Raw genomic sequence first — 47315 nt, forward strand, 5'->3', positions numbered from 1 at the left:
GTTGACTTTTGGCACGCTGTTGAGTTCTCAAGGAACGGTCGCTTCCTTTGTACTCACCCTCTCGGGCTTTCCTCCGGGCTTCCCTTCGGTGTTTCAAACTCTATCAGGCTTTTCCCTTCTCCCTGACCGCCGTTCTGCGAGCATGCAGAAGGAGATCCGGAGTCAGGACCTGCGAGTTTGGTTTCTGTCGGGCGAGGGCGCTTTCGCGTCGCTCCGTCCCGGGCAGGAGTACGACACTACACGGGGCCCTGAAGGGCATGCAAATCCACCAGGTTGGTGGTCTAGACCACTAGCTGCTAGCTTTCATCCGGAACCGCCACTTCACATGACATACCCTGCTGCTCAGGCCCGCGAGCAGCTCCACTTCTGGGAGGCTCCCATGACCACCGTGACGTCCCCTCTCGCAGGACGTGCCCTCGGACTGGCCGCCGTGCCGGACCCCGTCTTCTCCGGGGCGATGGTCGGCCCCGGCACCGCGATCGACCCGGTGCGTGAGGCCTCCGAGGCCGTGTCGCCCGTGGACGGTGTGATCGTTTCCCTGCACCCGCACGCCTTCGTCGTGGTCGACGACAGCGGGCACGGCGTGCTCACCCACCTCGGTATCGACACCGTGCAGCTCAACGGCGAGGGCTTCGAACTGCTCGTCAACAAGGGTGACACCGTGAAGCGTGGTCAGCCGGTCGTGCGCTGGAATCCCGCGGCCGTCGAGGAGGCCGGCAAGTCGCCGGTGTGCCCCGTCGTCGCGCTGGAGGCGACGGCCGACGCCCTCTCCGACGTCCGCGAGAGCGGTGACGTGACGGCCGGCGCCGACCTCTTCTCCTGGAACTGACGGCAGTGCCGTCATGAGGACGGCGTACAGGACGACCCACCGCGGCGGGGGCCCGCCGCACTATCCGGAGACGGGTGAGATGGAGACAACGCTGCGAGGCGTCGGTGTGAGCCATGGCGTGGCGATCGGCGAGGTCCGGCACATGGGCACGGCGGTCCTGGAACCGCCGGCCAAGCAGATCCCCGCGCAGGAGGCGGAGCGCGAGCAGGGCCGCGCCCGCCAGGCGGTCGACGCCGTGGCCGCCGATCTGATGGCGCGCGGCAACCTGGCCGGGGGCGAGGCCCAGGCGGTGCTCGAAGCGCAGGCCATGATGGCCCAGGACCCCGAGCTGATGGCGGACGTGGACCGGCGGATCGCCGTCGGCAGCACGGCCGAGCGCGCGGTGTACGACGCGTTCGCCGCGTACCGGGAGCTGCTGGCCGGAGCCGGTGAGTACCTGGCCGGCCGGGTGGCCGACCTCGACGACGTGCGGAACCGCATCGTCGCCCGGCTGCTGGGCGTGCCCATGCCGGGCGTGCCGGACAGCGATCACCCCTACGTACTGGTGGCGCGTGACCTGGCGCCGGCCGACACCGCGCTGCTCGACCCCTCTCTGGTGCTCGGGTTCGTGACCGAGGAAGGCGGTCCCACCAGTCACAGCGCGATCCTGGCGCGGGCGCTGGGTGTGCCGGCCGTGGTGGCGCTCCCGGGCGCGGTCGAGCTGGCCGAGGGCACGGTGGTCGCGGTGGACGGCAGCACCGGTGAGGTGTTCGTGCACCCGAGCGAGGAGAAGAAGGAACGGCTGACGGCACAGGCCGCCGAGCGCCGGGCCGCGCTGGCCGCCTCGATCGGTCCTGGTGCGACGGCGGACGGGCACAGGGTGCCGCTGCTGGCCAATGTGGGCGGTCCCGCGGACGTGCCGGCCGCGGTGGCGGCCGGTGCCGAGGGCGTCGGTCTCTTCCGTACGGAGTTCCTGTTCCTGGACGACGGCGAGGACGCTCCTTCCGAGGAGAAGCAGATCGCGGCCTACCGGCAGGTGCTGGAGGCGTTCCCCGAGGGCCGCGTGGTCGTACGGGTGCTGGACGCGGGCGCGGACAAGCCGCTGGCCTTCCTGACCCCGGCGGACGAGCCGAACCCGGCGCTGGGCGTGCGGGGGCTGCGGACGCTGCTGGAGCATCCCGATGTCCTGCTCACCCAGCTGACCGCGCTGGCGAAGGCCGCCGAAGGTCTGCCCGTCTACCTTGAGGTGATGGCGCCCATGGTGGCGGACCGCACGGACGCGAGGGCGTTCGCCGACGCGTGCCGTGCGGCGGGCCTGCCGGCGAAGTTCGGGGCCATGGTGGAGATCCCGTCGGCCGCGCTGCGGGCGCGGTCGATCCTGCAGGAGGTCGAGTTCCTCTCGCTCGGGACCAACGACCTCGCGCAGTACACGTTCGCGGCGGACCGGCAGGTGGGGGCGGTGTCGCGGTTGCAGGATCCCTGGCAGCCCGCGCTCCTCGACCTGGTCGCGCTGTCCGCGGAGGCGGCCCGTGCCGAGGGCAAGAGCTGCGGTGTGTGCGGTGAGGCGGCGTCCGATCCGCTGCTGGCCTGTGTGCTGGCCGGTCTGGGTGTCACCTCCTTGTCGATGGGTGCGGCGTCGCTTCCCTATGTGCGGGCGACGCTGGCGAAGTTCACGCTGGCGCAGTGCGAGCGGGCCGCGGCGGCGGCGCGCGCGGCGGACAGCGCCGAGGAGGCGCGGGCCGCGGCTCAGGGCGTGCTGTCCGGCGAGTAGCCGCGGGGCCGGTCGTGCGGGGGCGTCCCGCCTTCGGGTGGGGCGCCCCCGTCACGTACCGGTGTGTCCGGTCTCAGTGGCGGTGCTCGTCCGCCCCGCTCCCCTCCCCCAGATCCGGTGGTGCGCAGTAGTCGACGCCCGGTTCCGGGGCGATGAGGTCGCCGGACTCGGCATCGGTGCAGTAGGCGTCGAAGACCTCGGCCGCGGTGAGCGGTTCGAGGGCGCCGGCGCGCAGCCGCCAGCCGTGGACGCGGTCCGCGGCACCGGGGGCGCTGGTGCGCAGGACGAGTCCGCCGGGGCTGCGGGTGGCGAGGCCCAGGGCGAGGACGCTGGTGAATTCCAGGGCCTCGGCCTCGTCCAGGCGGGTGGCGCCGTGGGCGTCCTCGTCGCCGTGGAGGACGGAGACCAGGGTTTCCGGTGGCCCGGAGACGGTGCACACGAGGTGCCGGTCGCCGGGTGGCGCGGTGTCGAGGATGCGGACCAGGAGGTCGGAGGCGCGGGTGAAGGCGGCCCGGCCGATGTCCTCGCCGCAGGTGGGGCAGGGGCCGAGGCGGGTCAGGAGCGTGGTGGCGTACTCCCAGGTGGCCCGGCGTACGGCCTCGTCCACCAGGGTGGGCACGAGCGTGGCGAGCGGGCGGCCGTCGTAGGGGACGGTGGGTCCGGTCGCGGCGAGTTCCGCGGTGAACCTGGTCCGGGTCGCGGGGAGGTCGGGGTCCAGGCCGGTCTCGGCGCAGTACACGGCGTAGTCATCGGGGTCGAACAGGGCGAGGGTGGTGTGGCCGCCGTACGCGGCGCGTTTCTTGAGGACGGCCTCGACCTGCCGGAGGTAGGCCGCGTGGTCGTCGAAGGCGAAGCTGCGGTAGCGCCGCATGGCGCAAAAGTCGTGTTCGTCGGCGAGCAGGCCGATGGTGCCGGCGATCTCGCGGCGCAGGACGCTGCGCATGGTCCGGTCGGTGTGCGCCATGTTTCCCCCATGTGTGCGCGGTCGATCAGTGCTCACTCACCGTAATCGGGGGCACTGACAATGGTCGGCGTGACGGCTCTGACCTGCGACTTTCATGACGCATGAGGCGGCCCCGGACTCCGCCGTGCTCGGTGGGTCCGGGGCCGGTCGTACGGTCGGGGGCGTCAGCCGCGCTTGCGGGCCAGCTCCTCGTAGAAGGCGAGCAGGGTGAGGTCGTCGATGGAGCCGGGGTTGACCGCCTTCTCCAGCGGGGTGCCCTGGAGGAGGCGCTTGACCGGGACCTCGATGCGCTTGCCGGTGAGCGTGTGCGGGACGCCGGGCACCTCGATGATCTCGTCGGGGATGTGCCGCGGCGAGAGCTGCTCGCGGATGGACCGCTTGACCTTGTCGAGCAGCGCGTCGTCCAGGGTGGCGCCCGGGGCGAGGTGCACGAACAGCGGCATCCAGTAGCCGCCGTCGGGCTGTTCGATGCCGATGACCAGGGATTCCTTGATCTCGGGCAGGCGCTCGACCACCTCGTAGATGTCGGCGGAGCCCATGCGGACGCCCTGCCGGTTGAGGGTGGAGTCGGAGCGGCCGTGGATGATCACGGTGCCGCGACCGGTGAGGGTGATCCAGTCGCCGTGGCGCCAGACGCCGGGGTAGGTGTCGAAGTAGCTGTCGTGGTAGCGGCTGCCGTCGGGGTCGTTCCAGAAGCGGATCGGCATGGAGGGCATGGGCTGGGTGACGACGAGTTCGCCCACCTCGTCCACGAGGGGCCTGCCACCGGGGTCCCATGCCTGGAGGTCGGTGCCGAGGGCGGCGGCCTGGAGTTCGCCGGTGTACACGGGCAGGGTGGGCACGCCGCCCGCGAAGCAGGAGCAGACGTCGGTGCCGCCGCTGACGGAGGCGATCCACAGGTCCTCGCGGACCTCGTCGTGCAGCCAGCGGAAGCCGTCGGGCGGCAGCGGGGAACCGGTGGTGGCGACGCACTTGACGCGCGAGACGTCGTAGTCGCGGGCCGGGTGGACGCCGGCCTTGCGGCAGGCCATGACGTAGGCGGCGGAGGTGCCGTAGAGGGTGGCGCCGGTGCGTTCGGCGACGTTCCACTGGGCGCCGGTGTCGGGGTACCCGGGGCTGCCGTCGTACAGGACGATCGTCGTACCCGTGAGCAGGCCGGAGACGAGGAAGTTCCACATCATCCAGCCGGTCGAGGTGTACCAGAAGAAGCGGTCCTCGGGGCCGAGGTCGCAGTGCAGGCCCAGTTGCTTGAGGTGCTCGACCAGGATGCCGCCCTGGGACTGGACGATGGCCTTGGGCAGGCCGGTCGTGCCGGAGGAGTAGAGCACCCACAGCGGGTGGTCGAACGGGACCTGTTCGAAGACGGGCTCGGTGTCGCCGGCGGTCAGGGCGGACCAGGCGAGGGTGCCTTCGGGTGCCTCGGTGCCGAGCAGCGGGATGTGCACGACGGCCCGCAGGCTGGGCAGCTCGCGGCGCAGTTCGGCGACGGTCTCGCGGCGGTCGTGCTCCTTGCCGCCGTAGCGGTAGCCGTCGACGGTGAACAGGACGACGGGTTCGACCTGCTGGAAGCGGTCGAGGACACTGCGGGCGCCGAAGTCGGGGGCGCAGGAGGTCCACACCGCGCCGACGGCGGCGGTGGCGAGGAGGGCGACGACGGCCTGGGGGATGTTGGGCAGGTAGCCGCTGACGCGGTCGCCGGGGCGGACGCCGAGGGCGCGCAGTTCGGCGGCGAGCGAGCCGACCTGGCGGCGCAGGTCGGCCCAGGTCACGGGCTGCGGTTCGTGGGTCTCGTCCACGTGCAGCAGCGCGGGCTGGTCGGGGCGGTCCGCGGCGGCGCGCAGGGCGTGCTCGGCGTAGTTGAGGGTGGCGCCGGGGAACCACTGGGCGCCGGGCATGGCGCGGTCGCCGAGCACCTGCGTGTACGGCGTGGAGAAGCGGACGTCGAACCACTCGACGACGGCCTTCCAGAAGGTGTCCAGGTGGTCGACGGACCAGCGGTGCAGCGCGGCGTAGCCGCCCTCGGCCGGGGCCCCGTGGTGGGCGGCGGCCCATGCCTGGAACGCGGTGATGCGTGCCTGGGCGATCCGCTCGGGATCGGGCTGCCAGAGCGGCTGGGGGTTCGCGGTCGACATGGGGCGGCTCCCGGACTCTACGCGTCGTGTGCGTCGGTCCGCGCACGGCTGGGGTGTGCGCGTGACGCGGCTGACAGGGACGATGCCACGTGATCGACTTCCGCACCAGGGTGAGCTTCGTATCATCCGCCTGGTGAAGCGGCGGGTTCGGTGGAACGGCGGGTCCGGCGGAGGTGAACGGAAATTGAACGGCACGCGCGCGCGGGGCGCTCGGTGGCAGGGTGAGCAGCATGGACGGTCGTGACCTGGTGCGTTCGGTGCGTGTGATCGGTTCGGGGCGGGCGGCTCGGGGGGTGCGGGCGGCGTGGCGCAGACGGCGGATCGATGCCGCCGGGCTGCCGCGGCGGGGTGCGGAGCGGGCGCGGGTTCCGGGTCAGGTGGAGAGTGTGGCGCCGGGTCCCGGGGGCGGGGTGATCCGGTTCGGCCGGTCTGAGCTGCGGGTCATGGTCGCGGTGAACGGCGCGGTGTTCTGGGGCTGGGACGGGGCGGCGCCGGAGCCGTCGTACGCGCTGGCGCGGGGCTGTCCCGAGCCGGACCCGCGGGCGGTGCTGGAGCCGGACAAGGACGGCGGCTGGCGGGTGGTGGCCGAGCGGGTGACGGTCGTCGTCTCGCGGCACGGCGCGGTGGAGGTGTGCACACCGGGCGGCGTGGTGCTGCGCCGGGAGCTGCCGCCGCGCTGGTGGGAGCCGGTCGGCGGGGGTCCGGCGCGGTGGATGCAGCGCTCGGAGGTGCCGGCGGACGCCCGGTTCTTCGGGCTCGGCGGGCGCGCGTCGGGGCCCCGGCTGCGGGACGGGTCGTACCGGCTGTGGAACACCGATCCCGGCGGTTCGTTCGAGCCCGGTGACGATCCGCTGTATCTGACGATGCCGGTGCAGTTGGTGGTGGCGGACGCGGGGACGCATCTGGTGTTCCACGACACCACGTGGGACGGCACGGTGCTGCTACGCGAGGGCGAGGAGGGCGCGGGGTCCGGGCACGACCGGGCGGGGCGCTGCGAGCTGCGGATGGACGGTGGTCCGCTGCGCTGCTGGGTGATGGTGGGCGCGCCGTCGCGGGTGCTGCACACCTGGGCCTCGCTGACCGGCGCGCCGGCGCTGCCGCCGGCCTGGGCGCTCGGTCACCATCACGCGCGCTGGGGATTCGGCAGCGAGCAGGAGGTGCGCCGGATCGTCTCGGGCTACCAGGAGCGCGGGCTGCCCCTGGACGCCGTCCATCTGGACATCGACCACTACGACGACCACCAGGTGTTCACCGTCGACCGGGAGCGGTTCCCGAAGCTGCCGGTGCTCGCGGAGGAGCTGCGCCGGGACGGCATCCGGCTGGTGTCGATCATCGATCCGGCCGTGAAGGTGGCGCCGGGCAACGCGGTGTACGAGGGCGGCACGGCCGTGGACGCGTTCGTGCGGGACGCCTCGGGGCGGCCGGTGCTCGGGGTGGTGTGGGCCGGTGAGTCCGTCTATCCGGACTTCACGCATCCGCGGGTGCGTGACTGGTGGGGCGGGCTGTACGAGGAGCGCCTCGCGCAGGGCTTCGCAGGGTTCTGGCACGACATGAACGAGCCGGTGTCCTTCAACGCCTTCGGCGAGCCCACGCTGCCGCGCTCGGCCCGGCACGCCCTGGAGGGGCGCGGCGGGGACCATCGCGAGGCGCACAACGTGTACGGGCTGTGCATGGCGCGCGCGGGCTATGAGGGCCTGCGCGAACTGGTGCCCCAGGAGCGGCCGTTCCTGTTCACGCGGTCGGGCTGGGCGGGGATGCAGCGTTACGGCGGCACGTGGTCGGGCGACGTGGCGACGGGCTGGCCGGGGCTGCGGGCGTCTCTGTCGCTGGTGCTGGGGCTCGGTCTGTGCGGGGTGCCGTACTCGGGCCCCGATGTGGGCGGCTTCGGCGGCAGCCCGTCGCCGGAGCTGTATCTGCGCTGGTTCCAGCTCGGCGCGTACCTGCCGCTGTTCCGCACCCACGCGAGCCTGCGGGCGGGGCGCCGTGAGCCGTGGGAGTTCGGGCCCGAGGTGCTGGAGCACGCGCGCGCGGCGCTGCTCGAACGCCGGCGGCTGCTGCCGTACTTCGTGACGCTCTCCCATCTGGCCCGGCGCACCGGCGCGCCCTATGTGCGCCCGGTGTGGTGGAGCGCGCCGGAGGACCGGGCCCTGCGCGACTGCGAGGACGCGTTCCTGCTGGGCGACAGTCTGCTGGTGGCGCCCGTGCTGGACCCGGGCGCGGACCGGCGTGTGGTGCGGTTGCCGCGGGGGCGGTGGTACGACACGGCGACGGAGCGGGTGTACGAGGGTCCCGGGCCGGTTGTCGTGGACGCGCCGCTGTCCCGGATACCGGTCTTCGCACGGGCGGGCGCGGTGCTGCCGGTGCGCGGCGACGACGGGCTCGAACTGGAGGTGTGGGCACCGGCGCCCGGCCGGACCGGAGGCGGTCTGGTCGTGCCGGACGCGGGTGACGGCTGGGACGAACCGGAGATCGAACGGTATGTGACCCGCCGACAGGGCCGGAACGTGGTGGTCACACGGGAGGGAGAGGACGGCACGAGCGAGCCTGGTCGGCCGGTCCGGGTGCGGGGGCTCGGGTGAGCCGGCGCGGGGGTGACGGGTGCCGGGGCTCGGGCGGGGCGGGTGCGGTGGAGGTGCCGGGAGGCTTGAATGGGGCGGGTGCGGCGGAGGTGCGGGGAGGCTCGGATGGGGAGGCGTGGGCGGGGAAGGTGCGGGGGCATGCGGTTCGGCCGGGGTAGGTGCGGGGCCCGAGTGAGCCGGATGGTCCGAAGGCTCGGGTGAGTCGGAGGCATCCAAGGGGGCCGGGGGACCTGGTCACGCGGGGGCGGATGAGCCGAGGGCGGACAGTGCCCGGGGCCGGGCACGCACGGGACGGCCCGATCGGCCGAACGCCCAGGGACACGGGCCCGCCGGACCCCAGCGGGGTGAGCCGGGCAGGCGCCGGGCGGATGAGCCGAGGGCGGTAGGTGGACGGGTCGCCCGTGTACGCGGCCCGGTCGGCCGGGTGCCCGGTGACGCCCGGGTGCGGACGGGCACCCGGGGCGGTCGGGTGGGCCCGGCGCGTACGGGCGCCCGGCTCGGTCCGGTGGATCAGTAGCGGCCCTCGAACCACGCCCGTACGGCGACGCTGTGCAGCGGGAAGGCGAGGTCCTCTGGGCGGCGCAGCAGGTGCCAGCCCTCGGTCTCGGACGTGGGGCCGGACGGGGGAAGGACGTCGGCCGGACGTTCGGGCAGCAGGCCGAAGAGGAGCAGATGGCCGTCGGGCGAGCTCATGGCGTCGACGAGGCGCACGTCGCGGGCGGCCGCGTCGATGCCGGTCTCCTCCTTGAGTTCGCGGACGACGGCCTGCTTCCAGTCCTCGCGGTCGTCCACGTACCCGCCGGGCAGGGCGGTGCCGCCGCGGGCGGGCTCGACGGTTCGGGTGATGACGACCAGGGCGGTGCCCTCGGTGTCGTACACGGGCTGGAGCGCGATCGCCACGGGCAGCGGATTGCGGTAGGCGACGGTGCCGCAGGACGGGCAGGTGCGCGGCCAGCCGGTGACGCCCTCTCCATAGGGCACTCCGCAGGCGGAACAGTGCGATCCCGGCGCGGAGTTGGCAGTTGATTGCTGATTCTCGGACACGCGCGGACTGTATCCGATCACAGGAAGGACGTCTTCCGTAAGTGATGTTGTCCGTGGCCGGCACGGTCTGCCCATTTCCGGTCGACCGTGGCACACTTCTGACGCTTCGTCAGTTCCACCAGGCCGGACGGGGCTTTGCCGCACACTCGGACACCCGCGATCAACGGCTGGTTCGCCGGCGAGGGGGACGGATTCTCGCCCTGGAGGAGGTCCCCCTGTCGCGCACGGGGCGCGTCTGGTCGTACACCGACACCAGGTACCGCCCCCCGTCGCCCTTCCCGAGCCCCGGGGGCCGCCTGTCCCAGCACCCGGAGACGGTGCGGGGCGGCTATCCGGGGTATGCGGCGGGGGCCTCGTACGCAAGCGGGGCCACGGGAGCCGCCACGTTGCGTGACCGGTCGGGAATCCTGTGTGAACGTCTCATGAACTGACCCTGGGCGCACGCGCGCGGCGCCATCATGCTCCCGTGCACTCCTGGACGGACACTCTCCGCTTCGCCTTCCAGCCGCTGGTCAACCTGAGGACGGGCGCGGTCGCCGCACTGGAGGCACTCGCCCGCCCGGAGACCGGCGACATCCTGGCCGAGGCCCGCCGTGACCCCGAACTCGACGGCGCGCTGACCGTGTGGGCGCTCCGAGCGGCCATGCGCAGGGAGCGGCTGATGCCGCTGCACGTGAACGTGTTCGCGGCCACGCTCGCCGACCTCGGCGGCCTCACCCCGCTGCACGACGCGGTGCGGGCGGCGGGCCGCGGACCCTGGGAGGTGACGCTGGACGTCGTACCGCCCTATACGCATGTGCCGCAGCGGGCGCTGCTGGAGGCGGTGGCCGCGCTGCGGGAGCAGGGGTTCCGGATCAGCGCGGACGGGGTCGGGGACGGCGATGTGCCGCTGCGGCTGCTCACCGACCTCCGTCCCGACCTGGTCAAGCTGGACGCCTCGCTGCTGGCCCGGCCGGCCGCGGTACGGGCGATGCGCACGCTGTGCGAGGAGCTGGCCGCCCTTGTCGCCGTGGAGGGGGTGGAGACCGAGAGGCAGTACGCGGCGGCGGTGTCCGCGGGGGCCCAGCTGGCGCAGGGCGACCTGTTCGCGCCGCCGGCCCGGATCCCCGCGGCGGACGTCTATGTGCCGCCCCTCTCCCCCGCCGCCCCGGCGGTCCCGAGGACCGGGCCGTCGGTGCGGGAGTTCGTGCGCCCGGCCGCCGTGCTGCCGTCGACGGCGTCGGCCGGGCAGGTGCGGGCCCTGCTGACCGGTTCGCCGGACGTCTCCGGGGTGCTCCTGGTGGACCAGGCGGGCCGGCCCGTGCGGTCGGTGCACCGCTCGCGGTTCCTGCTGTCGATGTCCGGGCGCTACGGGCACGCCCTGTACGCCGACCGGCCCGCCGCGAGACTCGGGGACGCGCCGCGCACGGTCGGGGTGGACGCCACCGCCTGGGAGGTGCTGGACGTGGTGGCGATCGGCGGCCGGGACCGGACCAGCGACGACGTGGCGGTGGTCGACGCGCATGGGCGGTGCGTGGGCGTCGTACGGCTCGCGGACCTGGTGCGGGCGCTGGCCGAGAGCCGGGTGGAGGAGGCCGCCGGGCTCAATCCGCTGACCAGGCTGCCCGGTTCGGACGCGATCACCGGTGAGGTGGACCGGCGGATCGCGGACGGGCGGCCGTTCGCGCTGAGCTGGCTCGACATCGACCACTTCAAGAAGGTGAACGACGGTGCCGGGTTCGCCGCGGGCGACGAGCTGATCCGCTCGGTGGGGCGGGCCCTGACGCGGGCGGTCGCCGGGCAGGCGCGGGTGGGGCACATCGGCGGGGACGACTTCCTGGTGCTGGCCGACGAGGAGGTGCTCGGAACGCTCGCCGCCGCGGTGCTCGACACGCCCTGGTCGGCGGGCGGGCTGCCGGTCACACTGTCGCTGGCGACCGTGGTGTGCGGGCCGGGCAGCGTGCACGACCACCGCCAGGCCGCCGCCCGGCTGGCGCCGCTGAAGCAGGCCGCCAAGGCCCTCGGCGGGGCGAGCTGGGTGCTCGGACGCGCGGGGCTGGACGGCCACGAGGTACGGCGCGGCGGCGGGGCGTGGGCTCCGGCGCAGGTGGGGCGGGCGGCCATCGAGCAGGCGCGGTGAGGGCTCCGCTCGGACGCGCTCGAACCGTCCCGCCGCTCAGCTGGGAACCGGCCGGCGGCGTTCGGCCGAGTAGCGCATGGCGTGCTGGACGAGGTCGACGAGTACGCCCTTGGCCGACTCCCGGTCGCGGGCGTCGCAGAGCACCACGGGCACCCCGGCATCCAGGTCGAGCGCCTGGCGCACCGACTCGGAGGGGTAACGGGCGGACCCCTCGAAGCAGTTGACGGCGACCAGGAAGGGGATGGAGCGCCGTTCGAAGTAGTCGACGGCGGCGAAGCAGTCCTCCAGGCGGCGGGTGTCGGCGAGCACGACGGCGCCGAGCGCGCCCTCGGACAGCTCGTCCCACATGAACCAGAACCGCTCCTGGCCGGGCGTGCCGAAGAGGTACAGCACCAGGTCGTCGCGCAGGGTGATCCGGCCGAAGTCCATGGCCACGGTGGTGGTCTTCTTGGCCTCCACCCCGCTGGTGTCGTCGACGGGGCGTCCGGCCTCGGTGAGCTGCTCCTCGGTGCGCAGCGGCCGGATCTCGCTGATCGCGCCGACCAGGGTGGTCTTGCCCACGCCGAAGCCGCCCGCCACCAGGATCTTGAGCGTGACGGGCTCGACCGGGGAATTGCCGTGCTCAGAACGCCCGAGGACCATCGTTCACTTCTCCTGCTTGCTGGGGTTCGGGCGACGGGCGGCCGTAGCCGCCGCCACCGGGGGTTTCGATGACGAGTACGTCGCCGGGGCCGACGTCGGTGGAACCGCTGCCGCCGAGATCGGTGACGCCGCCGTCGGTCCGCTCGACCCGGTTGGCACCGAGCGCGCCGGGCTCGCCGCCCGCCATGCCGTACGGGGGCACGCGGCGGTGCTGGGAGAGGGTGGAGACGGTCATGGGCTCCAGGAACCGGATGCGGCGCACGGCGCCGTCGCCGCCGCGCCAGGTGCCGGCGCCGCCGCTGCCGCGCCGGACGGCGAACTCCTCCAGGCGGACGGGCAGCCGCCACTCCAGGATCTCGGGGTCGGTGAGCCGGGAGTTGGTCATATGGGTCTGCACGACGTCGGCGCCGGGGAAGCCGTCGCCCGCTCCGGAGCCGGAGGCGACGGTTTCGTAGTACTGGTGGCGTTCGTTGCCGAAGGTGACGTTGTTCATCGTGCCGGAGCCCTCGGCCTGCACGCCGAGCGCGGCGTACAACGCGCCGGTGATGGCCTGGGAGGTCTCCACGTTGCCGGCGACGACGGCGGCCGGCGGCTCGGGGGCGAGCAGGGAGCCGGGCGGTACGACGATGTCCAGGGGGCGCAGGCAGCCGTCGTTGAGCGGGATGTCGTCGGCGACCAGGGTGCGGAAGACGTACAGGACGGCCGCGTTGACGACGGCGAAGGGGGCGTTGAAGTTGGTGGGCAGCTGGGCGGAGGTGCCGGTGAAGTCGATGGTGGCGCGGCGTTCTGCCCGGTCGACGTGGACCCGGACGCGGATGACGGCGCCGGAGTCGGTCTCGTAGGCGTACGCGCCGTCGTCCAGGGCGTCGATGACGCGGCGGACGGCTTCCTCCGCGTTGTCCTGGACGTGCCGCATGTAGGCCTGTACGACATCGAGGCCGAACTCGCCGATCATGCGGCGGACTTCGTCGACGCCCTTCTGGTTGGCGGCGATCTGGGCGCGCAGGTCGGCGAGGTTGGTGCGGGGGTTGCGGGAGGGGTGGGGGGCCTCGGTGAGCAGACGCCGGGTCTCCTCCTCGCGGAAGCGGCCGCCCTCGGCGAGCAGCCAGTTGTCGAAGAGGACGCCCTCCTCCTCGATGGTGCGGCTGTGGGCGGGCATGGAGCCGGGGGCGATGCCGCCGATCTCGGCGTGGTGGCCGCGCGAGGCGACGTAGAAGAGGATCCGCGGGCCGCTTCCCGTGTCCGCCGGGGCGTCGGCGTCGAACACCGGGGTGATCACGGTGACGTCGGGCAGATGGGTGCCGCCGTGGTACGGGTCGTTGACGGCGTAGGTGTCGCCCGGCCGCATCGAGGTCCCGCGGCGGCGGATGACCTCCTTGACGCTGGTGCCCATGGAGCCGAGGTGGACGGGGATGTGGGGGGCGTTGGCCACCAGGTTGCCGTCCGGGTCGAACAGGGCGCAGGAGAAGTCCAGGCGTTCCTTGATGTTGACGGACTGGGCGGTGGACTCCAGTCGCGCGCCCATCTGTTCGGCGATCGACATGAAGAGGTTGTTGAAGACCTCCAGAAGAACCGGATCGGATTCCGTGCTCGCCCGGGAACTCTCCGTGACCGCCGTGCGTTCCATGAGCAGATGCCCGTCGTCGGTGGCCGCGGCCCGCCAGCCCCGGTCCACGACGGTCGTCGCACTGGCCTCGGTGATGATCGCGGGGCCGGTGACGGTCTCGCCGGGAGGAAGGGCCTCGCGGCGGTGCAGGGGTACGTCGCGCCAGGAGCCGCCGGTGTGCAGGCGGACGGTCTCGGGTGCGGCGGGCCGTCCCTCGTACGGGGCGAGGGCGGTCAGATCGGGGGGTGCGGTGACGCCGGTGGCCTCGACGGAGAGGGCTTCCACGACGACCGGACGGTCGAGGGTGAAGGAGTAGGTGGCGCGATGGCGCTCCTCGAACGCGCCCCGCATGGCCTCGGGTTCGGCCAGTTCGACGGTGAGGGCGGTGTCGGTGCCGTCGTAGCGGAGCTGGGCGCGGTGGGTGACCCGGATGCGGTCCTCGGGGACGTCCTCGGCGACGAGTTCGGCGCGGGCCGCGGCCTCCAGGTCGGCGGCCGCCCCGCGGATGCCGGGCATGGCGGCCTGCTCCAGGGGGGCCTCGACGGACTGTTCGCGCATGGCGGTGGTGTCGGCGAGGCCGATGCCGAGCGCGGAGAGGACCCCGGCCATGGGGGGTACGAGGACGGTGCGGATGCCGAGCGACTCGGCGACCCGGCACGCGTGCTGGCCGCCCGCGCCGCCGAAGGTGGTCAGGACGTAGCGGGTGACGTCGTGGCCCTTCTGGACGGAGATCCGCTTGATCGCGTTGGCGATGTTGGCGACGGCGATGCGCAGATAGCCCTCGGCCACCTGCTCGGGGGTGCGCTGGTCGCCGGTGGCCCGGTGGATCTCGCGGGCAAGGCCGGCGAACCGGTCGCGGACGAGGGACGCGTCCAGGGGCTGGTCGCCGCCGGGCCCGAACACGGCCGGGAAATGGGCGGGCTGGATCCGCCCGAGCATCACGTTGGCGTCGGTGACGGTGAGCGGGCCGCCGGCCCGGTAGCAGGCGGGGCCGGGGTCGGCGCCGGCCGAGTCGGGGCCGACCCGGTAGCGGGAGCCGTCGAAGTGGAGCACGGAGCCGCCACCCGCGGCCACGGTGTGGATGTCGAGCATCGGCGCGCGCAGCCGTACGCCCGCGACCTGGGTGTCGAAGACCCGCTCGTACTCGCCGGCGAAGTGCGAGACATCGGTGGAGGTGCCGCCCATGTCGAAGCCGATGACCCGGTCGAAGCCCGCGCGCTGGGACATGCGGGCCATGCCGACGATGCCGCCGGCCGGTCCGGACAGGATGGCGTCCTTGCCGCGGAACTGTCCGGCCTCGGTGAGCCCGCCGTTGGACTGCATGAACATCAGCCGTACGCCACGGAGTTCGTCGGCCACGTGGCGGACGTAGCGGTGCAGCACCGGCGAGAGGTAGGCGTCGGCCACGGCGGTGTCGCCGCGCGGGACCAGCTTCATCAGCGGGCTGACCTCGCTGGACAGCGAGATCTGCGGGAAGCCGGTGCGGGCGGCGAGTTCGCCGATGGCGCGTTCGTGGGCGGGGTGGAGGTGGCTGTGCAGGCAGACGACGGCGACGGCGCGGATTCCGTCGTCGTACGCCTCCCGGAGCCGCGGCGCGAGCGCGTCCAGGTCCGGGGCGCGCAGCACCGTGCCGTCGGCGGCGATGCGTTCGTCGGCCTCGACCACCCGCTCGTAGAGCAGTTCGGGCAGGTCGATGCGGCGGGCGAAGATGTCGGGCCGGTTCTGGTAGGCGATGCGCAGGGCGTCGCGGAAGCCGCGGGTGATGACCAGGAGGGTGGGTTCGCCGGTGCGTTCCAGGAGCGCGTTGGTGGCGACGGTGGTGCCCATGCGGACGGCCTCGACGGGCTCCGGGGAGTCACCGAGGAGAGCGCGGATGCCGGCGACGGCGGCGTCGGTGGAGTCCGCGGCGGGGGCGTCCGCGCTGGTGGCGGGGCGGCCGTCGCCCGTGCCGGACCCGCCGTCCGGGCCGGCCCCGGGCTGCGTCCGGGCCGGGTTGTCGGAGAGCACCTTGTGCGTGAGCAGGCGGCCGTCCGGGCGACGCGCGACGATGTCGGTGAAGGTGCCGCCTCGGTCGACCCAGAACTGCCAGCCTGTCACGTCAGTACTCCGCTTCCGCGCCGGTCACAGGGCCCGCAGGCCGTTGATCACGTCGCGCAGAATACTCTCGTCCGGCAGCTCGGCCGGGGGCACCGGCCGGGTGACGTGGACGAGTTCCGCGTGCACGAGGTCGCCGACGAGGACCCGGACGACGCCGATGGGCAGGTCGAGTTCCGCGGCCAGCTCCGCGACCGACTGCGGGGCGCCGCGGCACAGGCCCACGATGTCCACGTGCTCGGGCGAGAGCGTCGGATCCGTCTCCGGGTCCCCGGCGGCGGGCTCCGCGACGACCACCGCGATCAGATCGAGGCGGTGCTGGGCCGTACTGGTGGTACGGCCGCGCGTCATGGCGTACGGACGGACGACCGGTCCGGCGTCGTCGTCGAACCAGTGGTTGCTCACCTGACCGTCTTCGCTCATGTCATCCCACTACCCGCCCGTGGGCAGGCCCGTGCGTGGGGCGGTGCCCAGGTGCACACCGACCCGCTTGACCAGGAGCGTCATCTCGTAGGCGACCTGGCCGACGTCGGAGTCGGCGTCGGAGAGGACGGCGAGGCAGCTGCCGTCGCCCGCCGCGGTGACGAACAGGAAGGCCTCGTCCAGTTCGACCACCGTCTGGCGGACGCCGCCCGCGTCGAAGTGGCGGCCCACGCCCTTGGCGAGGCTGTGGAAGCCGGACGCCACGGCGGCCAGGTGCTCGCCGTCCTCCCTGGTGAGGTCCTTGGACACCCCGGTGGGCAGACCGTCCCCGGAGAGGATGACGGCCTTGCGGATGCTGGCGACACGGTCGACCAGGTCGTCCAGGAGCCAGTTCAGCTCCCCGTTGCCCGTCGCCGTGTGGTCGGTCGCCTTCGGTGCGGTCATCGACCGTCCCCCTTAGTGGTTCCTTGTGCTGTGCCCGTGCGGGCGGTCTCGCCCGTGGCGTTCTCCTCGCGGCCGCGCTGCCAGCCGCGCTGGAGCGAGGCCATCCGGCTGCGGACCTCGTCGGCGTCGCGGTCGGCGGGCGCGTCGCCGCGCCCGGTACGCCGTTCGGGGTCCTGCCTGAGCTGGGGGGCGAGACTGGCCTGCCGCACGCGTCGGGGCAGGGCGCCGTCGCCGGGTTCCGACGTGTCGCCGTCGGCCGTGCGGGCGGGTCGAGGGCCGGTGGCCGGGGGTGCCTCGCGAGGTCCGAGGCGGTCGACGGGGCCGAGCCGGTGGGCGGCGGGTTCCAGCCGGTCGGCGGAATCGAGCCGGTGGGCGGATCCGATCCCGTCGGCAGGCGCGGGAAGGTCGCCGGACTCGACGCGGCCGGCCGGTTCGGCCGGGCGCGGAACCACCTTGGCGCGGCGGGGCAGGGGGGCCGGGCCGCCGAGGTCGGCGCGGTCCGGCTCCCGGCCCGGACGGTGGGGCTCGCGGTCGGCGCCGTACGCGTCCCGGTCGCCGGGGTCCGCGTCCGTGTCGTCGCGGCGGCCGCGCTGGTCGCTGACCGGCCTGCCGTGCGAGCTGACCAGCTTGGGCGGCCGGCGGCCCGGCAGCGGCACGAGCCCGTGCTCGCCGCTGTCCTCCCCCGCCGGGCGGTCGCTCCCCCGCTCCCCGTCGGGGCCGTCGGCCCGGGTCAGGGCGCGGCGGTGGCGGAACAGCCCGCCGCGCTCGCTGTCCTCGTCCGGCAGGGCGCCGGGGAAGTCGTCCAGGGCGTCGAGATCGACGGGCGACTCCAGTTCCACCGGGCCGTCCAGGACGGTGGTGGGCAGGCCGGACAGCGGCAGCGGCGCTCGCGAACCGCCCACGGCGCGCCCGGAGTTCTTCCCCGTGCGCTCCCGGTCGAGGCGGAAACCGATGCCGTTGGTGTCCGGGACCTCGTCGCTGAGCAGCACGTCCGGGATGAAGACGATCGCGGTGGTGCCGCCGTAGGGCGAGGGCTGGAGGGAGACCCGGACGTTCTGCCGCTGGGCGAGACGGCTGACCACGAACAGGCCGAGCCGGTCGGTGTCGGAGAGTTCGAACTCGGGGGTCTCGGCCAGGCGCAGGTTGTTGTCCAGCAGCGCCTCGGGCGTCATGCCGAGTCCCCGGTCGTGGATCTCCAGGGTGAAGCCGTTGGCGACCCGCTCGCCGATGACCTGGACGGCGGTGTGCGGGGGCGAGAACACCGTTGCGTTCTCCAGGAGTTCGGCCACGAGGTGGGTGAGGTCGGCGACGGCCGGGCCGGTCACGGCGACCCTCGGCAGGCGCCGTACCTCGACGCGCTCGTAGTCCTCGACCTCGGCGACGGCTGCGCGGACCACGTCCATCAGCTGTACGGGGCGACGCCACTGCCGGGACGGAGCGGCGCCGGAGAGGATCACCAGGCCCTCGGCGTGCCGGCGCATACGGGTGGTGAGGTGGTCCAGGCGGAAGAGGTCGGCGAGTTCGTCGGTGTCCTCGGTGCGGCGTTCCATGGTGTCGAGGAGGGTGAGCTGCTTGTGCAGAAGTACCTGGCTGCGGCGGGCGAGGTTGACGAAGACCTCGGAGACGCCGGCGCGCAGTTCGGACTGCTTGACGGCGGCCTCGACGGCGGCGCGCTGCAGGGTGTTGAGGGCGTGGCCGACCTCGCCGATCTCGTTCTTGTCGTACTCCAGACGCGGCACCTCGGTCTCCACGTCGATCTGTTCGCCGGCCGAGAGGCGGCGCATCACGCCGGGCAGCCGGACGCCGGCCGCCTCGTGCGCCTCCCGCCGCAGTCGGCGCAGGTCGCGGATGAGGCCGCGGCCGATCCGGACGGACAGGACGAGGGAGGACAGGAGGGCGAGCAGCCCGAGCAGGCCCGCGACGGCGCCCTGGGCGATGACTCGCATGGCGACGGGGTGCATTCGGTCCTGGAAGCGGTCGCTCGCCTGGTCGTCCAGGGTGCCGAGGCCGGCCAGGGCGCTTCCCGCGGCGGAGTCCCAGCTCTTGGCGGTGACCTCGCCAGGGGTGCCGGAGCCGTTCTCGATGACGGACTGCTCGGCCGAACGCAGCGGGGCGGTACCGGCGTTGGTCCAGAACCGTTCGTAGCGCTCGCGCTCGGCCGCGGGCAGCAGCGGCAGGCTGATGTCGTACAGCAGGGTGCGCTGCGCCACGAGGTCGGAGATCTCGCGGGTCTCCTCGCGGGTGAGCCGGCCGACCACGAGGGCGGAGCCGAGCAGGGCGTCCTCCCGGGACAGCAGCTCACGGGCGCGGGTGAGGTTGACCAGCGCGTGCGACTGCTTGTCCATCTCGACGTCGTCGATGCCGTCGAGTCCGCCGAGCAGCGAATAGCACGGGTCGATCACGCGGTTGTAGAGGTCGAGGGCCTGGGCGCGGCTGATGGTGCCGCCCTCGGCGCTGTGGCGCAGCGAGTCCAGGCCGTTGAAGGCGTCCAGGACGGCGGTGAGGTGCTCGCTGCCCTGGGTGCCGAGGCCGTGGCGCAGATGGCGCTCCCGCGCGTTCTCGCGGATCTTCGCGATCGCGCGGTCCGTGGCGGTGCGGGTGCGCTGGAGCGCGGGCAGGGAGTCGGCGGCGCGCGGGTCCGCGAGGTAGACGAGGGTCTGGCGGCGCTCCTGTTCGAGGACGCGGACGGTGTCCTCGGTGGGATAGCCGATGTTCTGCATGACGTCGGAGACCCGGAAGAGCTGGGCCACGTCACGGCCCGTGACCACCGTGGCGAAACCCCAGATGGCGGTCAGGGACAGCAGCGGCACGAGAAGCAGCGCCACGATCTTCCGGCGGATCGACTTCCCGCGAAAGCGCATGGCCTCCCCCAGCTCGACCCCCGCGGGCCGGGGGTGCGCATGTGCGTCAACAAACGGCGCGAGCCTACTACCGCCATGCAGGTAACTCGAAGGCATGTCCGGAAGGTGTACTTCCGTCGCGGCGGCGGTACGGGGCGAGTTGTCCGGGCATTGCGGGAGATTGCCACCGTGATCCGGCGGGTACCCAGGACCCGGACACCTTGGCAGGGAAGGGCGGTTGGCCGGAATTTTTCCCAAGGCGGGAATCTTCGCGGGGCCTTGCTCGTCCTTATTGACGGGAGTGGGGGCGGATCGGGCCGCGGTGGCCCCGTCCCGCACACCGGCGGCGTACACCAGCGCAGGCCGGGCAGTTACTGGGGAGTCGGGACTTCGGGCGTGGGGCGAGGGTCCCCCGGCGGTGGGGAGTGAGTGACACGGTGAAGGGCACTGCGGAGCAGTACGGAGCACGGCGGGACCACCGGCCGTTGTGGGTCGAGGAGCCCGCGCGGCGGCATCCGCTGCCCGATCCCGTGCGGACGGCGGCGGTTCGGTCACTGATCATCATCTCGGTCACGCTGATACAGGCGATGGTGGCGTTCCTGTGCACCATGGCCGGTTCCTGGGCGGCCTTCCCCATGGTGATCAGCAGCGTGGCGAGCACCGTGGTGGCCACCTGGGCCGTGGTCGACGTCTGGGTCACCCGCCAGGTGTGGAACCAGCGGTACGGCGTGGTCTCCGAGCCGAGCAGCACGGCGCGCGCACTGCGCCGCGAGCGGCGGGCGCACCGGCGCGAGGAGCGGCGGGCGCTGCGCCGGCAGGAGCGGATACGGCGGCGGGGCGGCGCGGGGCAGCTGTCGCATCCCTGAACGGGGCCGCGAACGGGGACGACCGAGGCGGGACGGCCCGCGAGTCGAGCCGGCCCACCGAGCCGCTCTCCCGTCCCGCCCCTCCCGCCCCGGCCTCGTCGGCGCCCTTCCGGAACCGGGGCCTTCGGTACGATGAAATTTCGTATGGCGCACACGGACGCGCTGTGCGCAACGATTCCGGACCTGCCGACAGGTGGTGAGCGAGCCATGGCCCAGGCGCGCAAGCAGGGAGCGGCCGGTGCGGTGCAGTCGGTGGACCGCGCGGTGAGCGTGCTGGAGATCCTCGCCCGGGACGGCGAGGCGGGCGTCACCGAGATCGCCACGGAGCTGGACGTGCACAAGTCCACGGCGTTCCGGCTGCTCGGCGTCCTGGAGAACCGGGGCCTGGTGGCGCAGGCGAAGGACCGCGGCAAGTACCGCCTCGGGGCGGGCGTCCTGCGGCTGGCGGGGGCCGCGGCGGTGCGGCTGGACATCTCCCAGGAGGGCGTCCCGGTCTGCCGCGAGGTCGCCGACGAGCTGGGCGAGACCGTGAACATCGCGGTGCTGGACGAGGACGCGGCCGTCAACATCATGCAGGCCCGCGGCACGGCCTCGGTGGCCGCGCAGAACTGGCTGGGCCGTCGCACCCCGCTGCACGCCACCTCCAGCGGCAAGGTGCTGCTCGCACACCTGCCGCCCGCCCTGCGCGAGGGCCTGCTCGCCCGGCCGCTGCACCGGTTCACGGAGCGCACCGCCACCGGCGCCGCGATGCTGCGGACCGAGCTGGCGACCGTGGTCGAGCAGGGCTACGGCGTGACGGTCGAGGAGCTGGAACCCGGTCTCGCCGCGGTGGCCGCGCCGGTGCGGGCGCACGACGGCGAGGTGATCGCGGCGATCAGCGTCTCCGGCCCGGTCTACCGCCTGAACCCGGACCGTCTGCCGGAGGTCGCCCGGCGGACGGTCGCGGCGGGCAGGGAACTGTCCCGCCGCATGGGATACGGCTTCTGACCCTCCGCCGGACAACCGCGCGCCCCGTGGTCGAGCGCGCGGATCGCCGCGCCCCCTACGCGTTCACCGCCGGCTTCTTGAACATCCTCGTCGCCGTGATCTCACTGTGCACCGTCTCCCCCGCCTGCGGCTGCTGGGGCAGGCCGGGCCTGAGGTGTTCTTCCACGCTGATGTACTTCAGGCCGGCCCTGAGGTCCGCGTCGTTGCGCAGGCGGATGACCAGGGGGAACTCGGCCAGGGCGGTGGTGTCGAACAGACCCGTGGTGTACAGGAGCTGGACGCCGAGGGCGTCGGAGACGGCGCGCTGGAGTTCCAGCAGGTAGGTCGCGTTGGCGCGGCCGATCGGGTTGTCCAGGAACAGCGTGCCCGCGTGCCGGTGCTTGTCGCGGCCCCGGTCGTTCGAGCGCAGCGCGGCCATCGTGCAGTACAGGGCGATGGCGGCGGTGAGCAGCTGGCCGCCGGAGAAGACGTCGCCCATCTGCCCGACGGGGACCCGCTCGGCGCGCAGCACGGCGTCCGGTTTGAGGATCTCGACGGCCACGCCCTTGGGCTGGAGGGCCGCCCCGACGCCGCGCAGCAGCAGGGACATGCCGTCGCGGCGCAGGTCGGAGTTCTTCCTGACGGCGGCACGCGTGGCCTCGTCGATGACCTCGCCCAGTCGTTCGGTGAGCGTCGCCTGGTCGGGCTCCTCGAAGCGGATGCGCAGGAACTCCTGGCCCGACCACTCGCCGAGCCCCTCCGGGAGCCGGGACAGCCGCTGGGCGGAGCGCAGGGTGGCGAGCGCCGACTCCACGAGACCGCGCAGCCGGTCCACGATCGAGTCGCGGTTGCGCTCCAGCTGCGCCAACTCGTCGGTCAGGACCCGCAGTCGGGGGGCGAAGGCGTCGGCCCACTTCTGCGCGTGCTCGGGCAGCGCGGCGGCGGGCAGCTCGCGGATCTGCTGCCGGGCGGGGGTGCGGACCTGCTCGTAGCGCGTGGAGTTGGCGTGCCGGACCAGCACGTCGCTCGCCTCGCGCACGCCCGACTCGGCGGCGGACAGGTCGGCGGCGCAGCCGCGCAGCGAACGACGGGCCTCGGCCGCCGACTGCCGTGCCTCCTCCAGACTGCCCGGGTACGGCTCCGGCTCCTCCTGCTCCTCCTCGGGAGCGTGTTCGCGCAGCAGGTCGCGGAGCATCGCGGCGATCTCGTCGAAGCCGCCGGCCGCGTCCTCGGCGGCGCGGTGGGCGGCCAGCAGTTCGCCGTGGGCGTCCCTGGCCTGCGCCAACGCCTCGGTGCGGGCGGCGAGTTCGGTGGTCGCGGTGCGCAGCAGCGCCTGGGCGTGCCCGGCGTCGCGGGGCACCAGGTCCTCGGGCAGCTCGGTGTGCGCCTCGCCGTCCTCGGGGGCGTGCCGCTCCGCCTCGCCGCGCAGCCGGCCGAGCTGCTCGCTCGCCGTGGACATGCGGGTCTCCAGCAGCTGCACCAGTTCCTCGGCGCGGGCGGCCGCCGCCTGCCGGGAGGGTCCGTCCGAGCCGTCGGGCGACTCAAGGAGCGCTTCGGCACGGGTGCGCACCTTGTTGCTGAGCCGGTCCAGATCGGCGCGGGCGGCGCTCTCGTCGCTCTCCGCGCGGGCCTGCTCGGCGCGCAGGTCGGCGCCGACGCCGACCTTCTCGTACACCTGGGACGCCGCCCGGTAGGCCTCGCGCAGCGCGGGCAGGGAGGCCCTGGGGGCGTCCGTGTCCTCGACCGGTACGTCGTCGGGGGCACCGGCGATCTCGGAGCGCTCGGCGCGCAGGGCGCGCGCGGTGCGGCGGGCGTCGTCGGCGGCGCGCTGGGCGGCGCGGCGGTCCTCGTCGGCGGCGCGGGCGCGGTCCAGACAGGTCTGGGCACGGGCCTCGGACTCGGCCGCCTCGTCGGCGAGTTCACGCAGCCGGGCCTGCCAGCCCGCGCGTTCGCGCAGCCGGAAGGCGAGTCCGGCGAGGGCGTCGGCGGCGCGCCGGGCCTTCTGGGCGGCCTCCTGGCGTTCGTCGCGGAGCCGGGTGGCCTCGGCGGCGGTCTCCTCCGCCTCCGCGCGCAGGGTGCGGGCCTCGGCGAGTTCGGCCTCGGACTCCTCGGCGAAGGCGCGGGCCTCCTCGGCGGCGCGGGCCAGCTCGGCGAGGCGCCCGGCGGGGCAGCCGGTCCGCCAGGAGGCGAGCCGGGCGGCGAGTTCGCGGTCCTTGCCGAGCCGGGCGGCGAGCGCCCGGATCTCCTCGTCGCGCTCGGTGGCGCGGGCGCGCAGGGCCTGGCGTTCCTCGTCGGCGGCGTGCTCGTCGTGCATGGCCGGGTTCGGCGGCACCAGGAACACGCCGTCGGGGGTGGCGCCTTCGGCGGGGGTCGGGGCGAGCAAGGCGGCGGCGGTGCCGACGGCCACGGCGGAGCGGGGCAGCAGGGCGGCGTCGGCGAGCGCCTCACGGGCCCGGGCGTGGGTGTCGGGGTCGGTGATGATGACGCCGTCGACCAGTTCGGGCCGGGCGGCGAGCACCCGGGCGTGGTCGGCGGGGTCGACGGACTGGGCGAGATAGCGCCAGCCGGGCAGCGCGGGGATGCCGTGCTCGCCGAGGAACTCGACGGTGGCCAGGACGTCGGGTCCCGGCGGCAGCAGTCCGCCGTCGCCGAGGGCGCCGAGGATGCGGGCGTCGTCGGCGGCGGCCGTGCGCAGGTCGAACAGCTGGCGTTCGGCGGTGGCGACCGCGTCGTCGAGGAGTTCGCGCAGTTCGTCGGCGTAGCGGTCGAGTTCGGCGGCGGTGAGGGGGCCGCCGGGCATCTCGTCCCGGTCGGGACGCGGGGCGCCGCCGGACGCGTCGGTGCGCTGGGCGGGCAGTCCCGCGCGGGCTGCCGTACCGGGCAGGCCGAGGAGTTCGGCGAGGCGCTCCTCGGCGGCCAGCGCGTCCGCGAGGCGCCGTTCGGCCTCGTGGGCGCGCTCGGCCGCGGTCGCCGCGTCGGCGGCGCGGGCCGCGGTCAGTTCGGCGCGGGACTCCGCGGCGGCGGTCTCGCGGGCGTGCTCGGCGGCCGTGCGGGCGGCCTCGCGGGCGGTGTCCCAGGCGGCGACGGTGGTCTTCTCGGCGTCGCTCGCGGCGAGCGCGGCGCGGGCCGGGTCGGCGTCGGGGGCGCTGTCGTCGAGCCAGCCGGCGCGGACGGCCTCGGCGGTCTCCTGCTCGACCTCGGCGAGCCGCTGGCGCAGGTGTCCGGCCTCGCTGCGGGCGCGCTGGGCCTCGGTGGCGGCGGTGGTGGAGTCGCGGTAGGCCGAGTCGCCGGCCTCCTGGAGGGCGGCGGAACGCTCCTCCCCCTCGTTGGCCAGGTTCTCGGCGTTCTCGGCGGCCGCGTGCAGGGCCCGTACGAGGTCCACGGCGGCCTTGGCGCGGGCGGCGAGGGCGGGGGCCGCGTCCCGTTCGGCCTCCTGGATGGCGGCGGAGACGCGGGCGACGCGGTCGGCGGCGGCGCGGTGGCGCAGCACGGCCTCGGCGGCCTGCCAGGCGGAGTGCAGGGTGCGCGCGTCGGCCAGCTCGCGCTTCTGCGCGGCGGCGGCCTTCTCGGCGGCGGCGAGGGCCAACGAGGCGTGCCGGTAGGCGAGTTCGGCGGCGACCAGGGAGCTGCGCCCGCGGGCGCCCTCGGAGTGGGTGACGGCGTACGCGGCGGCGGTGACCCGCTGGGCGAGGTCGGCGGCCCGGATCCGCTCCTGGACGGCGCGCGCGGACAGCCGCCGGGCGAGGGTGCGGGTTCGGCGCTCGGCCCCGGCGTGGATGTCCCGGGCGCGGCCGCGGGCGTCGGCGGCCTCCACGATCCGGCCGAGCAGGTCGACCGAGCCGGCGGTGAAGTCGCGTTCGGCGATGAGTTCGGCGCGCCGGCCGAGCTTGTTGCCGAAGCCGCTGACGAGGTCGGCGAGGCCGTCGGTGTCCCGGGTGTCGGTGACCGCGCGCAGCAGCAGGTCGGTGAAGTCGGAGTCCTTCTTGACCGCGAAGAGTCCGGCCGCCTCGCCCTCGTCGGCGTTCATCTCGCGCTGGTAGCGGAAGAGTTCGGGGTCGAGGCCCAGGTCGCCGAGGTGCTCGGTCCAGCGCTCGTGGATCTCCTCCCAGTGCACCTCCAGGTGCGGGTAGGCCTTGCCGGCCTCGGTGAGGGCGTCGCGGAAGCCCTTCATGGTGCGGCGGCGGCCCTGCGCGCCCGAGGCGCCCTCGGCGGCGGGCCGCACGGCGGTGGACTCGGCCACCGGCAGGTTGTCCAGGCTGAGTCCGGGGCCGGGCCGGAAGGAGTACCAGGCCTCGGCGAACTTGCGCGGGTCGTTGGAGACCTGGCGGCCGCGCCACTCGCTGACCTTGCCGACGACCACGCACTCGCCGGTCTGCACGTGCTGCCACTCCAGGGCGACATGGCCGCAGTCGTCGGCGAGCAGGAACTTGCGCAGCACGCCGGAGCTGGCGCCGCCGAGGGTGTTGCGGTGGCCGGGGAGCATCACCGAGAAGATCAGCTTGAGCAGCACGGACTTGCCGCCGCCGTTCTCCAGGAACAGCACGCCCGCGGGCGCGGGGCGGCGCGGCGGCCCGGACGGCTCCTCCGCGAAGAACTCCGCCTGCGTGGGCGCCGGATCGGGCACGGGCTCGCCCACGCCCCGCAGGTCAAGCACGGTGTCGGCGTAGCGCGCACCGGCGGGCCCGATGGAGTAGAGGCGGACCCGGGACAGCTCGTACATGGCGGACTCTCGTAAGTCTGGTGAAGGTGCGGTCGTTCGAGGGCGCTGGGCGCGTCAGGAGTGGAACGGGAGGCCCGCGTCGGGCACCAGGTCCAGGTCGTCGGTGTCCTCCGCGGGCAGCAGGCTGGCGGTGCCGTCGGTCACCGGGACCACGCCCAGTTCGAGGAGTTCGGCCATGGCGGCGGTGCCGGCCATGTCGCGGACCTGGAGCTGGTAGCGGGCGGTGGTGCGGTAGGTGCCGCCGCCTTCGTCGCCGGTGCGCTGGAGGAAGCCGGAGTCGGTGAGGAAGGCGAGAGCCTTGGCGACGATGCCGGTGGTGGAGGAGGCGGGCCGGCGGGCGTCCTTGGTGGCCCCGGTGGCGCTGCGTCTGGCCCAGATCCGCCAGGCGGCCTCCAGTCCGGGCGCGTCGGTGGCCGGGTCGGTGTTCTCGCCCTGTGCCTCGGCGCGCTCCTCCAGGCGGCGGCAGGCCTGCCGGACGAACGCGTCGACGCCGTTGACGGTGACGCGGCCGATGTAGCCGTCGTCGGCCAGGTCCTCGGGGCGCGGGAAGGCGAGGGCGGCGACGGCGAGATGGGCGAGTCCGTGCAGGAAGCGGTCGCCGGAGTCGGCGGTGGTGCGACGCGCGTAGTCGCCCATGCGGACGGCGAACACCGAGTCCTCGGCGGCCGTCACGGCCATGCCCGCGCGCGGGGACACCTCCAGGACGACGAGTCCCAGACCGGTGGCGACGGCGTCGGCGAGCCGTGCGAACGCGGGGTCCTCGCGGTAGCGGCGCAGCAGTTCGGTGTAGTCCTGGTCGCGGGCGGGCTGCAGCTTGGGCTGCAGCCCGTAGGCGACGAGCCGCGCCGCGTCGGCGGCGTCGGCGGGGGTGACGGCGGCGGTGGCCGACGGGGCCGGGGCCTCGGTGTCACTCCACTCGACGTGCTCGCTCACGGGTTCGGCTCCTTGTCGCTTTCTGTCCTGCTCATGCTGCTCGGTCCGCCGCCATCCCTGCCGCGTCCAGCAGCGCCATGCCCACGATGAGGTCGGCGCCGCCGAACTCGGGGTCGTCCAGTTCCGTGCCGTCGTCCACGGCGAACAGCAGTTTCTCCTCGCCCTGCCGGTAGGCGGTGCCGACGGCGGGGCTGGCCGCGTGCACCGACAGCAGGGCGACCAGGTAGGCCAGGTCGGGGTCGCCGGTGCGCCGGGCCTCGGCGAGCAGCCCGGAGAGCCTGCGCGGGGCGTCGGCCGGCAGGTCCAGCAGCTCCATCGCGGCGGCCAGCTGCTCCTCGCTGAACCGGCTGTCGTCCGGCGTCGCGATCAGGTCGGGCTCGGGCATCTCCGCGCCCAGGTGCTCGCGCTCCACGGGCGGGGTCAGCAGGATGTCCACGAGGTCGGCGACCCGCACCGACACCGGGGTGCGCAGGCCCGTGCCGCGGGCGAAGAACGCGTCGGTGACCCGCGTCGCCTGCTCGACGGGGAGGGGCAGCACCGGGGCGACCAGATGGCCGTACAGGTCGATGCCGGACGTGCTCGCGGGCGCGGCGAAGGCCTGCCGGTCCTGTTCGGCGCGGAACAGCGGGCCCGCCTCCAGCAGCCGGGACTGGAGCTGGGTGTGCCGGCGGATGCAGTCCTTGACGATGTCGACCAGCTCGGCGGCGCGCCGCTTGTGCTCGGGCTCCTCGGTCTCGTCGCGGGCCTTGCGGATGTTGGTGAGGATCGCGTTCTCGTGGCGGTAGCGGTCCGCCACGTGGTCCAGGGCCTCGGCGATCATGTCGGGTACGGCGTTGAGCCAGTCGACCGCGCGCACGTTGCGCCGGGTGGCCTCCAGGGCGCGGCGCAGGGTCTCGGAGTACTGCACCGTGCGGTAGCGGGCCTGCTCGGCGGCGAGCTGGGCGTCGGCGAGCCGGCCGCGGTTGATCAGCACCTCCAGCTTGACCTCGGCGGCGATCTGGGCGCTGGTGACGTCGGTGTCGAGGGCGCCGACCAGGACGTTGACCGCCTCGTCGGTGGTCCGCAGGTACACCGTGCCGCCGGGGCCCGGGACCTCCTCGATCAGCTTGAAGTCGTAGTCGCGGCGGACATAGGTGCCGTCCGCCGCGAAGGTGCCGTAGACGGCGCGGAAGCCGCGGTCCACGCTGCCGACGTTGATCAGGTTCTCCAGGACCCAGCGGGCCACGCGCTCGTGCTCGGCGGCGGGGCGGTGCGGGGCCTGGGCGGCGATGCGCGGGACCAGCCGGGCGACGATCTGCTCGTGGTCGGCGCCGGTGTCGAAGTCCATGTTCAGCGTGACCAGGTCGATGGCGGCGAGGGCCACCTCGGCCATTCCGTACACCGAGTACTCACCGGCGAGGCTGCCCTTGCGCGCGTCCAGGTCGTGCAGCGGCGCCGTGCACGCGAGCGCGCGCAGCCGACGGGCCAGGCCCTCGTCGGCGGCAGGTCCCTGCGCGGGGCGGTGCGCTGCGCTGAGCTGCGGCGGAGCGGTCTCGGAAGTCACGGAGCACAGACTAGGTCCTGGGTCTGACATCTACCCAAACGGGAAGCTCCGGGAGCACGGATCGTCGCTGTTCGGCCGCCGGCCGGTCACGGTCGCTCGCGCGGTTCCCCGCGCCCCTCACGATGCGCTTTCCTCGCCCACCCTGCGGCGGTAGACCTCCACCACCCGCTCCAGCGAGTCGGCCAGGTACGTCTCCAGCAACCCCTCCGCCCCGTCCCGCTCCCCCGCCTCCAGTGCGCGCAGGATCCGGCGGTTGCGGGCGAGGTACGGCTCGTGCAGCCGGCGTGGGTCGTCCACCAGATGGAAGGCCAGGCGGAGTTCGGCGAAGACGCTGCGCATCAGCTCGTCCGTGCGTTCGCTGCGGGCGAGGGCGACCAGTTCCCGGTGGAAGTGGATGTTGGCCGTACCCACCGCTTTCCAGTCATCCTCGGCGGCCGCCGCCTCGCCCCCGGCGACCGCTTCGGCCATCCCCCGCAGGGGGTACGGCGGCTCGCCGAGGCCGCGCACGACGGCGCATTCGACGAGGGCGCGGGTGCGGTAGATGTCCTCGACGTCCTCGACGCTGAGGACCCGGACGAACACGCCCCGGTTGAGCTCGTGGACCAGCAGTCGCTCGTGCGTGAGCAGCCGGAACGCCTCGCGCAGGGTGTTGCGGGAGACGCCGAGCGCCCCGCCGATGCTGTCCTCGGACAGCCGGGTGCCGGGCGGGAAGTACCCGTCCGCGACACGGCTCCTGAGGATGTCCGAGACCCTCTCCGCCGTGCTGGTACGGCCCAGGAGGGCGCGGTCGTCGGCCAGTCCCGCCAGCTGCTCTGCCATGCCGGAATTCAATCGCAGTCAACGGAACGAAACAACACGGGTATTGAAGGATCGTTGAACGATCCTCTACGGTGCTCGACACGGCTCACTCCACCGCACCCTCCGTCCCCTTATGCGAGGTGCCCATGAGCACGACCCCTCCTCCCGCCACCGCGCCCCCGGTCGAACAGGCCGGGCCGGACGGCGTGTTCGACTGGCTGCGCGACCTCGGCCCGCACGGGCGGCGCGCGTTCGCCGGAGCTTTCGGCGGATACGCCCTGGACTCCTACGACTACTTCACGCTGCCGCTGAGCATGGTGGCCCTCTCCGCGTACTTCGGTCTGGACAGCGGCCAGACGGGTCTGTTCACCACCGTCACGCTCGTGGTCTCCGCGGTCGGTGGCGCCCTCGCGGGCGTGTTCGCCGACCGGGTGGGCCGGGTCCGCGCCCTGGTGATCACGGTGCTCACCTACGCGGTCTTCACCGTGGCCTGCGGCTTCGCGCCGAACTACGAGACGCTGCTGCTGTTCCGGGCGCTCCAGGGCCTCGGTTTCGGCGGCGAGTGGGCGGTCGGCGCGATCCTGGTCGCCGAGTACGCCTCCGCCCGCCACCGGGGCCGTACCCTCGGCGCGGTCCAGAGCTCCTGGGCGGTCGGCTGGGCGCTGGCCGCCGTCGTCTACACCCTGGTCTTCTCCTTCGCGGGCGACGCCCTGGCCTGGCGGGTGATGTTCTGGACCGGCGCGCTGCCCGCGCTGCTGGTGCTGTGGCTGCGCCGCCGGGTGCACGACGCGCCGGTGGCCCTCGCCGCCCGCGAACAGGACCCGCGCCGCGGCTCGTTCACCGCGATCTTCCGGCCGGGCCGCGCCGGCACCCCCGGCCTGCTGCGCACCACGCTGCTGGCGAGCCTGCTGTCCACGGGTGTGCAGGGCGGCTACTACACGCTGGCCACCTGGGTGCCGACGTACCTGAAGTCCGACCGCGGCCTGTCCGTCGTCGGCACCGGCGGCTACCTCGCCTTCCTCATCTCCGGCGCGTTCCTCGGCTACCTGACCGGCGGACACCTCACCGACCGGCTCGGCCGGCGCGCCACCATCTGGCTGTTCGCGCTGCTGTCGGCGGTGTGCGTGCTGGCGTACGCGCACATCCCGCAGGGGGCCGACACCGTGCTCCTGGTGCTGGGTTTCCCGCTCGGGTTCTGCATGTCGGCCATCTTCAGCGGGTTCGGCTCCTACCTCAGCGAGCTGTACCCGACGGCGGTGCGCGGCACCGGACAGGGCTTCACGTACAACACGGGCCGCGCGGTGGGCGCGGTCTTCCCCACCCTGGTCGGCTTCCTGGCCGACAGCTGGGGCGTCGGCGGCGCCCTGGCCTTCGGCGCGGTCGGCTACGGGATCGCGGCACTGGCGCTGCTCGGACTGCCCGAGACGCGCGGGAAGGAACTGGCATGACACGGACACAGCGCGCCGAGGACCGACCCGTCACCACGCTCGACGAGCGCGCGTCAGCCTGGAGCCCGCGCACCGCGCGGGAGCGGTTCCGCCAGGGTCTGGCCGGCCCCACGGCCGGGGTCGCGGCCGGGCACACCCAGGCCAACCTGATCGCGGTACCCGCGGACTGGGCCTACGACATGCTGCTGTTCTGCCAGCGCAACCCCAAGCCCTGCCCGGTGCTCGACGTGACCGACGCCGGTTCCCCGGTGACGGTGCTCGCCGAGGGCGCCGATCTGCGCACCGACCTGCCGCGCTACCGGGTGTGGCAGGACGGCGAGCTGATCGCGGAGCCGACCGACGCGCGCCCCTACTGGCGCGGGGACCTGGTGGCGTTCCTGCTCGGCTGCAGTTTCACCTTCGAGTGGGCGCTGAGCCGGGCGGGCGTGCCGATCCGCCATGTCGAGCAGGGCCGCAACGTGCCGATGTACGTCACCGGTCGCCCGTGCCGCCCGGCGGGCCGGCTGCGCGGTCCGATGGTGGTGTCCATGCGCCCGGTGCCGCCCGAGCGCCTGGGCGCCGCGATCCGCGAGAGCAGCCTGCTGCCGGCCGTGCACGGCGGTCCCGTGCACTGCGGGGACCCGGCGGGCCTCGGCATCGCGGACCTCGACCGGCCGGAGTTCGGCGATCCGGTGGTCCTGGCGGACGGGGACATCCCGGTGTTCTGGGCCTGTGGCGTGACCCCCCAGGCGGCGGTGATGGCCTCCCGGCCGCCGTTCGCTATCACCCATGCCCCGGGCCAGATGTTCCTGACCGACGCCCGCGACGAGCAGTACCGGCTGGTCGGCGTCGACTGACACCGCCGTACCGGAGACGGCCCGTCGAACCGACGGGCCGGAGGACCGACGCGCCGGCGGACAGTCCGAAGGCGGATCGGCCCGACGAACCAGTGAACCGACGAAGCGATGAACCGGAGACACGGGAACGACCATGACCGCGATCGATCTGAACGCCGACCTCGGCGAGGGCTTCGGCCGCTGGCGGCTCACCGAGGACGAACAGCTGCTGTCCGTCGTCACCAGCGCCAACGTGGCCTGCGGCTTCCACGCCGGGGACGCGGCCACCATGCGCCGGGTGTGCGTGCTGGCCGCCGAGCGCGGGGTGACGATCGGCGCCCAGGTCTCCTACCGGGACCTTGCCGGGTTCGGACGGCGCGCGATGGAGGTGCCGCCCGCCGAACTGGCGGCCGAAGTGGCCTACCAGATCGGGGCGTTGGAGGTTTTCGCGCGCTCCGCCGGGGCCCGGGTGGCGTACGTCAAGCCGCACGGGGCGCTCTACAACCGGGTCACGCACGACGAGGAGCAGGCGGGCGCGGTGATCGACGGCGTCCTCCTCGCCGGCCCCGCGCTGCCGGTGCTCGGCCTGCCCGGCTCCCGGCTGCTGGCGCTGGCCCGGAAGGCGGGTCTGCCGACCGTGCCGGAGGCGTTCGCGGACCGCGCGTACACCGACGAGGGCGCACTGGTGCCGCGCGGCCGGGACGGCGCGGTGGTGAGCGACCCGGAGGCGGTCGTACGGCGCTCGGTCGGGCTCGCGCGCTCCGGCGTGGTCACCGCGCACTCCGGCGCGCGCGTCCGGGTGCGCGCCCGCTCACTGTGCCTGCACGGCGACACGCCCGGCGCGGTGGCGCTGGCCCGGCGGGTGCGGGCCGAACTGGTCGCGGCGGGCGTCCGGGTGGAGGCCTTCGCATGAGGGCGCTGCCGGTCGGCGAGGACGCGCTGCTGGTCGAGGTGGCCTCGGCCGAGGAGGCGCAGGCCCTGCACGCGGCGCTGCTGCGGCGCCGCGCCGAGGGCGCGCTGACCGTCCGCGAGATCGTGCCGGCCGCGCGCTCGGTCCTGCTCGACGGGCTGTCCGACCCGGCCCGCTGGATGTCCGAACTGACCGCCCCGGTCAGGGATTCGCCGTCGCCCCGGGCACCCGCCCTGGTCGAGATCCCGGTGCGCTACGACGGCCCCGACCTCGCCGCCGTCGCCGCGCACTGGCAGGTGCCCGAGCGCGAGGTGGTCCGCATCCACGCGGGCACCGAGTTCACGGTCGCCTTCTGCGGCTTCGCGCCCGGCTTCGGCTATCTCACCGGGCTCCCGGCCCGCTACGACGTCCCGCGCCGGGCCACCCCGCGCACGGCGGTGCCGCCCGGCTCGGTGGCGCTCGCGGGGCCGTACACGGGGGTGTACCCGCGCACCTCGCCGGGCGGCTGGCAGCTGATCGGCGCCACGGACGCGGTGCTCTGGGACCACACCCGCGAACCTGCCGCGCTGCTGTCACCAGGCACCCGGGTGCGGTTCGTGCCGGTGGAGGGGCCATGACCGGCGGCCTGATCGTCGTACCGATGGAGGGGCCATGACCGACCGCGCGCTCGTCGTCGTACGACCCGGCATGCTGACCACCGTGCAGGACCTCGGGCGGCCCGGGTACGCGCACCTCGGGGTGCCCCGCTCCGGGGCGCTGGACCCGCCCGCGGCGGCACTGGTCAACCGGCTGGCCGGGAATCCGCCGGGGGCCGCCGTGCTGGAGACGACGCTCGACGGCTGTGCGCTGCGCCCCCGTTCGACGGTGACCGCGGCGGTCGGCGGCGCGCCCTGCCCGGTGTCCGTCGGCGGCCGCCCGGTGGCGTGGGGCGCGCCCGTCGTGGTGCCCGCCGGTGAGGTCCTGGAAGTCGGCGCGGTGGTGGCCGGGGTGCGGAGCTACGTCGCCGTCCGCGGCGGCATCGCCGTGGAGCCGGTGCTCGGCAGCCGCGCCACGGATCTGCTGTCCGGCCTCGGCCCGGCCCCGCTCGCCGAGGGCATGGTGCTGCCGCTCGGCCGCCCGGCCGGGCCCCCCGCGCGCGTGGACGCCGCCCCGCAGCCGGGCCCGCCCGCGGAACTCGTGCTGCGGGTGGCGCCGGGCCCGCGCGCGGACTGGTTCACGGCGCGCGGCCGGTACGACCTGACGGCGCGCGCCTACCGGGTCTCCCCGGCGAGCAACCGCATCGGCCTGCGCACCGAGGGCCCGGCGCTGGAACGGGCCCGGGACGGTGAACTGCCCAGCGAGGGCATGGTGTTGGGTGCCGTACAAGTGCCGCCGGACGGCCGTCCGGTGGTCTTCCTCGCCGACCATCCGACGACCGGCGGTTACCCGGTGATCGCGGTGGTCCGCGCGGCCGACCTCCCGGCGGCGGCCCAGGCGGCGCCGGGGACGCCCCTGCGGTTCGCGGCGGTGGGTCGGTGACGGGTCAGCCGACGCCCACCTCCAACTGGCCTCCGCGGGAGTCCGCCGGTTCGGTTCGAGGTGTCGGCAGGGCGGCCAGGGCGGCGGACACGGCGGCCGTCGTGTGCAGGTCGAGGCGGGCCGTGGTGCCCCGGGCGCGGTGGCGCAGTTCCTCGGCGGCGAGGCCCAGCAGCTGGGGCAGCAGGTCCCGGCAGCGCCTGGCCACCCAGGCCGTGCCCGCGGTGGCGAGCCAGAGCAGGCCGGCCGTGCGGGTCGGTGCGGGGGACTCCGGTTCGGGGGACGGGGGCCGGCCCGTCGCACGGCCCGCCTCGGTGAGCAGGGCGTGGAAGCGCACGGCCAGTTGCCGGTGGCCGCGTTCGCCGGGGTGCAGCCGGTCCGCGCTCCACAGGCTCCGGTCGGCGATCCAGCCGCCGTCGGCCGCGTGCAGGTGGACGGCGCCGTACCGGTCGGACAGGGCGTGCACGACCGCGTTGACCGCGCGCTGGCGGCGGGCCAGGGGGGTGGCCAGGGCGCTCGGCAGGCCGAGCATCGCGCCCGGGTCGGGCAGGCAGGCGGTGAGCAGGGTGGCGCCCTGGCGGGCGCAGGCCGCGTAGACCTGGTCGAGGCGGGCGGCGACCGCGTGGATGTCGAAGGTGTGCCGCAGCGTGTCGTTGACGCCGACGACGACGGCGACCAGGTCGGGGCGCAGGGCGAGGGCGGCCGGGGTCTGCTTCTCCAGCACGTCCCGGGTCTGCGCGCCGCTGACCGCGAGGTTGGTGAACTCCGCGCCGGCGCCGAGCGAGGGCGCGAGCAGCGCGGCCCAGCCGCGGGGACCGGCGTCGGTGAAGTCGCCCACGCCCTCGGTCAGCGAGTCCCCGAGGGCGACGAAGCGGACGGTTCTCATGCCACGCCCTCCGGCACGCCGTGGCGGGTGTCGCCGCGGCGCGGCACTCCCGCGTCGTGGGCGGCGAGGAACGCCTCCACGGCGGTGCCCCAGCCGAAGCACTCGGCCCGCGCCCGAGCCGCCTGCCGGCGCTCGGACTCGGGCCGGTCCAGGAGGAGTTCGACGGCGTCGGCGAAGGCCTCGCCGTGGTCGGCCGCGGCCACCCCGGCGGACCCGATGACCTCGGGCAGCGCGGAGGAGGCGCTGGCCACCACGGGCGTGCCGCAGGCCATGGCCTCCAGGGCGGCGAGCCCGAAGGTCTCCGCGGGCCCGGGGGCGAGGGCGAGGTCGGCGGTGGCCTGGAGCGCGCCGAGCGCGGCCCGGTCGGAGAGGTGCCCGAGGAAGGTCACCGGCAGCCCCCGTTCCCGGGCACGCTGCTCCAGGCGAGCCCGCAGCGGGCCGTCCCCGGCGACCACCAGCACCGCGGGCCGTCCGCGTCGTACCAGCGCCTCCAGGGCGTCGAGAGCGGTGCCGGGGCGCTTCTCGACGGACAGCCGGGAGCACATCACCAGCAGGGCCTCTCCGCCCTGCGCGTGCCGGGTGCGCACGCCGGGGTCGCGCAGGGCGGGGTGGCGGGCCGTGAGGTCGACGCCCAGGGGGGCGCGTACGACGTTGCGCGCGCCGATGCGGACGAACTCCCGCTCGGCGTACTCGGTGGTGCACACCACGCGTGCGTAGACATGCGCGGTACGGGTGTTGAGGGCGTCGGCGGCCCGCCGGGAGAGGCGGTCGGGCACGCCCCAGGTACGCAGCACACCGTCGGCGGTCTCGTGGGAGACCATCACGGCGGGCACGCGCGCCCGGCGGGCCCAGCGCCCGGTCCAGCGCAGGGTGGTGCGGTCGGAGACTTCGAGCCGGTCGGGGCCGAGGTCCTCCAGGAGGGCGGCCAGGCGGCGCTTGTCGGTCAGGACGCGGTAGCCGCCGGTGCCGGGGAGCAGCGGTCCGGGCAGGGTGATGACGCGGCCCTGCTCGGTCTCGGTGTCGGTGTGCCGGGCGCCGGGCACGATCAGCACCGGTTCGTGGCCCGCCGCGAGGAAGCCCTTGCCCAGTTCGCGCAGGGCGGTGCGCAGGCCGCCGGACGCGGGTGCGACGAAGTTGGCGAGCCTGACGATGCGCAGCGGCCGGGCGGTCATGCCGCCACCGCCGTCCGGCGCCCGGCGAGCACGTCCTCGTAGTGCTCGATCAGCCGGTCCCCGACGGCGGCCCAGGTACGGCCCTCGACCAGGCTGCGGGCGGCGGCCCCGAACGCGGTGCGGCGCGCGGGGTCCCCGGCCAGGTCGCGCACGGCGTCCCGGACGGCGTCGGCGTCGTGGGGCGGTACGAGGAGTCCGGTACGGCCGTGGTCGACCAGGTCCAGCGGCCCGCCGGCGGCCGGCGCGACGACGGGGACGCCGCTGGCCATGGCCTCCTGCACGGTCTGGCAGAAGGTCTCGAAGGGGCCGGTGTGCACGAACAGGTCCAGCGAGGCGAAGATCCGCGCCAGGTCGTCGCCGGTGCGGCGGCCCAGGAAGGCGGCACCGGGCAGGGCCTCGGTCAGGTGGGCGTGGCTCGGCCCGTCGCCGACGACCACGAGCTTGACGCCCGCCGTCCCGCTGACGCCGGCGAGCAGTTCGACGTGCTTCTCGGGGGCGAGCCGGCCGACGTAGCCGACGATCAGCTCACCGTTCGGGGCGAGTTCCCGGCGCAGCTCCTCGTCACGGCGATCTGGCCGAAAACGTACGGTGTCCACGCCCCGCGGCCACAGCCGCACCCGGGGCACCCCGTGCGCCTCCAGGTCGCCCAGGGCGGCGCTGGAGGGGGCGAGGGTGCGGTCGGCGGCGGCGTGCACGGAGCGGATGCGGCGCCAGGCGGCGGCCTCTCCGGCGCCCATGTACGTGCGGGCGTAACCGGCGAGATCGGTCTGGTAGACGGCGACGGCGGGCAGGCCCAGCCGCGCGGCCGCCGCCATCGCGCGCACGCCGAGCACGAACGGACTGGCGAGGTGCACCACATCGGGCCGGTGCGAGACGAGGGCCGCGGCCAGGCGCCGGCTGGGGAGGGCGACGCGGACCTGGGGGTAGCCGGGGAGCGGGAGGGACGGTGTCCGCACGACCGGACACGGGGCGTCCGTGTCCGGGCCGGTGCCGGGAGCAGGGGCGGGGGCGACGACGAGCGGGTGGTGACCGCGATCTACGAGGTGCCGGGCGGTCTGGAGCGCGGTGTGGGCCACGCCGTTCACATCGGGGGGAAAGGATTCGGTCACGATGACGACACGCATACGGGTGTTGTCGCCGTGCCGGACGTGGCCGCGTCAACGTCGATCTTTCCGCCCGGGGAACGTCCCATGAGCGTTGTGCTCCGCGGGCGAGCGGGTCGGGTGGCGGTCATGGGCGGCTGGTCCGGGGGTCACCGGCCGTTCATGTGACGGGCCGGAGAGGCGCTCTTCGGGAGCCTGGGGTGAGCCGGTGGGCGCGGGGGTGCGGGGTGCGGAAGTGCGGGGGTGCGGAGGTACTCGGGGAGGGTGTGCCGGTTGTGCGCTCCTGGCGCGCCTCGGGTGCGCGAGCCGGGTCGTGTGCTGGCGCGTGGGCAAGGGCGACGACCGGGCGCTCGGTCCCGGCGTGCGGCACGATGCGCGCCCCGCCGCGCGTGCCTCCCCGTGCGACCGGGCCCTGGCACCGAGGGTGCGGCCCGGCGCACGGGTCGACTCGCGCCGGGCCGCACAAGCGCCCGTCGCATGCACCCGCACCGGTGCCGCCGGCGCCGAAAAGGGCCCGGCGGGGCGGCCACAGCGGCGCACGCGCCCGCCGTACCCCCTCAGCCCGCCGTCATGTCCGGCCCGAAGCGGCTGCGGACCGCCGTCTGGACCTCGTCCTCCTCGGCCGGGTCCGCGGCGAGGCGGCGGAGGCGTTCGACGACGCGGGTGTCGCCGGTCTCGGCGTGGCGGGCGGCGAGTTCGCGGGTCGTCTCCTCGCAGTCCCAGAGGCATTCGACGGCGAAGCCGGTGGCGAAGGAGGGGTCGGTCGCGGCCAGGGCGCGGGCGGCGCGGCCGCGGAGGTGGGAGGAGGCGGTCTCCCGGTAGACGTGGCGCAGCACCGGCGCCGCGCAGGCGATGCCGAGGCGTCCGGCGCCGTCGACCAGGGTCCACAGCGTGGGCGCGTCGGGTCCTTCGCCGCGCACGGCCTCGCGCAGGGCGCCGAGGACGAGCGGGCTGTCCTGGGCGCCGCCGCGGCAGGCGAGCATGCGCCCGGCGGCGGCGCCGAGCGCGTCGGGGCGCTGTACCCAGCCCCGCGCGCGGTCCACGGCCGCGATACTGCGCATGCGTTCGAAGGCGTCGACCGCGGCCTCCACGACGACCGTGGTGCCGTCGGCGACCGCGGCCTCGATCAGAGCGAGCGCCTCGGGGTCGGAGCTGTCGGCGAGATACCTCAGTGCGGTGCAGCGAGCCCCGTCGGTGCCGGTGCGGGCGGCCCGGACGATCTCCGGCCGGTCCTCGGGCCCGGCCACGGCGCCCAGACAGCGGGCGGCGGGCACATGGAGGGCGGCGCCGCGGTCGAGGCCCTGCTGGGCCCACTCGAAGACGGCGCGCACGCTCCAGCCGGGGCGTGGCCCGGTCGGCCGCATCTGCCGTTGCCAGCGGTCGAAGCATCCGGCCTCGTGGGCGGCCCGCACCCGCGCGCCGACGCCCTCGCGCGGGTCCTCGGCCCACAGCCGCCAGGGCCGCGGCTCGAAGGCGTCGCGCACGGCGGCAGCCAGCTCGGCCTCGCCCTCGGGGTCGGCGGGGAAACGGGCGAGCACGGGGGCGGCGAGGGCGCGCAGCCCCGCGTCGTCGTCCCGCAGCGCCAGCTCGTCCAGCGCCCAGGCCCAGTTGGCGCCCTGCGCGGCGTACCGGCGCAGCAGGTCGAGGGCGTCGCGGCGGCCGTACGAGGCGAGGTGGCCGAGCACCGCGAGCGCCAGGCCGGTGCGGGACTCCTCGGTGTCGAGGTGGTCCTCGGGGTCGAAGAGATGCGCCTCGACGGCGTCCAGTTCGCCGTTGAGGTCGAGGAAGAGCCGGGCGTAGTACAGGGAGCGGTTCTCCACCTGCCAGTCGTGGCGGGGATCGCGCAGCACACAGTGGTTCAGGGCCGCGAGCGCCTCCGCGCGGGGGGCGGTGAGCGCGTGCAGCGTGCCGTCGCCGCGGCCCCGCTGGAGCAGGCCGAGCAGCGTACCGCTGGGCGCTATGACCGGATCGAACATGGGAAACAGCCTCACATCAAGCGTCGACGCAACCGGGGAACACGCACTACCTGGCCGCGTGACACAACGGAGGAGCGCCCGCCGTCTCTTGCTTGCTGTAGACCATCTCTCTCTGCCTCTCGTCGGTGGCCCATGCGGACCGCATCACGGTCCGCGCGGTGCGGCAACACCTGCCCAGCCATCGCGTCCGTGAATCACGTCGTCATGATGACCCGCGGTGTGTGCTGCCGCGACCGTATTTCCGGCGGCCCTGTACCGCCTCCCCCGTTTTCCGTGTCGTCGCTGGTCAGAAGTCCGGCGTCAGCTGACGCCGAAGAGTTCGAGGACGTCGACCCGACCGAACATCCGGGCGGTGTCGACGGCCGACGGCGTGCCCGCGGCGGGGTCGGCGCCGCCCTCCAGGAGGGCCTTGACGACCTCCGTCCCGCCCTTGAAGACCGCGCCCGCGATCGGGGTCTGCCCCTGGTCGTTGACCCGGTTCGCCTCCGCGCCGCGGGCGAGCAGCGCGCGCACCGTGTCGGCGTGGCCGTGGTAGGCGGCGAGCATCACCAGGGAGTCCCCGCGGTCGTTGGTGAGGTTGGCCGGAACGCCCGCGTCGACGTACGCCACGAGTGCCTCGGTCTGCCCCTGCCGGGCCAGATCGAAGATCTTGGTCGCCAGCTCCACGACCTCGGGGTCGGGGGCTTCGCTCATCGGCCGGACCGCCTCTCATTACAACCGTTCAGGTGAACCGCAAGGGTACTGGCTCGTGCCTCACATGACCCGTTGTGCCCGACGTGAGGATCGTGGCGAGTGAGGTCGTCCCCGCGTCCCCCGTCCCGCCGGGGCCGCACAGACCCCACCGGACGGGCGAATAGTCACGATATTCACCCGGTTGCGCTCTTTATCGTATAGACACATTCTGTGATCCTGGAAGTACTGATGGTGACTGTCCCCCTCGACACCAGGAGGCACCCAATGATCCTCTCCATGTCAGGCGTCGTCCTGCTCGGCACCGTCATGTTCCTCTACTTCCGCAAGGACGGCCTCAAGGGCTCGCACGCCTGCGTCTCGACGCTGTTCGGGTTCTACCTGTCGAGCACGGCCATCGCCCCGAGCATCAAGGCCGGCGGGGAGAGCCTGGCCAGCCTCCTGGGCGGCATCAAGTTCTGACGCCGGCCCCGCAGCACGTCCCGCCCGTACGCACCACCAGGAGACAGCAGTGGCCCGGCGCCCCCTCCCCCGCATTCTGAGCAAGGACGGCGCGCAGATCGCCCGGACGCAGCTGGCCCGGAGCCGGGAGCTGGCCCGGACGGCGGCCGACAGCGCCACCGACGTGCTCCATCCGCTGATCACCCTCTCCCGCGGGCTGCGCCTGCTGGCCTCGGCCGGGCGGCGCCGGTGGGCCGCCACCCCCAAGGACCGGCGCGGGCCGCTGCTGTTCCTGGTGGCCTGCGTGATCCTGGTCGTGGTGCTGGCGCCGTACGGGCCGCTGCTGGCCGTCATCGCCGTGATGGCGGCGGCGGCCTGGCTGGGCCGGGACCGCACGCCGTCCTCGTCCGAGGGGCCCGACGAGTCCCGGACCGAGCGGCTGCGGGCGCTGTACGAGGCACTGGTGCCGTACTTCTCCGTCCCCGAGGACCCGGCGCCGCTGTACGCGTACGGCGGGGAGTGGCAGAAGGCGTTCCCCGCCCACGAGTTCGACGACGGCGGGCGGGTCGGACAGCTCGTGCTCCGCTACCCCGCGTACTTCCCGGACGGCGAGCCCGAGGCCCGCGCACGGGTCGAGCAGGTGCTCACCGCGAAGGCGGGGCGCGGGCGCGAGTACCGGTTCGGGTGGGACGAGGAGGGCAACCAGCTCGCCGTGACCGCGCTCCCGCCGCTGCCCGCGGACATCGTGGCGCAGCGGTTCGTGACCTCGCCCGGGGAGAGCGTGCTCGGCTTCACCGACCCGAGCGAGGTGCAGCGCACACTGCCCCTCTCCTTCGGGGACTACGGGGACTCGTACGGCGAACAGCGCGACGTCCCGCCCGTCCTCTGGCGCACCGGCACCCGCTCCACCGAACCGCACCTGCTGGCCGTCGGCCAGCCCGGCAGCGGTACGTCCACCCTGCTGCGTTCGCTGGCCCTCCAGGTCCTCCGGTACGGCGACGTCCTCATCGTGGACGGCGGGGGCACCGGCGAGTACGCGTGCCTGACCGGCCGGGAGGGCGTGTCGGCCGTGGAGTGCGCGCTGCCCGGGGCGCTCGCGAGCCTGGCGTGGGCCGCGCAGGAGACCGAACGGCGACTCATCGAGATCAACCTCGCCCGGCAGGCGGGCGACCCGCCTCCGGCGGACACCCGGCGCCCCCTGTGGATCCTCTTCGACCGGCCGAGCGTGTTCGCGCACCTCGCGGAGGTCGACGGCCGCGAGGACCCGCAGGCCCTGCTCCAGGTGCCGCTGCGGCACGGGCGGGCGGCGAACGTCACCGTCGTCGTCGCCGAGCACTACGACGGCCTCGACGCGCTGAGCGACGCGGTACGGCAGCACACGCGGGCGCGGGTGGCCCTCGGGCCCGCGACGGCGCGGCAGCTGGAGGCGGTACTGGGCGCCGCCCCGCGCACGACCCCGCCGGTCCAGGTGCCGCCGGGTCGGGGGTACGCGCGGCTGGGCCACGGCCCGGTGCACCGGCTCCAGGTGCCGCGGACACCGGACCCCTATGACGACGCGACGAGCGAGGACGACCGCCGGGCGGTGCTGGATCTCCTGCCGCCGCGGACCGTGCGGCCGGCTCAGCCGATCGACCTGACCAAACCGGCCTCGGCGGAGCCGGTACCGGCCGAGTGAGGGGGCCGACGGCAGTTCCTCGGCCGCGGGCGGTCGCGGCTCGGCGCGCGGTCCCCCTCTCGGGGGGCGCCGCGGTGCCGCGTGCTCCGGGCGCGCTACGCGACGAACGTCCGCGGTGATTCCGCGGCCGCGCCCGTCCCCCCGGTCTCCACCAGCCGGGCCGCCGCGGCCAGCCGTACCGCCGCCTCCTCCGCCACCGCTCCCCCCACGGTGAACGGCAGCCGGACGTACCCCTCGAACGCGCCGTCCACGCCGAAGCGGGGCCCGGACGGGACGCGGACGCCCGTGCGTTCGCCCGCTTCCGCGATGCGGGAACCGGAGAGGCCGCCCGCGCGGACCCAGAGGGTCAGGCCGCCCTGGGGGACGGAGAACTCCCAGTCCGGCAGCACATGGCGGAGCGCGGCGACCAGGGCGTCCCGGTTCTCCCGGGCCTGGGCCCGGCGAAGGGCCACCGCCTGCTCCCAGCCTCCCGTGCTGAACAGCCAGTTGACGGCGAGCTGCTCCAGCACCGGCGTGCCCAGATCGGCGTACGCGCGCGCCGCGACCAGGCTGCGGACGATGTCCGGCGCCGCCCGCACCCACCCGATCCGCATCCCCGCCCAGAACGCCTTGCTGGCCGAACCGACCGTGATCACCGTGGACCCCGCGGGGTCGAACGCGCACACCCGGCGCGGCATCCGCCCGTCCCCCAGCTCCTCCTCAAGCCACAGCTCGCTCATCGTCTCGTCGGCGACGAGCACCGTGCCGGCCGCGCGGGCCGCGTCCACGAGCCGGCGCCGCTGGTCCTCGTCGGCCAGCGCCCCCGTGGGGTTGTGGAAGTCGGCGACCACATAGGCGAGCCGCGGCGCGGCCTCCCGCAGGACCTGGCGCCAGCGGTCCATGTCCCACCCGGCGAGCCCCTCGGCCATCGCCACGGGCACCAGCCGCGCGCCCGCCTCCCGCATCAGCTGGAGGATGTTGGCATAGGAAGGGGACTCCACCGCGATGCGCTCGCCGCGGCCCGCGAAGAGATGGCAGATCGCGTCGATGGCGCCCATCGCGCCGGTCGTCACCATGATCTGCTCCGGCATGGTGGGGATCCCGCGCGCGGTGTAGCGCTCGGCGATCATCGCGCGCAGGGCGGGCAGCCCGGCGGGATAGTCGCCGTGCGTGTGCGCGTACGGCGGCAGTTCCTCCAGCGCTCCCTGTACCGCGCGGGTGAGCCAGGGCTCGGGCGCCGGCAGGGAGGCGCAGCCCAGGTCGATCATCGAGCCGAGGGCCTCCGGGGGCAGGGGCTCCAGACCGCGTGCGGGCACCGGGTTCCCTGCCGGTACGGCGGTCCAACTGCCCGCGCCGCGCCGGGACTCCAGGAAACCCTCGCCGCGCAGCGCCTCGTAGGCGGCCGCCACCGTGGTGCGGCTGACGGAGAGGGAGAGGGCCAGTTCGCGTTCTGCGGGCAGCCGGGCGGCCACCGGGACGCGCCCTTCGAGCACCAGCAGCCGGATGCCGTCGGCCAGCGCCCGGTAGGCGGGCGGGCGGCGGCTGCCGGGACCGGCCGGCCGTTCCTGCTGGGAGTTGAGCAGCCGGGCGAGCTGCGCGGCCCCCACCGCCGAGGTCCACTGCGCCATGAGATCAGTCCACCTTCCCCGGATTGGCCATGGATGGAGTTTCCCCCCAAGCCACAGAGTGACATGCGCCAGGCCACCACCACTACCCAGGGGGTATCTTGTGTCCACTCCGGGACATATAGGACGCCGATTGCTCCAGCTCTACGTCGGGCTCACGCTCTACGGGGTGAGTTCCGCGCTGCTCGTCGCCTCGGGCCTCGGCCTGGAGCCCTGGGGGGTGCTGCACCAGGGGCTGGCGAGGCGGACCGGGCTGAGCATCGGCGAGGTGGCGATCATCGTGGGCGCGGCGGTGCTGCTGCTGTGGATCCCGCTGCGGCTGCGTCCCGGACTCGGCACCGTCTCCAACGTCTTCCTCATCGGCCTGTCCCTGGACGCGACGCTGGCGCTGCTGCCCGCGGCCCACTCGCTCCTCGCGCGTGTGCCGCTGATGTTCGCCGGGATTCTGCTCAACGGCCTGGCGACCGGCCTGTACATCACGGCGCGCTTCGGACCCGGCCCCCGCGACGGGCTGATGACGGGTCTGCACCAGCGCACCGGGCGCTCGATCCGCCTGATGCGCACGGTGATCGAGGTGACCGTGGTGGCCACCGGGTTCGCGCTGGGCGGCACCATCGGCGTGGGCACCGTGCTGTACGCCCTGTCCATCGGCCCGCTGGCCCAGTTCTTCCTGCGGGTGTTCGCCCTGCCCTCGGCATCGGGCGGCAGCAGGATCGTTGCCGAAAGGACACCCGGGCGGGCGATACTGCGTCGGTGACCACCGCGATACGCCACCCCTACCTCGACCACCCGGGCCCCCTCGCCTTCGCCCATCGCGGCGGAGCCGCCGACGGGGTGGAGAACACCGTGGCGCAGTTCCGCCGCGCGGTGGAGCTGGGCTACCGCTACATCGAGACCGATGTGCACGCCACGGCGGACGGCCGGCTCGTCGCCTTCCACGACTCGACCCTGGACCGGGTCACCGACGGCGCGGGCCGCATCGCCGACCTGCCGTGGGCCGAGGTCGAGCGGGCGCGGGTGGGCGGCCGTGAACCGGTGCCGCTGTTCGAGGAGTTGCTGGAGACCTTCCCGGAGGTCCGCTGGAACGTCGACATCAAGGCGGAGCCCGCGCTGCGTCCCCTGCTGGACCTGATCGAGCGCACGGGAGCCTGGGACCGGGTCTGCGTGGGCTCGTTCTCCGAGGCGCGGGTGCTGCGTGCCCAGCGGCTGGCCGGTCCGCGCCTGGCCACCTCCTTCGGCACCCGCGGGGTGCTGAACCTGCGGCTGCGCTCCTGGGGCCTGCCCGCCGCGGTGCGCCGCTCGGCCGTGGCGGCGCAGGTGCCCGAGGCCCAGTCGGGCGTCCCGGTGGTCGACCCCCGTTTCGTCCGCGCGGCCCACGCGCGCGGCCTCCAGGTCCATGTGTGGACGATCAACGAACCGGAACGCATGCACCGGCTGTTGGACCTCGGTGTGGATGGCATCATGACCGATCACATCGACACGTTGCGCAAGGTCATGGAGGAGCGCGGGGTCTGGGTCTGAGCGACCGGACGCCGCCACCCTTGCCTTCGCAGGGGAGCGGAAGCGAGGGCACGATGGGGATCGACACCGTGCGCGCGGAGGCGGCGGACGAGACCGCCGACCTCAGGCGCCAGCAGCGAGGCTGGTACTTCTACGACTGGGCGTACTCCGTCTATTCGGCGAGCGTCCTGACCGTATTCATCGGCCCCTACCTCACCTCGGTCGCCGAGCACGCGGCGGACGCCGACGGCTATGTGCATCCGCTGGGCATACCGGTGCGGGCGGGGTCGTTCTTCGCCTACTCGGTGTCCCTCTCGGTGATCCTGGCCGTCGTGGCGATGCCGCTGGTGGGCAGCGCGGCCGACCGTACGGGGCGTAAGAAGCCGCTGCTCGCCGCGGCGGCGTACACCGGCGCGGCGGCGACCGCGGGCATGTTCTTCCTGGACGGCGACCGGTACCTGCTGGGCGGGGTGCTGCTCGTCGTGGCCAACGCGGCGGCGGCCGTCGGCGCGATGCTCTACAACTCCTACCTGCCGCAGATCGCCCCGCCCGAGGAACGCGACGCGGTCTCCTCCCGCGGCTGGGCCTTCGGCTACGGCGCGGGCTCCATGGTCCTCGTCGCCAACCTGGTGCTGTACTCGGCGCACGACTCCTTCGGCCTCACGCAGGCGCAGGCGGTGCGCGTCTGCCTGGCCTCGGCGGGTCTGTGGTGGGGCGCCTTCACCCTCGTACCGCTGCGCCTGCTGCGCGACCGGCGCGCGCGGGCGGCGGGTGTCCGGCCGGCGGACGCCCCCTCGACCGGGCTGCGGCAGCTGGCCGCGACGGCGCGGGACATGCGCAGGCATCCGCTGACGCTGTCCTTCCTGCTGGCGTACCTGATCTACAACGACGGCATCCAGACGGTCATCTCCCAGGCCTCGGTCTACGGCTCCCAGGAACTGGGGCTCGGCCAGTCGACACTGATCGTCGCGGTGCTGCTGGTACAGGTGCTCGCCGTGGCGGGGGCGCTGGCGATGGGCCGTCTCGCGCGGAGGTACGGCGCCCAGCGCACCGTCCTCGGCTCGCTGGTGGCCTGGACGCTCACGCTCGCCGCCGGGTACTTCCTGCCCGCGAAGGCGCCGGTCTACTTCTTCCTGCTGGCCGGCGGCATCGGCATGGTGCTCGGCGGCAGCCAGGCACTGTCCCGCTCGCTCTTCTCCCACCTGGTGCCGCCGGGCAAGGAGGCCGAGTACTTCTCGGCGTACGAGCTCAGCGACCGCGGGATGAGCTGGCTGGGGCCGCTGCTGTTCGGCGTGACGTACCAGCTGACCGGCAGCTACCGTTCCGCGATCATCTCCCTGGTGGCCTTCTTCGTCATCGGATTCGCGCTGCTCGCGCGGGTCCCGGTGCGGCGGGCGATCGCCGCGGCGGGCAACCCGGTACCGGAGAAGATCTAGCGCCGATTTAGCGCTCGGCACGAAAGGGCGGTAGTGTACGCGTTTGGCCTGCCAGGCGTACCGTTACTGCGCGTCAAAGATGCCGAAACGCTGGGTGACATCTGCTAGCAGATGTGACAAACCGGGCGCCTGTGGGTAGAACAAGGGGCGGCTACGACGGCGACGCTTGACCCGGAACGGGAATCTTTACCGCCGACCGGACGTTGACCGGATGACGACGACAGCGACACCTGTCCTGTGGGCGACAAGCCCGGGAGGCACGATTCATGAGTGAGCGAGCTCTTCGCGGTACACGCCTCGTGGTGACCAGCTACGAGACGGACCGCGGCATCGACCTGGCCCCGCGCCAGGCCGTGGAGTACGCATGTGAGAAGGGGCACCGCTTCGAGATGCCCTTCTCGGTCGAGGCGGAGATCCCGCCGGAGTGGGAGTGCAAGGTCTGCGGGGCCCAGGCACTTCTGGTGGACGGCGACGGCCCTGAGGAGAAGAAGGCCAAGCCCGCGCGCACCCATTGGGACATGCTGATGGAGCGGCGCACCCGTGAGGAGCTCGAAGAGGTCCTGGAGGAGCGCCTGGCCGTGCTGCGCTCGGGGGCGATGAACATCGCCGTGCACCCCCGGGACAGCCGCAAGTCGGCATAGCGGGCGAGCCGCGCGGCGCACCTGTACGAGACCGCGGGCGCCGTACGTTCTTCAGGGACGTACGGCGCCCGCGGTCTTGCCGCGTTCCGGGGCACCGGGGCGGCGCAACGGGACGGCTAGCTGTATTGCCTTGAGAGGTTGGGGACGCGGCTGGCGGGTGGTTGGCCTTTGAGTGCGGTGTGTCCGCGGTGGTGATTGTAGGTGTGCAGCC

35 protein-coding genes and 1 pseudogene are annotated in these 47315 nt (G+C 74.1%); 18 read left to right on the top strand and 18 right to left on the bottom strand.

Annotation, left to right across the window (positions count from 1 at the left end; all coding sequences use genetic code 11):
* Positions 1–379: 379 nt before the first annotated feature.
* Together ACWDD7_RS34005 and ptsP are read left to right on the top strand one after the other, a co-directional pair.
* Positions 380–829, top strand: coding sequence for a PTS sugar transporter subunit IIA (locus ACWDD7_RS34005; RefSeq protein ID WP_392218247.1), 450 nt, complete (start codon positions 380–382; stop codon positions 827–829).
* 79 nt (positions 830–908) lie between these two features.
* A complete protein-coding gene (ptsP, locus tag ACWDD7_RS34010; RefSeq protein WP_351869073.1) occupies positions 909–2579 on the top strand; it encodes a phosphoenolpyruvate--protein phosphotransferase in 1671 nt (556 codons plus the stop codon).
* A 73-nt stretch (positions 2580–2652) separates the two neighbouring features.
* Here ptsP and ACWDD7_RS34015 read toward each other — a convergent pair whose 3' ends face one another.
* Together ACWDD7_RS34015 and ACWDD7_RS34020 are read right to left on the bottom strand one after the other, a co-directional pair.
* Positions 2653–3543 (bottom strand): hypothetical protein, encoded by an 891-nt coding sequence (locus ACWDD7_RS34015; protein WP_450460231.1) that lies wholly within the window; start codon positions 3541–3543, stop codon positions 2653–2655.
* Positions 3544–3707: 164 nt separating this feature from the next.
* Positions 3708–5675 carry an acetoacetate--CoA ligase gene (locus ACWDD7_RS34020; protein ID WP_450460232.1) on the bottom strand — a complete coding sequence of 656 codons (1968 nt, stop codon included), beginning with the start codon at positions 5673–5675 and terminating at the stop codon, positions 3708–3710.
* Between the two features lie 230 nt (positions 5676–5905).
* On the opposite strand from ACWDD7_RS34020, the gene ACWDD7_RS34025 reads away from it, so the two are divergent.
* A complete protein-coding gene (locus ACWDD7_RS34025) occupies positions 5906–8254 on the top strand; it encodes a glycoside hydrolase family 31 protein (RefSeq protein ID WP_450460233.1) in 2349 nt (782 codons plus the stop codon).
* Between the two features lie 510 nt (positions 8255–8764).
* Here ACWDD7_RS34025 and ACWDD7_RS34030 read toward each other — a convergent pair.
* Positions 8765–9298, bottom strand: coding sequence for an NUDIX domain-containing protein (locus ACWDD7_RS34030; protein ID WP_450460234.1), 534 nt, complete (start codon positions 9296–9298; stop codon positions 8765–8767).
* Positions 9299–9498: 200 nt separating this feature from the next.
* On the opposite strand from ACWDD7_RS34030, the pseudogene ACWDD7_RS34035 reads away from it, so the two are divergent.
* Positions 9499–9576: pseudogene (locus ACWDD7_RS34035) on the top strand (benzoylsuccinyl-CoA thiolase); the annotation flags it as partial.
* Positions 9577–9764: 188 nt separating this feature from the next.
* A complete protein-coding gene (locus ACWDD7_RS34040) occupies positions 9765–11417 on the top strand; it encodes an EAL domain-containing protein (protein ID WP_450460235.1) in 1653 nt (550 codons plus the stop codon).
* Between the two features lie 36 nt (positions 11418–11453).
* Here the strand turns inward: ACWDD7_RS34040 and ACWDD7_RS34045 are convergent, their stop codons facing one another.
* The 5 genes from ACWDD7_RS34045 to ACWDD7_RS34065 are packed head-to-tail and all read right to left on the bottom strand — an operon-like array spanning position 11454 to position 19487.
* Entirely contained in the window at positions 11454–12059 is a 606-nt protein-coding gene (locus ACWDD7_RS34045; RefSeq protein WP_450460236.1) for a GTP-binding protein, read from the bottom strand.
* Positions 12040–15762: a hydantoinase B/oxoprolinase family protein gene (locus ACWDD7_RS34050; protein ID WP_450460237.1), complete on the bottom strand. Its 3723-nt coding sequence runs from the start codon at positions 15760–15762 to the stop codon at positions 12040–12042. Before ACWDD7_RS34050 ends, ACWDD7_RS34045 begins: the two co-directional genes overlap by 20 nt.
* Before the next feature lie 24 nt (positions 15763–15786).
* On the bottom strand, positions 15787–16182 hold the full coding sequence (locus tag ACWDD7_RS34055; RefSeq protein WP_351869096.1) for a DUF742 domain-containing protein: 396 nt from the start codon (positions 16180–16182) through the stop codon (positions 15787–15789).
* Between the two features lie 9 nt (positions 16183–16191).
* Complete coding sequence (locus tag ACWDD7_RS34060; RefSeq protein ID WP_351869099.1) at positions 16192–16626, bottom strand: roadblock/LC7 domain-containing protein; 435 nt, start codon at positions 16624–16626, stop codon at positions 16192–16194.
* Entirely contained in the window at positions 16623–19487 is a 2865-nt protein-coding gene (locus ACWDD7_RS34065; protein ID WP_450460238.1) for a nitrate- and nitrite sensing domain-containing protein, read from the bottom strand. Before ACWDD7_RS34065 ends, ACWDD7_RS34060 begins: the two co-directional genes overlap by 4 nt.
* Before the next feature lie 290 nt (positions 19488–19777).
* Between ACWDD7_RS34065 and ACWDD7_RS34070 the strand changes: the two genes are divergently transcribed.
* Together ACWDD7_RS34070 and ACWDD7_RS34075 are read left to right on the top strand one after the other, a co-directional pair.
* Entirely contained in the window at positions 19778–20332 is a 555-nt protein-coding gene (locus tag ACWDD7_RS34070; protein ID WP_450460251.1) for a hypothetical protein, read from the top strand.
* 207 nt (positions 20333–20539) lie between these two features.
* The gene (locus ACWDD7_RS34075; protein ID WP_450460253.1) at positions 20540–21319 is read left to right on the top strand and encodes an IclR family transcriptional regulator; all 780 of its coding nucleotides are present in this window, start codon (positions 20540–20542) and stop codon (positions 21317–21319) included.
* Positions 21320–21374: 55 nt separating this feature from the next.
* Here ACWDD7_RS34075 and ACWDD7_RS34080 read toward each other — a convergent pair whose 3' ends face one another.
* The 4 genes from ACWDD7_RS34080 to ACWDD7_RS34095 form a co-directional block, all read right to left on the bottom strand.
* Positions 21375–26018: a hypothetical protein gene (locus tag ACWDD7_RS34080; RefSeq protein ID WP_450460239.1), complete on the bottom strand. Its 4644-nt coding sequence runs from the start codon at positions 26016–26018 to the stop codon at positions 21375–21377.
* 54 nt (positions 26019–26072) lie between these two features.
* The gene (locus tag ACWDD7_RS34085) at positions 26073–26951 is read right to left on the bottom strand and encodes a hypothetical protein (RefSeq protein WP_450460240.1); all 879 of its coding nucleotides are present in this window, start codon (positions 26949–26951) and stop codon (positions 26073–26075) included.
* 31 nt (positions 26952–26982) lie between these two features.
* Positions 26983–28494, bottom strand: coding sequence for a hypothetical protein (locus ACWDD7_RS34090; protein WP_450460241.1), 1512 nt, complete (start codon positions 28492–28494; stop codon positions 26983–26985).
* Positions 28495–28611: 117 nt separating this feature from the next.
* The gene (locus tag ACWDD7_RS34095) at positions 28612–29313 is read right to left on the bottom strand and encodes a GntR family transcriptional regulator (RefSeq protein WP_351869113.1); all 702 of its coding nucleotides are present in this window, start codon (positions 29311–29313) and stop codon (positions 28612–28614) included.
* Positions 29314–29438: 125 nt separating this feature from the next.
* Between ACWDD7_RS34095 and ACWDD7_RS34100 the strand changes: the two genes are divergently transcribed.
* The 5 genes from ACWDD7_RS34100 to ACWDD7_RS34120 all read left to right on the top strand — a co-directional run bounded on the left by ACWDD7_RS34100 (position 29439) and on the right by ACWDD7_RS34120 (position 33983).
* Positions 29439–30740 (top strand): MFS transporter, encoded by a 1302-nt coding sequence (locus ACWDD7_RS34100; RefSeq protein WP_351869116.1) that lies wholly within the window; start codon positions 29439–29441, stop codon positions 30738–30740.
* The gene (locus ACWDD7_RS34105; RefSeq protein WP_450460242.1) at positions 30737–31576 is read left to right on the top strand and encodes a putative hydro-lyase; all 840 of its coding nucleotides are present in this window, start codon (positions 30737–30739) and stop codon (positions 31574–31576) included. Before ACWDD7_RS34100 ends, ACWDD7_RS34105 begins: the two co-directional genes overlap by 4 nt.
* A gap of 133 nt (positions 31577–31709) precedes the next feature.
* Positions 31710–32468 carry a LamB/YcsF family protein gene (locus ACWDD7_RS34110; RefSeq protein ID WP_450460243.1) on the top strand — a complete coding sequence of 253 codons (759 nt, stop codon included), beginning with the start codon at positions 31710–31712 and terminating at the stop codon, positions 32466–32468.
* Complete coding sequence (gene pxpB / locus ACWDD7_RS34115) at positions 32465–33082, top strand: 5-oxoprolinase subunit PxpB (RefSeq protein ID WP_450460244.1); 618 nt, start codon at positions 32465–32467, stop codon at positions 33080–33082. Before ACWDD7_RS34110 ends, pxpB begins: the two co-directional genes overlap by 4 nt.
* A 34-nt stretch (positions 33083–33116) precedes the next feature.
* Positions 33117–33983, top strand: a complete 867-nt coding sequence (locus ACWDD7_RS34120) for a 5-oxoprolinase subunit C family protein (protein ID WP_450460245.1) — start codon at positions 33117–33119, stop codon at positions 33981–33983.
* 4 nt (positions 33984–33987) lie between these two features.
* On the opposite strand, the gene ACWDD7_RS34125 is transcribed toward ACWDD7_RS34120, so the two are convergent.
* The 5 genes from ACWDD7_RS34125 to ACWDD7_RS34145 form a co-directional block, all read right to left on the bottom strand.
* Positions 33988–34866, bottom strand: a complete 879-nt coding sequence (locus ACWDD7_RS34125) for an SGNH/GDSL hydrolase family protein (protein ID WP_450460246.1) — start codon at positions 34864–34866, stop codon at positions 33988–33990.
* A complete protein-coding gene (locus ACWDD7_RS34130) occupies positions 34863–36038 on the bottom strand; it encodes a glycosyltransferase (protein WP_351869134.1) in 1176 nt (391 codons plus the stop codon). Before ACWDD7_RS34130 ends, ACWDD7_RS34125 begins: the two co-directional genes overlap by 4 nt.
* Positions 36035–37162 carry a glycosyltransferase family 4 protein gene (locus tag ACWDD7_RS34135; RefSeq protein WP_351869137.1) on the bottom strand — a complete coding sequence of 376 codons (1128 nt, stop codon included), beginning with the start codon at positions 37160–37162 and terminating at the stop codon, positions 36035–36037. The genes ACWDD7_RS34130 and ACWDD7_RS34135 overlap by 4 nt, the downstream gene beginning before the upstream one ends.
* 536 nt (positions 37163–37698) lie before the next feature.
* Positions 37699–39117, bottom strand: a complete 1419-nt coding sequence (locus ACWDD7_RS34140; RefSeq protein WP_351869140.1) for a HEAT repeat domain-containing protein — start codon at positions 39115–39117, stop codon at positions 37699–37701.
* Between the two features lie 300 nt (positions 39118–39417).
* On the bottom strand, positions 39418–39810 hold the full coding sequence (locus tag ACWDD7_RS34145) for an ankyrin repeat domain-containing protein (RefSeq protein WP_450460247.1): 393 nt from the start codon (positions 39808–39810) through the stop codon (positions 39418–39420).
* Between the two features lie 264 nt (positions 39811–40074).
* Here ACWDD7_RS34145 and ACWDD7_RS34150 point away from each other — a divergent pair, with 264 nt between their 5' ends.
* Positions 40075–40269, top strand: a complete 195-nt coding sequence (locus tag ACWDD7_RS34150) for a hypothetical protein (RefSeq protein ID WP_285560985.1) — start codon at positions 40075–40077, stop codon at positions 40267–40269.
* 49 nt (positions 40270–40318) lie between these two features.
* Positions 40319–41923 (top strand): hypothetical protein, encoded by a 1605-nt coding sequence (locus tag ACWDD7_RS34155; protein WP_450460248.1) that lies wholly within the window; start codon positions 40319–40321, stop codon positions 41921–41923.
* 95 nt (positions 41924–42018) lie between these two features.
* Here the strand turns inward: ACWDD7_RS34155 and ACWDD7_RS34160 are convergent, their stop codons facing one another.
* Complete coding sequence (locus ACWDD7_RS34160) at positions 42019–43530, bottom strand: SCO1417 family MocR-like transcription factor (protein WP_392218285.1); 1512 nt, start codon at positions 43528–43530, stop codon at positions 42019–42021.
* Between the two features lie 130 nt (positions 43531–43660).
* On the opposite strand from ACWDD7_RS34160, the gene yczE reads away from it, so the two are divergent.
* From yczE to ACWDD7_RS34180, 4 genes are all read left to right on the top strand, one after another.
* Positions 43661–44284, top strand: a complete 624-nt coding sequence (yczE, locus tag ACWDD7_RS34165; RefSeq protein ID WP_450460249.1) for a membrane protein YczE — start codon at positions 43661–43663, stop codon at positions 44282–44284.
* A complete protein-coding gene (locus ACWDD7_RS34170; protein ID WP_351869156.1) occupies positions 44281–45048 on the top strand; it encodes a glycerophosphodiester phosphodiesterase in 768 nt (255 codons plus the stop codon). Before yczE ends, ACWDD7_RS34170 begins: the two co-directional genes overlap by 4 nt.
* A 53-nt stretch (positions 45049–45101) precedes the next feature.
* Positions 45102–46463: an MFS transporter gene (locus ACWDD7_RS34175; RefSeq protein ID WP_351869159.1), complete on the top strand. Its 1362-nt coding sequence runs from the start codon at positions 45102–45104 to the stop codon at positions 46461–46463.
* A 266-nt stretch (positions 46464–46729) separates the two neighbouring features.
* A complete protein-coding gene (locus tag ACWDD7_RS34180) occupies positions 46730–47104 on the top strand; it encodes an RNA polymerase-binding protein RbpA (RefSeq protein WP_003977404.1) in 375 nt (124 codons plus the stop codon).
* Positions 47105–47315 lie beyond the last annotated feature (211 nt).

The sequence above is a fragment of the Streptomyces sp. NPDC001056 genome, from assembly GCF_053598955.1.

Bases quoted from the DNA above. Each gene is read 5' to 3' on its own strand.
- ptsP (WP_351869073.1), top strand. From the start codon at position 909: ATGGAGACAACGCTGCGAGGCGTCGGTGTGAGCCATGGCGTGGCGATC.
- ACWDD7_RS34135 (WP_351869137.1), bottom strand. From the start codon at position 37,162: ATGCGTGTCGTCATCGTGACCGAATCCTTTCCCCCCGATGTGAACGGC.
- ACWDD7_RS34055 (WP_351869096.1), bottom strand. From the start codon at position 16,182: ATGAGCGAAGACGGTCAGGTGAGCAACCACTGGTTCGACGACGACGCC.
- ACWDD7_RS34025 (WP_450460233.1), top strand. From the start codon at position 5,906: ATGGACGGTCGTGACCTGGTGCGTTCGGTGCGTGTGATCGGTTCGGGG.
- ACWDD7_RS34175 (WP_351869159.1), top strand. From the start codon at position 45,102: ATGGGGATCGACACCGTGCGCGCGGAGGCGGCGGACGAGACCGCCGAC.
- ACWDD7_RS34150 (WP_285560985.1), top strand. From the start codon at position 40,075: ATGATCCTCTCCATGTCAGGCGTCGTCCTGCTCGGCACCGTCATGTTC.
- ACWDD7_RS34125 (WP_450460246.1), bottom strand. From the start codon at position 34,866: ATGAGAACCGTCCGCTTCGTCGCCCTCGGGGACTCGCTGACCGAGGGC.
- ACWDD7_RS34020 (WP_450460232.1), bottom strand. From the start codon at position 5,675: ATGTCGACCGCGAACCCCCAGCCGCTCTGGCAGCCCGATCCCGAGCGG.
- ACWDD7_RS34015 (WP_450460231.1), bottom strand. From the start codon at position 3,543: ATGGCGCACACCGACCGGACCATGCGCAGCGTCCTGCGCCGCGAGATC.
- ACWDD7_RS34160 (WP_392218285.1), bottom strand. From the start codon at position 43,530: ATGGCGCAGTGGACCTCGGCGGTGGGGGCCGCGCAGCTCGCCCGGCTG.
- ACWDD7_RS34100 (WP_351869116.1), top strand. From the start codon at position 29,439: ATGAGCACGACCCCTCCTCCCGCCACCGCGCCCCCGGTCGAACAGGCC.
- pxpB (WP_450460244.1), top strand. From the start codon at position 32,465: ATGAGGGCGCTGCCGGTCGGCGAGGACGCGCTGCTGGTCGAGGTGGCC.
- ACWDD7_RS34120 (WP_450460245.1), top strand. From the start codon at position 33,117: ATGACCGACCGCGCGCTCGTCGTCGTACGACCCGGCATGCTGACCACC.
- ACWDD7_RS34145 (WP_450460247.1), bottom strand. From the start codon at position 39,810: ATGAGCGAAGCCCCCGACCCCGAGGTCGTGGAGCTGGCGACCAAGATC.
- ACWDD7_RS34140 (WP_351869140.1), bottom strand. From the start codon at position 39,117: ATGTTCGATCCGGTCATAGCGCCCAGCGGTACGCTGCTCGGCCTGCTC.
- ACWDD7_RS34105 (WP_450460242.1), top strand. From the start codon at position 30,737: ATGACACGGACACAGCGCGCCGAGGACCGACCCGTCACCACGCTCGAC.
- ACWDD7_RS34005 (WP_392218247.1), top strand. From the start codon at position 380: ATGACCACCGTGACGTCCCCTCTCGCAGGACGTGCCCTCGGACTGGCC.
- ACWDD7_RS34095 (WP_351869113.1), bottom strand. From the start codon at position 29,313: ATGGCAGAGCAGCTGGCGGGACTGGCCGACGACCGCGCCCTCCTGGGC.
- ACWDD7_RS34080 (WP_450460239.1), bottom strand. From the start codon at position 26,018: ATGTACGAGCTGTCCCGGGTCCGCCTCTACTCCATCGGGCCCGCCGGT.
- ACWDD7_RS34060 (WP_351869099.1), bottom strand. From the start codon at position 16,626: ATGACCGCACCGAAGGCGACCGACCACACGGCGACGGGCAACGGGGAG.
- ACWDD7_RS34110 (WP_450460243.1), top strand. From the start codon at position 31,710: ATGACCGCGATCGATCTGAACGCCGACCTCGGCGAGGGCTTCGGCCGC.
- ACWDD7_RS34045 (WP_450460236.1), bottom strand. From the start codon at position 12,059: ATGGTCCTCGGGCGTTCTGAGCACGGCAATTCCCCGGTCGAGCCCGTC.
- ACWDD7_RS34065 (WP_450460238.1), bottom strand. From the start codon at position 19,487: ATGCGCTTTCGCGGGAAGTCGATCCGCCGGAAGATCGTGGCGCTGCTT.
- ACWDD7_RS34130 (WP_351869134.1), bottom strand. From the start codon at position 36,038: ATGACCGCCCGGCCGCTGCGCATCGTCAGGCTCGCCAACTTCGTCGCA.
- ACWDD7_RS34075 (WP_450460253.1), top strand. From the start codon at position 20,540: ATGGCCCAGGCGCGCAAGCAGGGAGCGGCCGGTGCGGTGCAGTCGGTG.
- ACWDD7_RS34180 (WP_003977404.1), top strand. From the start codon at position 46,730: ATGAGTGAGCGAGCTCTTCGCGGTACACGCCTCGTGGTGACCAGCTAC.